The organism is Corallococcus sp. 4LFB (assembly GCF_046520365.1).
Taxonomy (GTDB): domain Bacteria; phylum Myxococcota; class Myxococcia; order Myxococcales; family Myxococcaceae; genus Corallococcus; species Corallococcus caeni.
The window spans coordinates 1-57671 of the sequence record NZ_JBKGHJ010000001.1; the positions used below are offsets into that span (position 1 = coordinate 1).

Genomic DNA, 57671 nt, shown 5'->3' on the forward strand with positions numbered 1-57671 from the left:
AACGACGCAAGCGTGAGGCTTCCCTCGGGAGCGGAAGCTAAACCGGAAGCGGATGGGGCAGGCCCAGGTGCGCCAGAATCGCTCGCACCCTCCCGCCTCGTTCGCGTACGCCAGCACTCGCCGCCTGCCGCCACAACCTCCGGCCGCGCCCGGACCGTGGTTGGCTTCCATGGCCAGCTCGTCCTCGTGGGCCGCTACCTGGTGCAGGCGCTGGCCGTGGGGCCGCTGCTCAGCTGGGTGCCCGTTCTCCCCGGAGATTGGATGCCCGCGCACACCCCGGACGCCTCCGCCCGGAGGTGGGGCTCTTTACCGGGGCTCAAGGGGACTCGTATGATTCTCGGCGCCTTCGAACCCTCTCAGATTTCCTTCGCGACCATCATTGCGAAGCTCATATCGCTGCGGCCTTGGGCCCGCGGTCCAAACGGTGGAGTAGGCAATCCGACATGGCTGGCTATATCTGCCGAAGATGTGGCATCAATAACTCCAAGGAATCCCCGCTCGATGTGTGCCCTCGATGCGAGGCCCGCTTTTCTTGCTGGTGCTCTCAATGCGAGACGCACTTCACGAGCGACCAGCAGGGAACGAAGTGCTGGTGTGGGGGGCAGATTCAATCACAGTCGAAAGTATTCCCTCCGCTGCCTAGAGGTGGCCTGAGCAGCGGCTTCCAACCAGATCGGGAGGAGAGCGCGACCACCACCTCCGCGCCGCTGAAGAGCCGTGCCCTGCAAGGCCATCATTCCGGGACTGTTTCGTCCAATCCCGTGCCTTCGGTGTGCCTCGGCTGTACGGAGGTGAAATCCAATGGCAAGGCAGGGGAGTGTGTCCGCTGTGGGGTGGCGGGCGCGTTCTGCTCCATGTGTCGGTTGGTAGGACAGTGTGTCCACTGTCGGCGCCCCTCCGCGGAAGAGGACTTCCTGTCCTCCGTGGGCGACCTGGAGATCACGAAAGCCAGGGAGGTGGTCATCCTCCAGACAGGGGAGATGTCCGGAGATATGTTCCAGGTGGCGGCTGCCCTCTTGGTCGAACCCAGGATGCGTGTCCATATCATCGGTGATAAGAGCCCTGGACCACGCGACAAGGCTGATGACCTCTATCGCTTCTATGTCGGCGATACGGGAATCTCCACGACGCGAGTCACCATCGAGAAGGTTGATTCGATGGGAAAGCGAATCAAGAAACTGAAAACCGATCGGAAGATGGGCAACGGGACTCCCGCACGTACCGTGGGTCTGGCGACCAACATCCTCCAGGCAGCCTTCGAGCGTCAGGACTGGGTGCCCCATGTGCGGGAGCACTGGCTGTCGGATCAATTTTACCAGACGGAGAAGGCAGGCATTTTGACGAACGCGGTCTCGGAATCGGAACTGGCCTTCTATGTGAAAGCCAAGAAGATCCCACTGCATCAGCCCATCGTCGTGCTCTGGTCTCGCCATAGTGGCAAGAGCGGCGGACTCCATCCGGACCTGGACTCATCCTATACAGGGCTGCGCGAACTCGTCCGGGCTTTCTCCTTGAGAAAATGCACGCCCATTGTCGTGGGCGATGATCGCAAGAACAAGTTTCTCCACGACAAGGAGTTTCAGAAGTACGGCGCCATTGTCCTTCCGGAATTCTGGAAGGAGCAACCGTTCGCCGGCAAGTTGCGCTCGGCGCAATTCCGTCTTTTTGATTACTTGAACAGTCTCTGTGTGCTGTCTCATGTTGGAATGAGGAGCGGTAACCTGGAGGCGTATGCCTACCTGGGCCACCACGTTGTCTTCCTTGAGGATCAACGGACGGATTCCGGGCGCATGGACAAGTTGGTGGTGCCCAGAATCCTCCTTAACATGACCACCGTGAAGTTGAGCCAACTGCCTACCGCTACGGGCAAGCTCTATCGTGACCCCTCGCAGGTGATCGTGGGAGAGAAGTCAGTTCGGGAGCTTGTCAATGAGGTGAAGAAATTGAATAAATCAAAGAAGCCCTCTGCGAGTGAGCAGGCGCTCATCTTGAAATCGAATGAATATGAACAGTTGAATTCGCACGACCTTGCGCTGGGGCAAGTGCAGAACTTCAAGAACTGGGTGACTCACAAAGACGGTGAGAATGCCGGTAGGGAAGATATTCAAGGGCTTCGCGGCTTCTCATGGGACGACATCGCAGGCATCCTGGTGGCTGTTTTCTCGTATCTTGAGGTGCGCACCAAGGCGCTGGAGATCAAGAAACAATTCGGGCAGGCACCGGAGATCATTCGCCTCGTCTTTGACTTCGTTGGACCACTGCACAGCTCAAACAAGAAGATCGTCATCCCCAGGAATTGACAGGTTCCTTCCGGGCCGCGGGAGCGGCGCCGGCATCACCCTCGCGGTGGCAGCCCGGCGGAGACCGTCTCCAACCGCAAGCGTCCCTCCCGGCGCTCCGCGACGGCACCCTGCGGCCTGGAGTGCCCGCGCTCCAGCGCCAGCGCACCACGCCCAGGTGAGGCCACAATCCCAGGACAAGACCCACGGCCAGCCCCAGCCACGGCCGCGAAGACATCCCCATCATGTGTGTACCCCCTCAGGTACGTGAGACACGTTCGCCAGACGATGGCGCCCCCAAGGAGTCAATACGGTAAAACAGGAAGTCTTTGAATGCCCCTGACTTCCAGGTGCAGTCCCAGCCAGGAGGTTCCACGGCCCGGCCGATGTTCAGATGGGAGCCAGCGCGTCGCTCTTCAGCCTCGCTCCTCCTTGACGGTCGCGGCGTTCAAGACCTCGGAAGGGTTCTTGTTGGCGGCCGACACCGTGAGTGCGATGTCTTGGACGTGGCCCTCCCTGGCGAGGAAGACGATGGCGCCCAGCAACTTCTCCGTGGGATTCGAGACCCGGCTCAACTGCGCGAGCACGTCTTCAAGTCGGCCGCGTCCGAACTTCCGCTCGATTTCCGCGACGCGGTCCGCGTGATTGAGACCGTATTCCTGCTTCTTGCGTGGCATCACGCATCCTCCGCCAGCCGACCGTCTTCGTTGTCCCCCAAGGTACTCCTCCGGGGTCATGCCGTTGAGCCATGTCGCGGCCTTCCGGTATCCCGCTTCCGAAGTCGAAGAGCTCGAGAGGGCCATGCGGCGAATCATTCCAGGCCCGAGGGCCGCCCCTGTAGCCAGCGGGGCGGCGGGTCTTACGGCGCCGCCGAGCGCCGCCGACGCCTGCTCTTCGCGAGCGCGGCGCGGAGCATCTCGCGCCGTTGCCTCTTTGCATCGTCAAGCGGCGGCGGTTCTTCGAGGCGGGGAAACGACAACGCGACCTTTCCGCCAAACGGTGCGAAGACCTTGTTGAGCGTTTCGAGCGTCGGGTTCGCTTTCGGATCGTCTTCGAGTGTCGCTACGACACTGGTGGAGAGCTTCATTGCTTGCGCGAAGGTTTTCCGGTCCATCCCCAGCATCACGCCGCGGAGGATGCGTGAAGCGTCTCCGAGGCCCAACTCCCCAGTGGCGACCATGGCCGCAAGCTCTTCCAGCAGCGCCTTGCGTTCGAGCGCTGTCAGCCGGGCAATGTCGGCGCGCTTCATAGGAACCCCCACGCGCGGAGGCGCTTCTCGGTGCCGCGGAAGTCGAGCGGCGCGAAATTCAGCGTTTCTTCCGGCAGCCCGAGGTCCGTCAGCAATTCAGGGAGATCGCAAAGGCGCGACGCGAGTTCGTGAAGGCCCTGACGCAATGACATCTCGGCTGGACCGAAGCTCCGGAGGAGCCCATTCCAGTCAACTTCTCCGCCAACCTCGTATCCCTCCCATGTCGTGGTGCGGGTGATCCCTTCGAGATCCATCTTCATCGGCGCAAAGTCGAAGACGGGGGCGAGGCGGACGGTGCTATCCGTTTTGAGCACCGCGATGTTCCTGCAGTGGTTATCCGAGTTGCCGAACACCTGGTTCAGCAGGTCTCGTTTCAGGTATTCAAGCCGCACCGTCGGCCAATCCGTCTCGGGGATGACGCCATGCAGTGCCGTCAATGCCGCCTGATGCCTCTGGAAAGAACCCGGCTTCGCCCCAAGCAGTGAGTAGATGGACTCAAGTCCGTACCGGATTTCGCGACCGTTCCGGCGCTCGACGTCGAAGCGGGGAAGCCAGAGGCTCGGGCCCGAGGGGCCTTCGTGAAGCGCGAGACCGTCTTGCGGAATGGTTTCGACCCCAAGCGCTGCGAGCGCTTTGTAATACACGTGCTCCGACCGGAGGATATTCCGGTCGCGCTCGCTGCGGCTGCGCGCGAACTTGACGAGGTAATGCCGATCCGGACAGGCGAGGTCATCCTGCCAGACATCGATCCACACCTGCTCTGTGTCGTCGCAGCGGAGCAGGATCTTCGGCGAGTCGCCGCCGGCACCTGTCGCGCCTCCAACCTGTGCGCCAGCGGTGGCGGCGTACTCGATGAAGGCGTGCTCGCGATCAATGACGGCCTGGCGCGGGAGCCGCTTGGGATATTCCTTCTTCTCAGGAACCGCCTCCTCGATCCGGAGATTGCCTACAGGCGCGATCGTCCCTCGTCGCAGGAGCTCGAAGTCACTGGCCGCCTCATCCGGGAGGTTCAGTCGCCGCAGCCACCAGCTCCGCGCACTCCCCATGGGTTGCACGTCGTCGAGGAATGCGGGCCAGCTGCGCCAGACCTTGGGGCCGAACTCGACCGGGAGCGTGAGACTCGCTGCCGCGAGCGGAGGCGGAGCGGAGATCCACCGAACCAGGTACTCGTGCTCGTACTCAAAGATGCATCCTCCGCGTCGCCCCTCCGTCACTGAGGAGAACTCAAGCAGGGCCGCCCGCTGCCACGAACCGTCGATCAGCACCTGGAGATGAAGCTCCATATAATCCTTTATAACGGATTTGAATCGAGCAAGCAGCGGCTTTTAATCCGGTAAACCAGTTTGAGTGGTTCATATCGCCGCATCCTGGTCCGTCATAACGGATTACCTAAAGCAGCAAAGGAAGCTTCCCTTCAGGGAAAGCAGCGGGGCTCAGGAGGGGCGCTGCTCTGGCCGCCTGGGTCGTGTGCCCAGCTGACGGTGAAGCCCAGCGCCCCCGCGCGGCTACTGTCCGAGCCGGGCCGCCAGTTCGAGCCGGGCCGCCACGGCCAGCGCATCCGCGCGGTTGTTCTCCACGTCATCCGAGTGGCCCCGCACCCAGTGCCAGGTCACCTGATGCGAGCGGACGGCGTCCAGCAGCTCGCGCCACAGGTCCGCGTTGGACACGGGCTTCTTGCCCGACGTGCGCCAGCCATTGCCCTGCCACGTGTCCAGCCACTTGGCCTCGAAGGCGTTGCACACGTACTTCGAGTCGGTGAACACCTGGACGCGACACGGCATCTTCAAGGCCTTCAGCGCGACGAGCGCCGCGGTCAACTCCATCCGGTTGTTGGTGGAGTCCGCCTCCGAGCCCTGGAGCTCCTTGCGGTAGTCCTTGCGCTCGGGGGCGATGAGGATGGCCCCCCAGCCGCCCAGGCCGGGGTTCGGAGAACAGGCGCCGTCGCAGTAGATGTGGACGAGAGGGAGCGACATCGAGCGCGCACTGTACCGGCCTTCTGGGGCCGAGGGGTGGCCTCAAGAGCCCGCGGAGGCGGGGCGGCGCAGGCGGGCGAGGAGGGCCTCATAGCCGGCGTAGGACAGCGGCAGCAGCAGGGCGAAGAGGACGGTGACCTGCGTCAGGGCGGGGTGGGCCAGGGGCTCGCGCACGTGGGCGGCCATGGCGACGATGAGGCGCTCCGGCCGCGCGAGCACGTCCCAGCTGTTCCAGCGCTCCACCCGGCCCAGGTAGATGCCATAGCCGCACAACAGCGACGTGCTGGCGACGAAGGCCCACGCCGCCGTGCGTCCCCAGCGCTCCTCCAGCCACCGCTTCCAGACCTCCAATGACAGCAGGCCCAGCATCCACCCGGTGGCGGCGAACAGGGCCAGGAGGGCCGCGTCGAACCAGAGCGGCACCACGGGCCGCTGCCGCAGGTGGATGAAGTCGGTGACGAGGTAGGGCGCGTTGGGGAAGAGCGCGAGCCATCCCAGCGCCAGCGGGGCCATGCGCCACGGCCGATCCATGCCGCGCACCATCAGCACCCGCGCGAGCAGGGCCAGGGTGTAGGGCGCCCAGGCCAGGAACAGGTTCCACGCCAGGAAGGCGAAGCTGGCGCGCTCGCTCCAGTCGAGCCGGACCGCCAGCAGGTTCACCGCGAGGAGGCTGCACAGCGTCGCGGGCAGCAGGCCATGGCGGCCCAGGACGGACAGGAAGCTGGGAGGAGGTCGGGACATGGGGACGTGTGGCGAGGCAGCCGCGCCCCGTGGCGGAATGCCCACGCGGGAACGGCTCCGGAAGGGGCGTGGAGCCGGCGCGCCATCGATGGAGCCCCTCGGGCCTGACGCAGAGCAATGCGTGGGCCAGCCCACGAAACCCGCGCCCCCGGCTGCGGAGCGGAGCGATTCCGGGGGAGACTGGCCCACCCGTTTCCATTGCCAAGGTGAGTCATGGTCCACGCACCTGTCCTGCTCGCGACGCTCGTGCTCGCGGGCGCCGCTCCCGTCCCGGATGAAGCCGCGATGTGGAAGGCGGTCTTCTCGCTGGAGCAGCCCTCCGTCCCGGCCATCCGGGCCCGCGCGGAGGCCGACCTGTTCAAGGGAGGCGTCACGGCCTACGGCGTCCTGTCGAAGGTCGCGCGGGTGGGGGGCATGGAGCAGGCCCTGTCCGCTTCAGGGCCCGCCACGTCCTGTGGCAACTCCGCCGTGGCGCGCTTCCGGGGCGGGGTGCGCGCGGAACGCTCCTCCCTGTCCGCGCAGGCGGCGGAGCTGTTGGGGCGGATGCTGGCGGAGGACGCGGCGCTCCGTCAGCGGGCGCAGCGCTCCGAGGATCCGTTCGACCGGGGGCTGGCGTTGGCGGCCTCGGCGCGGGCCCCCTCGACGCAGGTGGAGGCCCTGGCGGCGATGCGGCTGGAGCCGGATCCGAAGCTGCGGCTGTGGGCGACCGCGTTCGCGGAGTGCTTCACGCGCATGGCCGGGAAACGGGACGGCGGCTCGCCGGAGGCGCTGGAGTCCGTGGCGCACGAACTGGCGGAGCTGGCGGACGCGGTGCGGGCGCCCCTTCGGTGCGTCGAGCCTGGCGAGCTGGAGCCGGGGCTGGTGGACGAGCTGGCCAGGGGACTGGCGGTGTCCGGCGGGTGGTCCGCGTCCAACGACTCCATGGAGCTCTACGTGCGGCGTGAGAACGGCGAGCGCGTGGAGCTGAGCCCTGCTTGCGCGGTGGCGGCCTATGACGCGGTGGCGGCGAAGGGCACCCATGATGACGGGCTGCTCATGCCGCTCGCCACGGTGATGGTGGGGAGCTGGAAGCTGAGGCAGGTCGCGGCACAGCGCCTCGCGCGCGACCTGGAGCACTTCCCGGAGCTGCGGCGCAACCGGCTGGCCGCGGACCTGGTGAACGCGGGCCACGAGGTGCCGAGGAAGGTGACCTTCGATTCGAAGCGGCTCGAATGGAATGACGCCGAGCTGGAGGCCGCGGTGCGGCAGGGCAACCCGGAGGCCCGGGCCGCCATCCACAGGCTCATCCTCTGCCGCAATGGCAGCGATCAGCGGGATGTGGCCCTGCTGGGCTACGTCGGGACGAAGGCTGCGGCGGACAAGGCGTACGCGCTCGCGCGGCAATGTCCGGCGGGGAAGGCCGCGGCCGTCGCGGCGCTGGTGCGGATGAAGGACGTCCGGGCCCTGAAGCTCCTGCCCGAGGCGATGGAGGACTGGGGCTTCAACCAGGAAGCCCTGAAGCGTGCCCTCCGGGAGGGCTACACCCCGAAGCTGGGGGAGCAGTTGCTGGCCCTGGAGGCCAAGGGCAACCTCCAGGCCCGCTCCGCGGTACTGTGGTTGAAGGCCGCCGGCGTGATGAAGCAGTGAAGACTCCGGCCCCTGAGGGCGGTCCGCTCCAGCACGGACCCTGGCGTGTCCGTCAGGGTTTCGCCGTCATGGGACGCTGCTTCGCACGCAGGCTCAGCAGCACGCCCGCGAGCAGCGCGGTGCCACCCAGGAGCAGCCGCTGGGTGAGGGGCTCCCCGAGCAGCAGCACCGCGCCTACCGCCGCGATGACCGGGACGCACAGCTGCACCACCGCCGCGCGCGCGCTGCTCAGGTGGGGCAGCGCCGCGTACCAGAGGCTGTAGCCCACGCCCGAGGCGAGCGCGCCTGACGTGACCGCGAGCAGCAGCCCCTTCGATGACGGAGGGGGGGCCGCGTCCAGGGCGCGGGCGAGCAGCACGAGTGCCAGGGCCAGCGGCACGCTGCGCGCGAAGTTGCCGGCCGTTGCCGCCAGCGGGTCCGTGCTCCCGCGCCCCCGCAGGCTGTAGAGGCCCCACGCCACGCCCGCCGAGGCCATGAGCCCCGCGCCGAGCGCATCCGGCGCGCTCGCTCCAGGGAGCGTGAGGCCCGCGAACCCCGCGAGTGCCACCGCGAGCCCCGCCCACTCGAGCGCGCGTGGCCGCTCACCGCGCGCAAGCCCTGCCGCGAGCATGGTGAGCTGCACGCAGCCGAAGAGCAGCAGGGCGCCCACGCCCGCCCCGATGCGCACGTACGCGAAGCTGAAGCCGGCCGCATACACGAAGAGCGCGAGCGCCGAGGCCCAGCTCCCGTGCCCCGTCGCCCCGCGGCCGCCCCGCCGGAGCCGCAGCAGCAGCGCGAGCACCAGCGCTCCCGACGCAAGCCGCACCAGCGTGAACGAACCCGCGTCGATGCCGCGCGCCGCGCCACCCGAGAGGGCCGCGCGGCACAGCAGCGAGTTCGCGGCGAAGCCCAGCAGGGCAAGCAGGGTGAGGAGGGGAGTGCTCACACCGTGGGGACATAGCGGGCCGCGTGACGCGCGTCACGTCCCCGTGGTGGGTGGGCCAGCCCCGGTGGTCAATGCGTCACGAAGGCCCTGGTCCGTGCCGTCTCCGACCCACGCGACGTGTCCGTCGGGCCGGATCAACACCGCAGTGGGAGCCGCGACCGCGCCGAGCACCGGCAGCTCCCACACCCGCGGGCGCTCCGGCGAGGTCCCGTTGACGACCTGCGCGAGCTTCCATCCCAGCTTCACGGCGTCCTGGACGCCGAGGTTGGGCCCCTGTCCGCCGACTGGGCAATGCACGTGCGCTGCGTCGCCCGCCAGGAGCGGCCGTCTGTCCCGGTGGGCCGCCGCCTGCCGGGTCATCAGCTCGCCCGCCAACATGCGCCCCGTCGTCGGGGATGCAGGCGGCAAGCCATCGCCTCCACCGCCGTCCCAGTCTGGCTCGGCCGGGCCATCCTCCAGCTCCGGCAGCAGCTTTTCCCTGGGAAGCTCAAACCTGAGAGGAAATGCCATGAGGAAGCTTGGATACGGCCTGCTCATCACCACGGGCCTGCTCTTCGGACCGCTCACTGGAGCCCAGGGGACAGGTCAGACACCGACCTCGGAGCGACAGACAGGCGCGCCCGCGCAGCCGCAATCCGGTTGTCCCTGCGGGATGATGGGGAGCGGCATGATGGGCCATGGCACGGGCGGAGCGGGAATGAGCTGCCCCATGCGTGGAATGGCCGACGTGAAGGTGGAGCAGACGTCGACAGGAGCCATCCTGCGGCTCACCGCGAAGGACCCCGGACAGGTCGAGGAGGTCCAGCGCATGGCGGAGAAGATGCAGCGCTGCATGAGCGGGAGCGGCACCCCACGGCAGGGCCAGCCGTCCTCGCCCGGCGCGGATGAACGCTAGGGGAGGGGTTGGAGGGACCGGGCGAGCGCCGCCGGCCGGTATGTCAGTCCACTTCTTCGGCCCGGTTCAGCGCGTCGATGACTTCCTGGTGCGTGGCCCGGAGCTGGACCGCGGAGTCGCGAGGGTCCGCTGGGGCGGGGGGCATGAGGTCCTGGGTGGTCGCCAGGTGCATCGACAGGAAGACGACCCAGGCCCCGCAGCTGTGCTGGAAGTCGTCCTCGTCTTCGCTCCCGGTCAGGTCATTCTGGTAGCGGACGGTGCTCCGCTCGGCGGTGAGGTCCGGGAAGGCCCGACGGAGGGCGCTGAGGTCCGGCACCTCGGCCGGGTTGAGCGGATCGATGTAGAGCACCCGGGCCTTGCGCCGGAGCGCATCCGTGGGCGGATCCACCTTGATGTAGAGCAGCCCCCAGTGGTTGCCATTGACGTTGTAGGGCTGGGCAATGGTGAGCGTGGCGCCGTTGACGGGGTTGGCCGGGACGGCGTCGCGGTACGCCTCCGGCCCGATGCGCCGGAGTTCGTCCCTGCCAAGCCCGTGCAGCACGACCACGTTCGGGACCTGGCCGATGAAGTGCTCCATCAGCCGGAACATCTGGAGGCTGGTGTAGTTGTGACTTCCCCCCAGGTTGTCTCCGTTCTCGAACGGATCCACCAGCGGCTTCTTCCCCTGCGCCTCCTCCTTCTCCTTCTCCTTCCGTGGAGGAACGTCCAGGGCCGGCGGAGACGACTCCTTGATGCGCCGCCGCTCCTCCACGCCCTTCAATGCCAGCACTTCGTCCTGCCGGAGGATGTCCTCCAGGGGCACCGGCTGCCTCACGGCGATCCGTGTGGTCCGCGCCAGGTTGAGGGGGTTCATCAACGGACCCATCAAATCCAACATCCCCCCTCCCTGCCCCATGCCCTTGAAGAGGCTCGAAGCGCCCATCGGGAGCCCCTTGAAGCCCCCCGGCTTGAGGCCGAAGGGCATGGAGGACTTCAGGGAGGCATTGAAGCGTGGGACGCCCAGCAGGCCCAGGCCCAGGCCGAAGGGGATGGGGTAGCGGACCACCGGGCGCGACGGAGCGGCCGTGCATCCGCCCAGGCAGGCCGGGTTGACACAGTGCTTGCTGGAGTACATCCACAGCGGCGCCCAGTAGGAGTCCAGCAGCTCGCGCACGGCGGCCTCGCCCTCCACCAGGTAATTGAATTCGGAGAGGAAGCCTGGATAGAGGTTGTCCGAGCCGACGACGTAGGCCTGCTCGTCCACGACCATGATCTTCGCGTGGTTGCCGGGGGCGGACTTCACCTTGTCCTTGCCCGTGGCGCTGGCCATCTTGACGGCCTTCACCGCGTCGCCAATCACGCCCCCAGCCGGCGGGCGGACCTGCAGCGGAGGCTGCTTCAAGGTGGCCGTGTAGCCCTCCGGGGTGAGGTCCGGCCACTTGTAGGTCTCACCTTCGACGGTCATCCGCTCCGGCACGTCCGTGAAGTAGAGCGGCGCGAGGTGCAGCCGGTCCAGCGCGGCCTCGCGCACGTCGGCGTCGTCGAGCTTCGCGTCCGTCTTCATGTCGTGGGTCATGTAGTAGCGGAACAGGTCGAACGTGCGGCAGGCGCCGGACCCGAACGAGTACTGGTCTCCCTCCGCGCCCGCGCCCGCGTCCAGCGGTGACACCACCGCCTTGACGACCAGGTTCTTGTTCGTGAGCAGGGCCTCCATGATCCAATGACAGACGACGTGCGAGGACCAGTTCTTCTTCCACGCGCTGACCAGGTCCATCTGCGACAGGTACAAGGTGCGCTTCGCGCCCTTGATGAGCGCCTCCTTCATCACCTCGGACGCCTTCTCGTAGTCCGAGTCCATGCTCGAGCCCGACCAGTACTTGCCGACCGACAGGACCCGGGTCGCCTTGCGGTACTCCCCGAGCTGGGAGTACGCCGCGACCTTGCGCTCCCGGAAGACGGGCTCCTCCAGGTCCTTCAGCGTCTGGAGGTCCTCCCTGCGGATCTCCTCGATGCTCGCCTCCGCCATCAGGGACTGCGCGGCCTTCTTCCGGGCCCGCTTGACCGGGTCGAGCACGGGGAGGTCCTCCCCATGCAGTCGCACGAGCCGGTCGTGGCACCCCGCCATGTAGTCGCCGGCGGCCTCCCCGCCCAGCGGATCCACGAGCTTGGGCGCCCCGCTCGCGTTGCCGTCCTTCCACTGGAACAGCTTGGGGTCGAGGTACTCCCGCTTCACCAGGTCGTTCCCGCACTCCCACATCTTGTTCAAGTACAGCTGCGCCCCGTGCGCCGCCGGCCCGTGCATGACGACCGACACGTCGTGCACGGGCGGGTAGCTGGTGAACAGGTCCATGTTGAGGTTGTGCCCGCCCACCAGCGCCTCGGCGCCGTCCACGGCGACGATCTTCGAGTGGTTCCACGTCATCTTGGTGGACGCGTCATCGCCCTCCGCCGCGAACCACCTGGCCAGCGTGGAGCTCAGGTACGCGAGGACGCCGGAGACCAGGCCTTCCCGGATGCGGTAGAACTTCGCCATCCAGAGCTCCGGCATCACCTTCCACTGCCTGGACCGCGTCCGCTCCCGCGCCATGCGGATGAGCGCGCCCTGGAAGTCCACCAGCGGCGGGGACATGCCGCCGTTCACGATGATCATCGGCGTCTGGCCGAACAGGAACCGGAACTGGACGGGCGGCGTGCCGTCCTCCTGTTCGCTCAGCGCCTTGTCCATGGCCTTCAGGACGACCTTGGCCCAGGCCGGATCCGGGCTGTTCAGCGAGGCCAGGTCACAGCGATGGCGTGACTTCTGGATGATCTCGATCAGGGCCGTTTCGAAGTCCTTCGTCCGGGCCCGGGCGCCGGGCATGATGCCCTCTTTGTTGAAGGGCTTGCCCCAGATGTGGGGCGTGTCCAGGACGCGCACGTGGCAGTCCTCGGCCAGGTGGCTGAAGTAGCGTGGATGGACCTTGCCTCGCACCAGCTCGATGAAGCTCATCGTCCCTCGACTCCTCGCTCACGCGGTTGCACGGGCCCTGCCGAAGCGCCCTCCGGCTCACAGGAACTTCCACTTCACCCATCCCCCGTGCTGCTGCTCGACGGTGCAGGGATAGGCCAGGTTGTACGGAGGCGTCCCCACCACGTCCTCCAGGTAGTAGCGGTTCCAGCCGAGCCGGCCGGAGATGGACGAGACGCGCCGCACGGCGGGCGCCCGTCCGGACGGCGGTCCGCATCTCCCCTTGGCCCATGGTGTCGAAGTGCGTGTGCGCGGTGTGGATCCGCTGCCGCAGCTGCCTGGCGTCCTCACGCACCCGGCACCGGGTGCGGAAGACCGTTTCCCACTGGGTGAGATAGGCGCGGGCGAGCTTGTAGACCAGCCGAGGGACCGCCGCGACGTCCTCGCTGGTTTTCTTGGGGTCGTAGAGGCCGTCCCGGGTGGTGATGCCCGCGACGGTGCCATGCCGTCCCCGGCACGCGTAGAGGTGGTAGCCCATGGGCTGGCGCAGGTCGTTCGCGACCAGCGGATCCGCCAGCTGGCGGTTGTCCGCGAGCGACCACCAGTGCGACCCCAGGCCCCGGTCCTCGATGCCCATCTGGGTCCGGTCCAGGGTCATCCGCCCGTTGGGGCGCGGGATGACCGCGGCGAAGCCTTCATCCAGGTGGTCCCAGGCGTAGACGCCGACGTAGTTCTGCACGTTGGGCGGCAGCTGGGTCTGGATGCCGTACCAGTCGCCGGTGCCGGGGACGGGGTCGATGGCGAAGATGCTGACGGGGGTCCTGCGGACCTCGCTGGAGCCATAGGCATACAGGAACCAGGCGGCCATGATGGCCGCGACCCCGCCGCGGCTGTGCCCCAGGAGGTTGAAGCGCCGAGCCCCGCTCCTGGCGGCCAGGTTCGCGCCATGGAGCGCGAGGGCGACCATGGACCAGCCCGCCGCCTGGCTGTAGAGCTGCCGCTGATTGCCTTTGGAGTAGCTCTTGACGTAGTTGAGCAGGTCCCCGGGAGCGCCCAGCGGCTGGGTGAGCAGGGCATCACAGGTGTCCATCTGGTTGTACCAGTCGTTCTCACCGACGCCTCGCACGGTTTCGCTCAGGTCCGTGCCGCGCAGGGTGCTGGAGATGTCCTGGTGGATCCGCACGGGGATGTAGCCAGTGTCCCGGTCGAAGATTCCCTTGTCGCTCACGAGCTTCTGCTCGCTGCCGAGCAGGGAGCCGATGAACTTGGGGTCCCATTTCCGGGTCTTCTCCCCCTCGTCCCGCGAGCAGGCGGTTCCGCAGAAGCACACCGTGTAGGCCGTGGGCATGACGCGGATTGGAACACGTCCATGATGCAAAGACCATGCTGGCGTTCAGCACCGCGCCCGGTCCGTGGCGTGCGCGCTCACGGCCGCCGCGCTGTGAGCCCGCGGGTCCCCAGAAGCTGAAGGAGCGGTACCGCGGGCCGGCGGTTCGGGTGGGCGTTTCGGACGTTGCCCGGCCCCGCGGGGCATCCATCACTTTGAGTCAGAAGGCGTTACTTCACTGGGAAGGCCGCGCCAGCGTTGCCTTCCCGGCTTCCGGCCGAAGCTGGTAGTGCCACCCCCGGGGGAACCCATGTCACTGAACCTCCTGTCGCGGACGGTCGCGTCCGCCTGCGTGCTGTTCCTGCTGTCGGCGTGCCAGAGCGCGGGCAATCCCATACCGTCACCCGGTGATACACCCTGCCGTGGCACCGCGTCCGTGCAGACAGCCGTGCGCGGAAAGTTCCTCACGGTCGCGAAGCCGGTCCCCGGTGAGTACGTCGTCGTGCTCAATGCGTCCCGGGAAGGGGACGTCGCGCCGGCGCCGGAGGTGGCCGCGCGGAGCCTCACCGAGCGCTTCGGCGGCAAGGCCTTCCACGTGTACGCGCACGCGCTGCGGGGCTTCGCTGCGCGCATGAGCGAGAAGCAGGCCCGTGCCATGTCCGCCGCGTCCGAGGTGGAGTACGTGCAACAGAACGGCGTGGTGACGCTCGACGGGAGCCAGTCCGATGCGACGTGGGGGCTTGACCGCATCGACCAGCGCGACCTGCCGCTCAATCAGCTCTACCAGTACCAGGCGCAGGGCCGGGGCGTGCACGTGTACGTCATCGACACGGGCCTGCGCCCCACGCACCAGGAGTTCGCCGGGCGGGCGGACATCGCCTTCGATGCCGTCGACGACGGTCGCAACGGCGTGGACTGCAACGGCCATGGCACCCACGTGGCCGCCACGGTGGGCGGCAATGTGTATGGCATTGCCAAGAGCGCATCGCTGCACGGCGTGCGCGTGCTGAACTGCGAGGGCTCCGGGACGACGGCGGGCGCGGTGGCGGGCGTGGACTGGGTGACCGAGCACCACCAGTCCCCGGCGGTGGTCAACATGAGCCTGGGCGGCGGGGAGGACGCGGTCCTCGACGACGCCGTGCGCCGCTCCATCGCGTTGGGCGTGACGTATGTGCTGGCGGCGGGCAACGAGAACCAGGACGCGTGCACGCGCTCTCCCGCGCGCACCGCAGAGGCCATTACCGTGGGTGCCACCACCAGCGTGGACCGGCGGGCGTCCTTCTCCAACCATGGCGACTGCGTGGACGTCTTCGCGCCCGGCGAGGGCATCCTCTCGGCCTGGGCCAGCGATGACACGGCGACCCGAACGCTGAGCGGCACGTCCATGGCCACCCCGCATGTCACCGGCATCGTCGCGCTCTTCCTGGAGGCGCATCCCTCCGCCGCGCCGCAGGAGGTCATCACCGCCATGACGGGCAACGCCACGCCGGACAAGGTGGCCAACCCCGGGCACTGCTCACCGAACCGGATGGCCTACTCGGGCTTCATCGCACCCCTGCGGGCCCCCACCGTCCGGAACGGCGGGGAGTAGGCACGTCCTGGGGCCGCGCTCACGCGGAGGCGCCCGCGAGCGCGGACTTGAGGGCCTCCCACGCCGGTGTGCCTACCGCGCAGCCCTGAAGGGCTGGCAGTCACTGACCGTGCCCATTGGCGCGCATGGCATCTCCACGGGCCTGGTCGATGGGCCTGCCGTGACGGTCGACACCGATGGCAACGTGCCGCGCTATCCGAGCGCCGCATGTCCGGCTCATGAGGAGGCGAGTGGATTCCGGTGGCCATTTGCTCCCATCCCCGCCGCTTCCTAGGATTCCGACCTTCGCCGCCTCCCCTTCGCTCAAGGAACCCTCCATGCGTTACACGCGCAAGAACATCTCCGAGTTGCTCGATGCCGTTGAGGGCAGCCCCGACGTCATGGGCTTCTGGACGTCAAACTTCGGCGGCTCCGCCTTCACCCTGGTCCCTTCCCCTGGAGGCATGATCTGGCAGGACGTCTATGCGCCCAGCCACCAGGTCTGCGAGGACGGCATCCCGTACGGCACCGAGGACGGCATGAACAATCACTGCGGCGGTACCGGCTACTGAACAGAAGCAACTCCAGGGGCAGGACCGAGGAGTCTCCATGTCGTCTCTGCCCCTGATCCGGCTCTATGACTCCGCGAGTCTGGGCCTCATTCTTCTTTGGCCAACCGGAATCCTCTATTCAAATCAAACGGGAGGATCCCTCTGTCTGCAGCCACGGGCGGAGGGGGCATTTCTTCCGCTCGTGGACGAGTTGGTGGCTCAGGAGGACCTGCTGCGCCAGCACTTCACCGGGCCCAAGTGGCGGGGCGCATGCGGGAATGGCATCGACGAAGAAACAGCCCGGGAGATCGATCGGATCCTGGGCCTTTCATCTGTCACGCGGGAGTTGGGTCTTCGAGTCGATCGCGCACGGCTGGAGGAATCCCATGAGGCCTGGGTGTACGTCGAGGTTCCGGCGCAGCCTGAGAACAGGTTGGCCAGCCTTGAGCGCATCCCCGCTTCACAGGGCATCCTGACCTGGACGAATAGCGACTGACGCCCCACGTTCACGAGCTGCGGCAGGACCCGTTGGGATGGCGACGGCGGGCGCCGCATGGGGTGTCGTAGGCCGCAAGGTCAAATGAGACAAGAAGCGCAACCATGCCGTGAACCGCGTAGACGGCGTCATTCCTCGTGTGGAGGACGAGCGCGCCGCCCAGGACCTCATGCCTGGTCATGGCCGATGTGACATTGCATGGCCACGGCCTGGTGGGCGAGAGCCGCGCGGCACGGGTTCCTGGGGCGAGGTGACACGCGGAGTCCATCTGTGCACGGGGCGTCACGGGAGGCGTCGTCCCCGGCCTTCCGGCGCCGGTCCGTAGTAGGAACGCGCCGATGTCCGACCTCGACGACGCCTCGCTCCTGGAACTGCTGGACCTGACCTTCGACGCACTCTGTGCGTCCCGCGTCTCGGATTGGGTGGACCCCGACCGGGTTCTCGCCGCGGTCGACCTCGCCCTGACGCCCGGACGGGTGACGGACTGGCACGCCCGGCTGGGCATCCCCCTGCGCACGCGCCTGCTCGCGCGCGCGGCGAAGAGCGGCATCAAGCTGGGCGCGTGGCTCCCCGCCGAGGCCACCGCGTCCCTGACGGCGCTCCTGGGCCAGCCGGTGCACCTGCCTCGCAAGGCCATCGATGAAATGGTGGCGTCCGAGCAGGTGCGGGAGACCGTGCGCACCACGCTCCAGGAGACCTGTCCTCGCTGGTGAGCAAGGTCATCGCGGGAGCCCCCGGGGCGAGCGGCTCCGGGCTGAGGGATGCGCTGAGCTGGGGCGCGCGAGCGGCGGCCTCGGCGGGCAAGGGAATCCTGGGGGGCCTGGGCGGCAGCTTGCAGGACCGCGTGCGCGAGGTCATCGACGGCTCCATGGCCATGGTACAGCGGCGGATCGCCGAGCGGCTCGCCAGCGAGGAGACCGCCCGCGCCCTGGGGGCACGGCGCCTGAAGCTCTTCCTGTCCACGCTGGAGAAGACGGAGGCCGAGGCCGCGCAGGCGCTGAGCCGGGTGCCCCACGAGCACCTCGACTCCCTGGCGCCCCAGGTGATTGCGCACAACCTCGCGCGCCCCGAAGTGCGCGAGGGGCTGAAGGCCGAGCTCCACGCCGTCCTGGAGGACCTCTCACGGCACACGGTGGGGGAGCTGCTCGAACAGGCCGGGCTGCGGGACGCGACACGCCAGTGGCTGCATGCGCACGGCCTGCCCTTCGCGCGCACGCTGGCACACTCCGCGCCCTTCATCGCCTGGCGGCGCTCCAGGCCGTAGGCCGCGCCGACGCCATCGCGCTCCTGTCGAATGTCTCACAAACCCGTGCGCGGAATCGCAGTGCGGAAGAAAGCCGCACCTGCGCTGCCCTGACAGGAAGTCGGGCCCTGCCATGTGACGGTGTCGGCGCGCGACCTATCTGGATTCGAGCCGTTCGCGCCATGCCTTCAGCGTGCCGACGAGGTCCGCGGAGAGCCCGGGCAGGCGCGGCATCATCACCGCCAGCGGATACTCCAGGCACCAGGCCCCCTGGGTGGGACGCCGCTCGAGCAGCGCCTTCAGCTCCTTCTGGAGCGCCTCTGCCTCCGTGGGGTGCGCGAGGGCGTGCTCGGTCAGTGCGACCACGGCGGCTTTCACCACCCAGTCCACGGGCCCGTGCAGCAGGTCCACCAGCAGGGTGCGCCCGGCGCTCGTTTCAGCGAGCACCAGCGCCGCCGCCATCTGCACGGCGATGAGCCATGTCCAGGCCGGGACGTCCCGGGACAGGAGCGGCGGATGGACCATCACCGCGGCGAGCTTCAGCGGCTCCACGTGCGCCAGCTCCCGAGCGAGGGTGGACGCCTTCTCGCGCCAGGTCTTCATGGAGAACGGCGTCACGGCGAGCGCGGCCACCCGGTCGGCCACCTCGGCGGGCGGGGGCTCCACGGCCGGAAGCGCATCGGTGCCCTGATAGCGCCACAGCACCGGCCGCGCCTTCCTGAACCCCAGCAGCGCTGACACACCCGAGCCTCGACCCCAGGAGGCGCGCGGGTCCGGCTCCGGGATGCCCTGCACCGTGAAACCCAACGTCACGCCCTCGGTGAACCTGTTCAGCTCGAGCTGCGCGGCGAGGAGGGCACTCGGGGGCTCGGGATGGCTCAAGGTCACCCGGGGGTTCTTTGGCAAGGCGTCCTTTCCCTTCCGCGCGACGAGCCCGTGGAGCTGCGCGATCACGGAGAGGGTGGCCTCGGTGGGCTTGGGCAGGACGTCCACCCAGGGCTCGTTCCGGGACGGTGGGGTGGACGTCCATGCGCGCAGCAGCTGCTGGAGTTGTTGGGCGCGCGCATTGCCCGGGTGCGCCTCTGCGTACCGTGTGAAGTCTCGCAGCATCCCTGGGTCCCCCACGATCTGGGCCTTTAGCAGGAGCGTCGACGGCAGGGCCCACGGATGCTCCGGCTCGTGCGCCAGCACCTTCGCGTATGCCTCCAGCGCCTCCCTCGGCCGTCCGTCATCCCAGAGCACGTCACCGATATCGATCCATACCGAGAAGTTCCTCGGATCGCGCTCCAACGCGCGGTGGAAGGCTGCCATTGCCGCCGGCAGGTTGCCCAGGCTCCGGTACGCACCGGCCGCCATGATCGCAGCCATCGCGTCCGGGTGCTCCCGCTCATAGGCGAGGGCGATGTCGAGCGATTCCTGGAAGTTCCCCGTCGTCCGAGCCAGCCGGGCCGCCACCATCATCAAGATTGCCGAGTTCCCGTGCACGGCGCGGATGCGCGCGAGCACCTCGCGCAGCGTGGCTGTGAGCGGCGCGTGGACGGACAGGTCCACCCGCTGCAGCAACTGCAGGGCCACCTCGGCCACGGGCAGGGGGTCCACATCCCGGGCGAAGTCGGGCGACGCGAGCCACTCCCGCGCCCAGGCGAGGTAGGGCACCTCGGGCTTCACCATTGCGACCTGGAGCAGGAGGCGCATCGCGTGCGTCGAGTTTCCCGTGCGCGCGAGCAACCATGCGTGCAGGGCCACGTCGCCGAACCACTGCTTGTCGGCGCTGAGAGGGATGAGCTGGACCGCGTTCTCGGGCACCGCGCGCAACAGGGCTTCAGCCACCTCCAGGAACTCAGGGTTCACCGGGTCCGATGCGAGCGCCCCGGCGAGGTGGCGCGCCGCGTGAGGCCTGTCCCCCCGGGCGAGTGCCTCGCGCGCCAGGGCCAAGTCCTGTTTCGGAGTCAGATGGGCGTGGCTCATCGCTCAAATCCTAGCATGCACACCGAAGTGGAGGGGCTGCACGCGGCGCCCCCTTACGCATCTCATCCCCAGTCGAGAGTGCCCAGCTGTCCAAGGACGCTCAGTGGATAGAGCAGGGCCATCAGGTAGAAGTGGGTCCTCACGAAGAAGATGCTGCGTCCCCGCGGGTTCCAGAGGCTCCGAATCCCGGTGATGAACGCTGCTGGCAGGGCGAAAATCAGGGGCGTGAGCACCGCGGCCGTTGCGATGGCCGAGAGATAGGTTGACGAAAAGTTGACCCCTGTCTTGTGCCCCTCCACCAGTAGACTCGCGAATTGGACACCCACGACAAGCACGATCGTGATGAGGTAGGGCGCCTTCATGTGTCTCCAACGGTCGTCCGTCGAGGTCGCCGTTGGGACTTGCGACACGCCCGGGTTCAAATGCTCAGCCATCCTTGCTCCAGGGTGAGTGGGACTCGTCAAATGCTAATCAAATTCGCTTCCGCTCCCAGGACGGGATTGCGTCCCGCATTCAATGGTTGACATGTCCCCAGGTGGGTCGTGGGCTCGCGTCTGACCAGGCTTGTCAGTTCCGAACGCTGGGGATGTCCCAGGGGGCGATTGCCCCGCTTGGGACCGACTGGCTTTCCCAGGAGCCGCTCGCGGCTTCGGCGAACAGGGCCGCGGAGCATGAGCGAGTCATTGCGGACGCCCAGTGCTCATGCTCACCGCCAGAAGAAGTCATCGCCGCTGGCGAGGGACTCGGAGTCGCCGCGCCGTTTTCTGTGAAAAGTGCGCAGGGCGAGTGACAGTTCCAGGGGCCGGGGGTGTTCTTCATCCTGAGATGGCCCCGCGGGCGACCGCCGTCACTCCGCCATGCTAGGGGGACCCCATGTTTCCTGAATCCGGGCTTCGCAACCTCGCTGCCGCCGCGCTGACGACCGTCGCGACCCTGGCCTCCGCGGCCGGGGCGCCCCTCCCAGCGCAGTCCGCCTTCTTCCTGACCCGGAGCGAGAACCGGAACCAGGTCCACTACGCCCTGCGCCTGGACGAGTCCTGCCGCCCCGTGGGAGCGCGTCCCGTCCAGGTGTACTGGCGGATGTTGGAGCGCGGGGCCTCGGAGGTGGAGGAGCTGCTGGACATCGAGCAGCCCGCGTATGGGCTGGAGGATTCGCAGCCGGTCGACGCCACCGCGGAGGGCTGGCGGGTGCGGGTGCGCCTGCGGGCCTTCCCCTCGCGCTCCATCGACATCACCACCGCGCGGGTCGACGGCCAATGCCAGGTCCAGGCGTGGACGAAGCTGGGCAACAGCGTCTCCCGGCTGGAGCACGTCTTCGTGAAGACGTCCTGGCCCTTCTCGGTCGACTTCGTGCGGCTGGATGGTGTGAGCCCCGAAGGGCAGCCCGTCCATGAGCTGATCCGCCAGTGAGCTCCGAGCGCCCTCTTCCGCTGGCAGGTTGAACAGCGTGCGTCCGCCTGGTCGCCGTGTGCGGCGGCGGAGGCAGGCCCGGAGCACGGGGGCCCGCTTCCACCCACCGTGAGGTGTTGTCCGCTGGCGACCGCGTCCTCAGCCTCTTCGAAGGCGGGCACTCAGCCCTCGCAGGAGACAAAGCCATGAGAGCAGGACACGGTACCCATTTCGGATTCGCCCTGATCATCGGAGCCATGCTGTTCGCCGCGGGCTGCGCCTCGACGAGCGTCGGCAAGACCTGGAAGAGCCCGGCGCTCGCCCAGCTCCCCCCCGTCAAGAAGGTCGTCGTCGTGGCGATGGTGCCGAGCGACGCCACCCGGCGGCAGCTCGAGCAGGAGCTGGTGTCGAAGCTGTCGGAGCAGGGAGTCCAGGCCGTCAAGAGCTCCGACGTCCTCCCGGCGGGAACGAAGCCCGACAAGGACGCGCTCCGGAGCGCCATCGAAGGCCAGGGGTATGACGGCATCCTGGTGGCCCGCTTCGCCGGGGTCCATGAGGAGGTCAACGCCGCGCCCATGTCCTACTACGACTACGTCGGGTTCTACGGTCCAACGGCCTACTCCGTGACGGAGGAGGCGCGGATGCAGGTGAGCCTCTTCGACGCCCGAAGCGACAACGGACAGCTGCTCTGGACCACGAACACCAAGACCTACGAGCCCTCGGACGTGCAGAAGGAGGTCCCGGGCCTCGCGGAGGCCATCGTCAAGAGCATGGCCAAGGACCACGTGGTGGGGAGCCCGAGCTGACGCCAGGGCGCCAGCCGCGCAACGGCGGCTGGGGCACGGGCTCCGGCAGGGCCCTGGGCGGAGCCGTCGCGAACACCGCCAGCGGCACCGAGGGACCGGGCGCGGGCCCCCAGCGCCCCGTCCCTCAACCCGCAGCGGTCCTCCGGCCGCGATGCCGGAAGCATGCGCGCCCCTGGCGCTCGTGCTGGACCGGCTCGCGACGATGGATGGCGAGTCCCGCTCTAGCGTGGCGCGCCGCGTCCTCCAGTCCCGTCCCGCGAGCGGCTGCTCGAGCACCTGTCCTCGTATGGCGAAGGGCGTCCCCAGGCCACGGCCCATGCCCGGGACTTCAACCGCAATGCATGACGCCTCCGTTTCCAAAGGCATGAGCAAGAACCGCGCTCCGGCCCCTGTTGACTTCCCCCCAGCAAGACATCCCGTATGCTGTGCGGGCAGGCAGGCGATGCCCTGGCGTCGCTGAGAACTCCAGGGTGACACACTCTGCGTGCGCCCCTCTTGCCGAGGTGTGAGATAGGCATGTGCCCCTGCCTCGTTTCGGCACATTATCTGACCACAAACTGGATTCGCTATTATCTGAGTAACTCAATATAGTTCCGTATTAATGGTGTTCCGACGACTCATCAGTGCATTGGGTCTCCTGCTCCTTGTCATCGTGGCCACGATGGTCGGTTTGCGAGCCCGTGCTCCCGAGGGCTCGACGGACCTGGGGCCTCCCCAGCCGGCGCATCAACTGCTGACGCCCGAGCCCCTGGCCGCGACGAGCAGCTGGCTTGGCGTCGTCATCGCCGAGGAGTCCGTCGACCTGGCCGCATCCCGGGAAGGGCGCGTGGCGAACATTCGCGTCCAGGTCGGAGATCGGGTGAAGCAGGGCGAAGTGGTCGCGACGCTGGATGTCATGGCGGCCCAGCAGGAGCTGGCCGTCGCCGAGGCCGAGTTGCTGTCGAGCCGCGCCGAACTGCGCACCTCGCAGCTGGCCCTGGAAGAGGCGCAGGAGCGACTGGTGCGGCGTGACTCCCCGGAGCAGCTGCGAACCGGAGCAATCTCCCACGAGGAGCTGTCCACGGCGCGCTATCAGGAACAGACGGCCTCCGCGAAGGTGGCGGTCGCGCAGGCGCAGATCCTCGAACGCGAAGCGAAGGTGGCCCAGCTTCGCCGCAACGTGACGGAGACCTCCATCCGCGCGCCCTTTCAGGGCGTGGTCGCGAGCCGGTTCGTGGCGACGGGCGCCCAGCTCCAGGCGGGCCAACCCGTCCTCCACCTGTTGCGCAGTGGGGCCATGCAGGCGCGTTTCGCCATCCCCCCCGCGGATGCACGGCACGTCGCGGTGGGGCAGCGCTTGTTGCTGGAGGCGACCGAACAGCAATCGATGTTCAAGGGGCGCGTCATTCGCGTCGCGCCCGAAGTCGATGTCGCCGCGATGAAGGTCTTCGCCGTCGCGGAGCTGGAGGCCGAACCTGACGCCACCTTGCCCGCGGGCACGGTGGTGCGTGTGCGGGTGGACCCCAGGCCCGCATCCAGCGGGGGCCCCCCCGTCGTGGAGACTGCTTCAAACCATCCTTGAGACACATCAGGCCCGCCGTTCCTGGCACGTCCCTTCGTGCCGGCGGGACCAGGAGCCACACCGTGGGAGGCAATCCATCCATTTTTCGCAAGGAGGCGCTGGATCACTACCAGCAGCATGGGCGGCAGGACGGTGATGTGCTGCGCATCGCTCCGGAATGGACCCGGGCGGCCTACGTACTGCTGGTCGGGCTGTTGGTGGTGGGCGTCGTGCTCTGCGCGGTGGGCACCGTCTCCGAGTACGCCTCCGGGGCCGCGCTCGTGCGGGTGGAGCGCCGCACGGACGTGACCGCCCCCCTGGGGGGCGTCGTGGTGTCCGTCGCCGTCCAACCCGGCCAGCGCGTGTCCCAGGGCCAGCTGCTGGTGACGCTCATGTCCGACGACGAGCGCAACTCGCTGGCACGCATCCAGTACGAGTCAGACCTGCACCTGGTGCGATATATGCGCGACCTGTCGGATGTGTCGGCCCGTCAGTCATTGACCACCCTGCGAGCGGAGCTGGAGCTGGCCCGCTCCAAGCTGGATGCGCGGTCACTGCGCGCCCCTGTGACAGGCGTCGTGGGGGACCTGCGCATCCAGCCGGGGCAATACCTCACGCAGGGCGCGCAGGTGGCCTCGCTGGTGGAAGACGACGCTCCCGTGTACCTGCTGGCCCTGCTGCCCGGCTACTACCGCCCCTTCCTGCGTCCCGGCATGCCGCTGCGGGTCGAGCTGGATGGCTTCCGCTATGACTACCGGGAGGTGCTCATCGAGTCGGTGGGTGACCAGATCATCGGCCCGGGTGAGCTGCAGCGGTACCTGGGGCCTGACCTGGCGGACGCGGTCAAGCCCGAAGGGCCGCTCGTGCTGGTGCGGGCCCGCCTGCCTTCGCGCACCTTCTCCCGGGAGGGAAGGGTGTTCGGGTACTTCGACGGCATGCCCGCCCACGCGGAGGTGGCGGTCCGCTCGGAGCCCATCTTCCTGACCCTCATCCCCGGGCTCAAGGTGCTCTTCCCCCATGACGGTTGAACAGGACGCGCCGGGGCCGCGCAAGCCGAGGTTGTCGGAGCGGTTCCCCGCGATGAATCGGTTGCAGCGGCGGTCGCGCCGGCTCATCGAGGTGCGCCAGCTGTCGGCGACCGACTGTGGCGCGGCGTGCCTCACCATCGTGCTGCACTACCACGGCCGGGAGATGACACTGGACATGGTCCGCGAGCTGACCGGCGCGGGCCGCGATGGCGTGGGGGCCCGCACGCTGCTGGACACGGGGCGAAGGCTCGGGTTGAGGGGGCGGGCCATCTCCATCGACCTGGATCGCCTGCCCCACCTTCCCGTGGGCGCCATCCTCCACTGGGACTTCAACCACTACGTCGTCTTCGAGAAGATCTCCGGCGACCTCGTGTCCATCGTGGATCCCGCCCAGGGACGGCGCACGGTGGCGCTGGAGAACTTCCGCCAGCGCTTCACGGGCGTGGTCCTCGTCTTCGAGCCCGCGGCGGACTTCCAGCCCATGGCCCCCGAGCGGCGCAACAGCTTGCGCTATCTGTTGCCCCTGCTGGTGCAGGCGGACTCGCTGGGACGCATCGTCCTGCTGTCCGCCGCCCTGCAGCTCTTCTCGCTCGGGGTTCCCGCGCTCACCGGAATCATCGTGGACCGGGTCGTCCCTCGTGGCGACTACCACCTGCTGCTGGTGCTGGGCGTGTCGCTGGCCAGCCTGGTGCTGTTCCACTTCATGGCCTCGCTCATCCGGGGCCACCTGTTGCTGGAGTTGCGAACCCGCCTGGACCTGACAATGGGGCTCGGGTTCCTGGATCACCTGGTGGACCTGGCCTACTCCTTCTTCCAGGTCCGCTCCGCGGGCGACCTGATGATGCGCATGAACTCCCAGGCGAACATCCGGGAGATCCTCTCGTCCACGACCATCTCCACCCTGCTCGACGGGACGATGGTGCTGCTCTACTTCGCCATGCTGTTCATCGCGAGCCCCTGGATGGGACTGGCCGTGTTCATCCTGGGATTGAGCCAGGTGCTGCTCTTCGTGCTGACCCGCAACAAGCGCCGCAGCCTCCTGTCGGAAGGGCTGGAGCTGGATGCCAAGAGTCAGAGCTATCAAATCTCCATGTTGACGGGCATCCAGACCCTCAAGGCCTTCGGCGCGGAGCGGCGGTCGGTGGAGAGCTACTCGCACCTCCTGGTGGACGTGCTGAACGCATCCCTGTCCCGTGGACGGCTGACCCTGTGGGTGGACTCCGTGATGGCGGCCCTGCGGCTGGCGTCGCCGCTGGCGCTGTTGAGCCTGGGCGCCTTCCTGGTGCTGGAGAAGCACCTGACGCTGGGGGAGATGCTCAGCCTCAACGCGCTGACCGCCGCGCTGCTCGTCCCCCTGTCCCAGCTGATTGGTTCCGCGGGCCAGTTCCAGCTGCTGGGCACCTACCTGGACCGCATCAATGACGTGCTGGACACGCCGCCGGAGCAGCCCGCGCAGGGAGCGGGCCGTGCGCCGCAGCTGCTGGGCGGCATCGAACTGGACAGGGTGTCCTTCCGCCACAGCCCGGCGGCGCCCCTGGTCGTGGAGGACGTCTCCCTGCGCATCGAACCCGGGCAGATGGTCGCCATCGTCGGACGCTCGGGCGCGGGCAAGAGCACCGTGGCCAACCTGTTGCTGGGGCTGTACCTGCCGACCTCTGGACGGGTCATCTACGACGGCGTGGACCTGACTCGCATGGACCTGCGCCTGCTGCGCGGCCAGATGGGCGTCGTCCTCCAGGATCCGGCCTTCTTCCCGGCCTCCCTGCGGGAGAACATCTCGCTGGGGTCGCGCGAGCTGCCCATGAAGGCCGTGATTGAAGCCACGAAGCTCGCGCACATCCACGACGACATCATGGCGATGCCCATGCAGTACGACACGCTGATGGTGGACCGGGGCTCTTCCCTGTCAGGCGGTCAGCGGCAGCGGCTGGCACTGGCCCGGGCGCTGATGCACAAGCCCGCGGTGCTCCTGCTGGACGAGGCAACGAGCGCGCTGGATGCCACCACCGAAAGCCAGGTCCAGCAGGCGCTGACGTCGCTGAAGTGTACACGAATTGTCATTGCCCACCGGCTCAGCACCATCCGCAGCGCGGATCTCATCGTCGTCATGGACGCGGGCCGCGTCGTCGAAACAGGGTCACATGAGACACTGCTCGCGCTCGGTGGCATTTATTCCCGGCTCGTCCATTCCCAGATGGAAGCCACGCCCGCCATGGCTCGCGGCGCCTGATTCCCGTGCCAGGTGTGTGTTGAGTGGGGTTGAGGTGAGTTGAACTCAAATAATCTATCGTCATTCCGGGTTCTGCGGGTTGTTGACATTTCTCATGCTCTGATAGACCATTGCATTCACTCCAGCGCTCGGCACGTGAGGCTTCTCCCCGCATGAGTCTGTCCGACCATTGGCCTACCCGTGACGAGCGAGCCTTTTTTGAGCGCGAAGGCTATCTCGTCGTTCCCGATGCCCTCTCACCCGCGCAGGTCAGCGGCCTGACGGAAGCCATTGAAAGGTGCCGCCAGCGGGAGGAGAGCCCTCCGGAGGCGTTCTACAACCGGCTCGACATCCTGGGACAGGACGACGCGTTCCTGGAGTTGGTCGACAATCCGGCGGTGCTGGGAAGAATCAGTGGCCTGCTGGGCTGGAACATCTGGGTCAATCACACCCATTACAATGTGCGTCCGCCGGACGCCTCCGCCGAGAAGTATCGCTATGACTGGCATGTAGACGGCGGGATGTTCAGTCAGGATCTTCAATTTCAGCCGCCGATGACCGCCATCAAAGTGGGGTTCTACCTCACCGACCTGGTTGAGCCCGGTCGGGGGCAGACCTTCATCTACCCGCTGTCGCTCATGGAGGAGCGCAACTGGCGGGAGGAGTTCAGGCCCTTCACCGCTCCGCCGGCGGAGGCCCGGCCCCTGACCGTGAAGGCGGGCTCCGCGGTCCTGTTCCAGCAGCGCACCCTGCACAGCCAGGGGAGCCCGAACCTGTCCGCGTTCACCCGGAAGGCCATCTTCGTCCAGTGGGCGTTCCGCTGGCTGTTCCCCGTGGATGAGATGTCCGTCGGTGCATTGGATGCGCGCGTCCAGGACCCGGTGCGCAGGCAGTTGTTGGGACTGGATCGCAAGCGTCCCTTTGGAAGGCTGTCCGCGAAGTACTACCCCCGCCCTGAGGATCTGCCCTTGAAGAACCGGCTGATTGAACAGGTGGGGATCTCCCGGATGTGTGAGCTGGGGCCGTCCGCCACGCGCCATCTCACGCAGTTGCTCAAATTCGAGCTGTAGCCCAGGTGTAGCACGCAGCACCTGTCGTCCTTTCGCCCGAGGTGCACCTCAAGGCAACGGGTCGGCAATTCACCCCCACAACGAGAGGGAGTACCCCCATGAGCAACGTCAAGAGCATCATCCAGAACATGTCTGGCGAGACCCGCGCCCGCGCGGAGGCGTTCGCGAGCGCCAAGGGCCTGTCCCTCGAGGCGGCCGTCGCCTCGCAGCTCGAGGTGGAGCTCACCGAGAGCGACCTGTCCGGCGTCGTCGGCGGCCTGCAGGCCATCGAGAACGTCGAGCTGCCGGACGGCACCGAAGTCATCGAGGGCTGAGACGGCTGACCGCGGCGGGCCTCCTTCGGGAGGCGCCGTGGGTGGGTCGCTCAACCTGAGCTGAGACACCTGTCCGATGCCTGTGGACAGGTTCATCCAGGGGCGGGTCTCCGTCCATCCGGACGGAGGTCGTGCCCGCCGTGCATCGTCAAGGCCACACCCCCCCGGGATCCGATGTGAGAATGCCAGACCTGTCCGCGCTCGAGTTCATCCTCCATCCGATGTCGGTCGAGGTGTTCCTGTCCGAGTACTGGGAGAAGAAGGTCCTCCACATCCCCAGGAACCGGCCGGACTACTACTCGCACCTGTTCAGCCTCGGGGAGCTGGATTCGTTCCTGGGTCATTCGATGACGAATGACGAGGTCCGGATGGCCAAATCCGGGAGCGTCACCCATCCCAACGTGGAGGGTGACAACAAGACGACCCTCTATCAGTTCTACGAGCGCTACCGCGACGGCCACACCATCGTCATCCGGAACATCCACCAGTGCTGGCCGCCCGTGGGGGAGATCGCGAACGCGCTGGCGCGCGCCTTTGGCTGCTACATCAGCACGTTCTCCTACGCGACCCCGGAGAACTCGCAGGGGTTCAAGACCCACTGGGATGATCACGACATCTTCGCCCTCCAGCTCGAAGGGGAGAAGGAGTGGCGCCTGTATGACTCTGGCCCCGAGCTCCCCCGCTACAGCAAGGAGCGGGGCGAATACGAGCGCCAGAGCAAGCCCGCGGACGGGCCCTCCCACGTCATCAACCTCAAGGCCGGCGACCTGCTCTACTTCCCCAAGGGCGTCATCCACGAGCCCCGGACCCGGACCTGCTCCTCGCTGCATGTGACGTTCGGCCTGTTCCCGGACACCTGGGAGAAGCTCATCACGGAGTCCGTGATGGACCTCGCGGAGAGGGATCCGCGCTTCCAGGAGAGCCTGCCGTTCGGCTATTGCGTGGACACTGCCCACGCCTCACGGCTGTTCGAGCGGGCCCAGGAACTGGCGGAGCAGGTGGCGGGCTCGGCCCACTTCGAGGATTCGCGCAACCGGCTGGCGGCGAAGTTCCTGGACCGGATCGCCCCGCTGGCGGACGGGCACTTCTCCTGCCTGGGGAGCGGCATGCATGTGCATGCGGGGACCCCGCTGGAAAGACGCAGGAGCATGGATGGCGTCGTGCTCAGCCAGGGCGGCAAGGTGAAGCTCCACTTCCCGGGAGGCCATTACCTTGCGGCCCGCGAGCGCGAGGCCGCGCTGCGCTTCGTGGCCACGGAGGAGCGGTTCCTCGCCGGAGACATTCCCGGCCCCGGCGCGCCCGAGCAGTTCGCCCTGGTCCGCGACCTCATCCAGGTCGGTTTCTTGAAGATCGCGGAGCCGAAGGGCGAACGCTGACGGCACGGGTTCCTTCGGAAGACAGCCATGAGCCATTGCGAAAACCTCCAAGCCGTCCTCTCGCCTACGCCCCTGGAGCAGTTCTCCAGTGCCTTCTGGGAGCGCAGCTCCCTGGTGGTCAGGCGGGACGCGCCCGACTACTTCAGTTCGCTGTTCTCCTCCGCGGAGCTTGACGGGCTCATCAATTCGTCCTTCACCAACAACAACATCCACCTCATCCAGGGCACCCAGTTCGCCGCGGCCTGGCCCCGCCGGCCTCGCAAGACGACGCTCTCCGAGTTCTACAAGGAGTTCTCGGACGGAAAGAGTCTGGCCCTCCGGGAGATGCACGTCCGCTGGAAGCCCATCACCCGGCTGGTCAGCGCCATCGCGCGGCAGTCCGGTTTTGTCATCACCGCGGATTTGATCGCGGCGCCTCCTCGCTCATGCAACGCCGGCACCTTCAACGACAGTCGCAGCTTCTTCGTGCTCCAGTTGGAGGGGGCGTCCACCTGGCGCCTGCCGCCCGGCAGGTTCAAGCCCCTGTCGCCGGAGGCGCCGCGAACGTCCGCGGGCCCGGAAGGGGGCGGCGAGTCGCTGTCCCTGAAGGCCGGTGACACCCTGTACCTGCCTTTCTCCAACCTGCCGGGAGGCGCTTCGTCGAGCGACGCCCTCCCGATGGTCGAAACCCAGGATTCGCACTCCCTGCACCTCGTGTTCACCGTGCAGCGGGTGACGTACGCGGACTTGCTGGGCCGCGCCGTCGCGGGGGCCAGTGTCAAGGACATCGAGTTGCGGCGGGCGATGGGCTTTGGTGGCCCGCTGCGCCCGTCCGGCAAGGCGAAGTCGGAGCCTCGGTTCCGCGAGCTGGCCGCGAAGACCTTCGAGAAGCCGGACTGGGAGGGGGCGCTCCAAGCGCTCAAGCGTGAGCACCGGAAACGGTTGCCCTTCCTTCCGGATGGGCACTTCGAGCTGCTGCGTCACGTGGAGAGCGTCGACGCGACGACGGTCGTCAAGCGAAGGCCGGGAATCGAGGTGCAGGCGCACCTCTTCGAGGGCCAGACCGAGCTCATCTTCCCGGGCTATTACTACCATGGTCCGGAGAAGCTCCTCCTCGCCCTGGACTTCATCAGCACCACCCAGCAGTTCGCGGTCAAGGACATCCCGGGCTGGTACACGGATCCGGAGCGCGTCCGCCTTGTGAAGCATTTGATTTCAATGGGCATCCTGACGTTCGCGACCCCACCGGCCGCGAAAGCCGAAGTCCGGCCTGAGAGCGCATGAACAAGCCGAGCATCTACCACGAGCATTCCCCCCAGCTGGACACGCTCTGGAAGAAGTCCGTCGCGCGAATCTGGAGTCCCGATGGGGAGACCGGCTGGTACGATCAGTCCCTGCGCGAGGTGATGGTCCTCGGCACGCTCTTGAGGAAGTTCCACATCGAGCCCAGGGGCGTCCTCTACCTGGGCGCGCATTCCGGATACCTGCTGTGGGTGTGGCTGCTGCTGGGCTACCGGAACGTGCTGATGGTCGAGCCGCAGGAAGACGTCTTCAAGCGGCTCACGACCGTGGCCAAGGCCACCAGCGCGATGGCGATGGTGCGCGACCAGATGCTGGACTGCGAAGAGCCAACGCAGATCCACGTGGCCCAGTGCGCCATCAGCGATCATGACGGGGAGGCGGACTTCTTTGTCATGGCGCACAGCATGTTGAGCTCGCTGCAAGCGCCCAACGTGACGGAGTTCGAGCAGCAGCGCCTGCGGGAGGCCATGTCCGTGAACGAGCGCGTGACGGTTCCCGTGCGGACGCTCGATAGCCTGCTCCGGGAGTTCGCGGAAGGTGGAGGTGACACCCGCTACAACACCCTCTACCTGAACATCCAGGGCGCGGAGCTGAAGGCGCTCCAGGGAGCACGGCAGACCCTCAAGCACATCGAGTTCATCCACCTGGAGGTCAACATCAAGGAGCGCTACGTCGGCGCTCCCACGGTGGAGGACATCGACACGTTCCTCGGTGAGCTGGGCTTCGAGCCGGGATGGGGCATGCGCTATCCCACCATTGGCAATGGCCACACGGCCTACGTGAGGAAGCGGTAGAGCGCCGTCACGGCGAACACCCTCCTCGCTCTCGCTGTGGGCAGGGAGAAGTGCCGCTGGAGGGGGACGCGCGGGCCTCAGGCCGGCGCGAGTGTGTGGACGCTGTCCAGCGCGCGCGCCACGTCCGCGTCATGCGTGACGACCACCAGGCCACGCCCGTGCGCCTTCATCCCATCGAGGTCTCGCATCACGCGCGCGGCGGTGCGCGGATCCAGGTGCTCGGTGGGCTCATCCAGCAGGAGCCAGGGGGCCGCTGAAAGCCAGGCGCGCGCGAGGAGGACGCGCCGCCTCTCGCCTCCCGAGAGGGCCTCGCCCCCGCGGCCGAGGGGCGTGTCGAGCCCCTGCGGCTGCCGCGCGTACCATTCGCCCAGGCCCGTCTTGTGCAGCGCCGCGACGGCCTCGTCGTCGGTGAGCGTCGCGCGCACGACCCGGAGGTTCTCCCGCAGGGTGGTGTCGAAGAGGTGCGCATCCTCGGCCGAGTAGTGCAGCAGCTCGACCCGGCGTTGCTCCCCCACGTCCGCGAGCGAGACCTCGCCGAGCTTCACCGCCCCGGCCTTCGGAGGGAGGTGCCCCGCCAGGCTGAGCAGCAGCGTCGTCTTCCCGCTCCCGCTGGGCCCGGTGAGGGCGAGCGACCTGCCTCGCCGCACCGTGAGGTCGATGCCCGAGACCGCCGCGCTTCGGTCCGGCCAGCCGCACGCCAGCCCCTCCGCGCGCAGGTGGGCCGCCGGAGCGGGGGAGGGGGACGCGGTGGACAGGGGCTCCGCCTCGGGCACCTCGAGGAACGGAAGCAGCCGCCGGGCCGCCTCGGTCGAGCGCAGCAGCTGGGTCAGCGCCGCGGGCATGGACTGGAGGGCCTCGAACGCACCGAGCGGCACGAGCACGACGACACAGAGCTCCACCTGCGAGAGCGCTCCGCGTCCAAGCGCCGCGAAGCCGAGGACGAGCGCCGCCCCCACGCTCGCGCTCCACGCGCCGTGCATCAGGAAGGTCGCCGCGGCGGTCCAGCGCGCGGCCCGCGCGGAGAGGCGCTCCAGACGCAGGTCGTCCTCGCGCAGCGCTCCCAGCAACACCGGCGCCCGTCCCGAGACCTTCCACTCCGCCGCGCCTTCGAGCAGCTCCAGCGAGGTGGCCAGCTGATGCGACCGGGTGTCCGACGACGCCTTCTCCAGGAGGGCCAGCGCGCGCGCCCCCATCCAGGGCGCCACGCCCCCCGCGATGGCCAGGCTCACGGCCAGGGCCCCCGCCGCCGCCGGAAGGAAGAAGGCGAGCAGGGCGACGCTGCCGACGCCGACTCCCACCGCGATGGCCATGGGCACGAGCGCGCGGATGACTGCCTCGCCCACCGCATCCACGTCGCCGCCGAGCCTCGCGACGAGGTCCCCGCGCTTGAGGCCCAGGACCCGGGTGAGCGGCCCCCGCGCGAGCGCGTCCACGAGCCGGGCCCTCAGCCGCGCCACGCCATGAAAGGCCACATCGTGCGCGACGAGCCGGTGGGCGTAGCGCAGGCCCGCGCGGGAGAGCCCCAGGGCCCTCACGCCGACGATGGCGAGCGTGAGGTCGAGCACGGGCGGCATCTCCGCCGCGCGCGCGATGAGCCACGCGGACAGCGCGCCCAGCGCCGTCGACGCGAAGAGCGCGGCCGTCCCGAGCGCGACCGCGAAGCCCACCGTGCGGGGACGGAGCCCGAGCTCCGGCAGCACCTGACGCAAGGGATGACGGCTCATGCGGCCTCCGCGAGGGTGTCCGGGGAAGGGGCTTGCGAGTGGAGCGTGAGGACCTCGTCCGCGATGGCCAGCGTCCGCGCGCGGTGGCTGACCAGCAGCAGGGTCGTTCCCTGCCGGGCGCGCCGCTTCAGCGCTTCGAGGACGCGCTGCTCGGAGACTTCATCCAGGTGCGCCGTGGGCTCGTCCAGGAGCAGCAGCCGCTCGTCGCCCGCGAGGACCCGGGTGAGCGCGAGCCGCTGCCGCTGCCCGAGCGAGAGGCCCTGTCCGTCCCGGCCCAGCTGCGTGTCCCAGCCGTCGGGCAGCCGCGCGACGACGGCATCGAAGCCGGTGGCCTCCGCGGCGGCAGACAGGGCGGAGTCCGCGATCACGCGCCCTCGACAGACGCTCTCGCGCACCGTGCCGGGCTCCAGGTGCAGCCGCTGGGGCAGCCACGCGAGCTGGGCCCAGTACGTCGTCAGGTCGAGCGACCCGAGCGGGAGCGCCGCCGCGCCTTCGGGCCGCAGGAAGACGCCCCCGCATGTGGGCGGCAGGAGCCCGAGCACCACCGCCAGGGCCGTGCTCTTGCCCGCGCCGCTCTCCCCTCGCAACCCGAGGATGCGGCCCTGTCCCAACGGCAGCGCGAACGAGAGCCCCTCCGGTGCGCGGCAATCGGCGTCGCGCGTGGCGACCGAGACGTCCCGCAGCTCCAGCGTCCCCGAGGTGAGCGGGGGCGCCGCGAGCGTGCCGCGCGCGGGCTGGGGGGCTTCGAGCCGCGCGATGGCCTGCGCCGCCGCCTCGGCGCCCTCCGCGGACGCGTGGAAGAGCGCGCCCACCTGACGCAGCGGCGCGTAGACCTCGGGCGCGAGCAACAGCACGAAGAGGCCCGTCTCCAGCGGCATCGCCCCTTCGAGCAGCCGCAGGCCAATCCCCACCGCCACAGTGGCAATCGAGAGCGTGGCGATGAGCTCCAGCACGAAGCTGGAGAGGAAGGCGCGCCGCAGCGCCTGGAGCGTGGTCCGCGCGTGCGCCTCGCTCAGCCGGAGGACCTGGGCCGCGACGCCCCGGTGCCGGCCGAGCGCCCGCAGCGTGGCGAGCCCGGTGATGAGGTCCAGCACCCGCGCGCTCAGCTGCTGCATGCTCGCGAGCTGCCGCACCGTGGCCTCGCGCGTGAAGCGGCCCACCAGGACCATGAAGAGCGGGATGAGCGGCAGCGAGCCCGCCATCAGGACCGCGGAGACCGGATCCGCGCGCCACACGCAGACGAGCAGGGCCGGCGTCGCCAGCGCCGTGAGCAGCAGCTGCGGCACGTAGCCTTCGAGATACGGCTGCAGCGCGTCCAGCCCACGCGTCGCCAGCTCCACCTGCGCCACCCCGCTGGCCGAAGCGCCCTCCCGCTCCGGCCGGGACGCCAGCCGCGCGAGCAGGCCTGCTCGCAGCTGCGCGATGACCCGGTGCGCGCTCCGCTTCCCCGTCCACTCCTGGAGCCCCGCCAGCGCCGCGCGCAGGAGCCACACGCCGCCCAGCCAGAGGAGGGCTTCAGGGCCTGCGGCCGCCTCGCGCGCATGCCCCAGCAGCCCCGCCAGCCCCCGCGCCTGCAGGACCGTGAGCGCGACCATCCCGAGCCCCAGGCCCGCGGTGAGCAGCACGTAGCGCCGCGCGGCGCTCGCGTGCCGCAGGAGCTTCGGGTCGAGCGGCTTCATGGGACGCTCAGCCCTCTCCCAGCGCCGGGGTGAGCTCGTCGACGGTGACGCGCTGGCGGAAGACCCAGTAGGTCCAGCCCTGGTAGGCCAGCACGAACGGCACCAGCGCAACGGCGACGTAGGTCATGATCCGCAGCGTGTAGGGGGTGCTCGACGCGTTCTGGACGGTGAGCGAGTGCGCCGGCTCCATCGCCGGCATCACGTCCGGAAAGAGCGAGCCGAAGAGCAGCACCACCACGCCCGCGATGGCCAGACAGCTGAAGGTGAAGGACCAGCCCTCCCGCTCCCGCCAGACGCTCAGCGCCGCCGCCCCCAGCGCCAGGGCCACGAAGCCCAGCACCGGCCACGTCCACGCCACCGAGTATTGCACCTGCGTCCACAGCCCGAAGGCCCCGCTGACCGCCAGCGTGGGCAGCGCCATCCGCTTCGCCCAGCCGAGCGCCCGCGTCCGCAGCGGGCCCTGGGTCTTCAGCGCGACGAAGACCGCGCCGTGGCTGAGGAAGAGCAGGGTGGTGGCCAGGCCGCCGAGCAGCGCGAAGGGGGAGAGGAGGCCGAGGAAGGTCCCGGTGAACTGATGCTTCGCGTCCAGGGGAACCCCGCGCACGATGTTCGCGAAGGCGACGCCCCAGAGCAGCGCGGGCACCCACGACCCCACCTGGATGGCCTGCTCCCAGCGGCGCTGCCACAGGGGGCTGTCCAGCTTGGACCGGAACTCGAGCCCGATGCCGCGCACGATCAACGCGACGAGGATGAGGAAGAGCGGCAGGTAGAAGCCGGAGAAGAGCGTCGCGTACCACTCCGGGAAGGCCGCGAACGTCGCGCCCCCGGCGGTGAGCAGCCACACCTCATTTCCATCCCAGACCGGGCCAATCGTGCGCAGCACCGCGCGGCGCTCCGCCGGGGTCTTGCCCAGGATGGAGAGCCACATCCCCACGCCGAAGTCGAAACCCTCCAGCACGAGGTAGCCCGTCCACAGGACCGCGATGAGACAGAACCAGAGTGTATTCAGTTCCATGATTTTCTATCGATGTCAGGGAAGAGGGGCCGGAGCTCAGTAGCCAAACGAGAGCGGCGCGGTTTCAGGGTGGCTGTCCTCGCTCGCGACGGGCGCCGGATGTTTCAGGCTCGCACGGACGAAGTGCCGCATCAGGTAGAACCAGACCGCCGCCAGCGCCCCGTAGACGCAGGTGAAGCCAATCAGCGTCGTCCAGACCATGGCGGGCGACACGGCGGTGGACACGCCGCTGGCCGTCAACAGGCGGAGCGCGTCCACCCCGGTGGGGTTGGGCGCCACCAGCCAGGGCTGCCGTCCCATCTCAGTGAAGATCCAACCAAAGGAACACGCGAGGAACGGCGTGGGCAGCGCCGCGAGGCTGAGCCGGGCCAGCCGCTCCGAGTTGCTCGCCGCGCCTCCCCGCGTGAGCCAGAACCCGACCAGCGCCAGCGCCGCGCTCCCCAAGCCCAGGCCAATCATCAGGCGGAAGGACCAGTAGGTGACGGCGAGGTTCGGCGCGTAGTCCGGCCCCGCGCCGTAGCGCTCCTCGTAGCGCTTCTGGACGTCGTTGACGCCCTCGAGCGGTGCCTGGAAGTCACCGCTGGCGAGGTAGGAGGTGAGGCCGGGGAGCTCCAGCAGGTGGCGCACGCCCTGGCAGTCGTTGGTCAGGTCGCCCACCGCGAGCAGCGAGAAGGGCGCTCCGGCGCGGCCGTCGCACAGCGCCTCGGCCGCGGCCATCTTCATGGGCTGCTGCTGGAACATCAGCTTCGCCTGGGCGTCCCCGCTCACCGCCACGCCGATGCCGGAGACGATGACGGTGACGAGCCCGAGCCGCAGCCCGCCGCGAAAGGTCTGGGCCTCCGTCGCTTCACCCGCCTGGCTCGAGCGCACCATCAGCCAGCCGCAGATGCCCGCCACGAAGGTGCCCGCGACCAGGAAGGCGGAGGTCACCGTGTGGGGGAAGGCCACGAGCGCCGTGTTGTTGGTCAACACCGCGAGGATGTCCGTCATCTCCGCGCGCCCGGTGGCGGGGTTGAAGTGCGCCCCGACGGGGTGCTGCATGAAGGAGTTGGCCGCGAGGATGAAGTAGGCCGAGAGGTTCACGGCGAACGCCACCAGCCAGATGGAGGCGAGGTGCAGCCCGCGCGGCAGCTGCTTCCAGCCGAAGATCCAGAGGCCCAGGAAGGTGGATTCAATGAAGAAGGCCGCCAGCGCTTCCATCGCGAGCGGAGCGCCGAACACGTCCCCCACGAAGCGGGCGTACTCGCTCCAGTTCATTCCGAACTGGAACTCCTGGACGATGCCCGTCACCACGCCGAGCGCGAAGTTGATCAGGAAGAGCTTGCCGAAGAGCCGCGTCAGCCGGAGCCAGGCCGGCTTGCGCGTCACCACCCAGAGTGTCTGCAGCAGCGCGACGAGCGGCGCGAGCCCGATGGTGAGCGGGACGAAGATGAAGTGATAGACCGTGGTGATTCCGAACTGCCATCGCGCGAGTTCAAGGCTGGTCATGACGGAGGGGCGTCATTGCAATTGCCCCGCCGTTCACGATGCCTCGGGGGCGCCCTGGAGCCTGCGCAACAGCTGCACCGCGCCCCATGGACCCGCGCAGATTCTGCGCCCGGGACCGCCCTCACACCGTCCGGGAGAAGCGGGGCTTCTCGGCCCTGGCGAGGTGGGCGTCGAACACCATCGCCACGTTGCGCACGAAGAGGCGGCCGAGCGCCGTCAGCTCCAGCTGCGTGCCGTCGCGGACCAGGAGGCCGTCGGCCTCGAAGGCGCGCAGCCGCTCCAGCTCCGGGGCGAAGTACGTCGCGCCCTCGTCGCCCAGGTCCGTCCAGAAGTTGCACATCAGCTGGGTGATGACGGCGCGGCGGCGCCGGTCGTCGTCGGTGAGGACGATGCCGCGCTCGGTGGCGAGGCGCCCCTCGGCCACCCGCGCGTAATAGGACGGCAGCGGCCGCACGTTCTGGGCATACGCTCCGCCCACGTCGCTGATGCCGGTGCTGCCCAGCGCCACCACGTCCGACGCGGCCTTCACCGTGTAGCCCTGGAAGTTGCGGCCCAGGCGGCGCCCGGCCTGTGCGCGCGCCAGCTCGTCCTCGGGCACCGCGAAGTGGTCCATGCCGATGGGCCGGTAGCCCGCCGTCAGGAAGGCCTCGCACGCGGCGCGGAACAGCTCCAGCTTGGTGCGTGCGGCGGGGAGGGCCTGCGCGGGCATGCGCTTCTGGTGCTTCAGCACGTCCGGCATGAAGGCGAAGGAGTAGACGGCGAGCCGGTCCGGCCGCATCTCCAGCACCGCCTCCAGCGTGCGGGCCCAGCGCTCCGCGTCCTGGTGGGGCAGGCCGTAGATGAGGTCGAAGTTCACGCCCGTGAAGCCCAGCGCGCGCGCATGCTCCAGCAGCGCGCGCGTCTGCTCGGGCGTCTGGAGGCGGTTCGTCGTCTGCTGCACCAGGGGGTCGAAGTCCTGGAGCCCCATGGACACGCGGTTGAAGCCCAGCTGGCGCAGCAGCGACAGCTGGCCCGGCGTGGTCAGCGCGGGGTGGACCTCGATGGCCACCTCCGCGTCCGGCAGCGGCGTGAAGCGGCGGGTGAGCTCCGTCCACAGCCGCTCCAGCTGCGCCTCGGTGAGGAACGTGGGCGTGCCGCCGCCCCAGTGGAGCTGCGACAGGCCCCGCCGCCCGCCCAGCCGCCGGGCGACCAGGTCCATCTCCATGACGAGGTGGTCGAGGTACCGGTCCGCCGCGCCCGGGTCCTGGCTGATGACGACGTTGCAGCCGCAGTACCAGCAGAGGCTGCGGCAGAACGGCAGGTGGACATAGAGGGACAGCGGCTCCGAGGCCTCCCGCGCGCCGGCCAGGGCCAGGCGCTCCGCGAGGGCGTCGGGGCCAAAGTCGCCGCGCCACTCGGGGGCGGTGGGATAGCTGGTGTAGCGCGGGCCGGCGACGTTGTAGCGGGCCAGCAGCTCCTCGGACGGCGTGGGGAGGTCGAAGGGTTGGTCCATCAGACCCCTGCTCCAATCCAAACCCCGTGCCAGCCTGCACCCGAGGGAGGCCCCGGGGCGGGCGCGCAACGTCTGCGCACCTCCCCAGGGCCCCGGACCTCCTCACGTCCTGACGCCAGGGCGTGCACCGCGATGCGAGAGCAATGCCCGGGACCGACGCCGCGGGCAGCCAGCGCATGGGAAGTGGCTTCAATTCCACATCCCTGGCTGTGTCTTGGGATGCCTGTCTTCCATGGAAAAAGGCTTGATTGCGTTCCTGGAGGTGAAGGCATTCATGAACAGCATTTCCTGGAGGGGGCTCCTGATGCATCGGAGGATGAATCAGCGGTGCGGCGCGTTGGGCATGGCGCTGCTGGGATTGCTCGGCTGCGGCGGTCCCCTGGAAGGGGCGTCGCCGGAGGCGTTGCGCACGGAGGCGGCGGGCGTCACCGTGCTGGCACCGAAGAAGGTGATGCCGCTGGGCGACTCCATCACCCAGGGGGCGGCGGGGCACGCCAGCTACCGGTGCCAGCTCTGGCGGAAGCTGACCCGGAATGGCTACAGGGCGGACTTCGTGGGCACCCTGTCGACGGGCTACCTGGGGGAGAACACCTGCTTCGCGCCCCGGTTCGACCGCGACCATGAGGGCCACTGGAGCTGGCGGACGGATCAGGTGCTCGCGAACATCTCCAACTGGGCTGAGAGTTCGCGTCCCGACCTGGTGCTCATCCACCTGGGCACCAACGACACGTACCATGACCAGACAGAGGACAGCACCGTGTCGGAGCTGGAGCAGATCATCGACCGGCTGCGCGTGGTGAACCCACGGGTGAAGGTGTTCCTGGCCCAGCTCATCCCCACCGCGGGCGCCGCGCTGGCGCTGAAAATCCAGTCCCTCAACCAGCGCATGCCCGGGCTGGCCGCGGCCAAGAGCACGGCGGATTCGCCTGTCTACGTGGTGGACCAGTGGACCGACTTCAACCCCTCGACGGACACGTATGACGGGGTCCATCCGAATCTCATCGGTGAGGAGAAGATGGCGGCGCGCTGGTACCAGGCCATCCGCGAGCACCTCTGACCGGGCCTCTCGGAGTCCCGCCCTCACGCCCCCCGAGTCCACTGGCGGACAGCAGGCCCCTGGATGCAGAATGCGCGCTCGCTGTCTCCCGGTGTGCGCGGCCACGCACCCGGTTGCCTCGTGCCGTCAAGGGACCGCTCCCGGACCGCACGCGTCTTGTTTCACCTGGGGGAGTCATGCGCGTCCTTGTTGCGACAGGGGTTCTTCGTTCACATGTGCTGCGAGTCGTGTTCTCGGCGGGGCTGCTCGGCGTCGCCGCCTGCAAGGGCTCGGCGGGCTCGGATGGCACCCAGGGCCCTGCTGGGCCTCAGGGCCCACCGGGTGCCCAGGGCCCTCAAGGTCCGCAAGGGCCCGAGGGCCCCGCGGGAGGTCCGCAGGGGCCACAGGGGCTGAGCGCCTTGCTGCTCACCACGCCCGAGCCCGCGGGCGCCAACTGCGGGTTCGGCGGCGTCAAGCTGGAGACCGGCGTCGACCGCAACGGCGACGGCGACCTGCTGGATGAAGGCGAGGTGAACGCGTCCGCCACGAAGTACCTCTGCAACGGCGCCCAGGGCCCCAAGGGCGACACGGGCGCGGTGGGCGCGGTGGGGGAGACGGGGCCCCAGGGGCCCAAGGGCGACACCGGCGACACCGGCCAGACGGGCCCGCAGGGGCCCAAGGGCGACACGGGCTCGCAGGGGCTCCAGGGTGAGTCCGGAGCGCTCGCGTTCGCCTACGGCGACGGCTCCGCGGGGGACTTCACGCTCTCCTCCTTCGCGAATCCGCAGTTCTTCCAGGCCGGGAACTTCACGCCCGCTGGCGCCAACCTGATGTTCCACAACGTGACCATCGACGGCACGCTCATCGTGTCGAGTGGGACGATGATTCGCGCCACCGGCGACATCGTCATCGGTGAGACCGGCGCCATCATCGTCAGCCCCGACTTCCATATTCAGACCCTGAACCCGTCGCAGAGGGGCATCGCCATGTCCGCCTCCTTCAACCACCTGGGAGGCAAGGGCCTGGACCTGGGGCGCACGTCCCTGGTCTCCCGCGCCGACCTCCTGGGGGGCGGGAGCGGGTTCCGCTCGACGACGAACCCCGACATCCTCGGCGGCGATGGGGGCGGGCGGCTCATCCTCGCCGCCAAGGGCAACATCATCATCCGCGGCTACATCGACACCAACGGTCGCCAGGGCATCAACAACAGTGTCCCCACCATCAACCGGCCCGGCGGAGCGCCGACCCCCGTGGCGGGCGGCGGAGGCGGTGGTGGCGGCGTCGTCAGCCTCCTCTCCCGTGGCACCATCACCGTGGATACCAACGGCAGGATCTTCGCCAATGGCGGCAATGGAGCCGTTGGCTGGAATGGCGCCAGTCCGGTGGCGGGCCAGATGTATGGCGGCGGCGGTGGTGGCGGTGGTGGCATCATCCAGTTCCTCAGCGCGAACGCGCCCGTCATCGTGAACCCCGCCAACGTCCAGGTGAACGGTGGCGCCGCGGGCGCGTCGGCCGTCTCTGGCACGGCCACGACGCTGGTCCAGACTGGCGGTGGCGGTGGCGCTTGCGCGGGCAATGGCGGAGACGGCACGAAGTCCACGGCGGCCGGTGACGCCGCCAAGGCGGGCACCACGGGAGACATCATCACCGTCAAGGCAGACCAGCCGGAGCTGCTCTTCTACTGAGCGCGGGGGCATGGCCTGACACGCACCTCCGCTGTCGACTCGCCCCTGGAGGCGTCCGCGACAGTGTGTTGATGATGGCCGCATGTCGTCGCCCCCGGCCCATCCCTCCCTGACCTCCCTGGTGCCCCCACCGGGCGAGCTGCTTCGCACGCAGAGAAAAGCGGGCCGGTCCGCCGTGGTCGGCCTGATGCTCCTCTGGGGCGCCGCCTTCGTGAGCCCCTTCCTGGCCTACCAGGAGGACGTGAAGGCGGCGCAGGGCGAGCTCCTCATCCACCTTGCGGACCGCGCGGGCTTCCAGGCCCAGGCCCTGGGCGCGCACCTCGGGCTGCTGCGCTCGGAGCTGCAACGGCTGGCGGAGCACCCGTCGCTCCGGCCCGAGGATGGCGCCGCGGCGTCCGAGGTGGCGCTCCTCGAGAATGCCTTTGGGCACACGTCTCTCTTCTCGGGGGGCGTCGCGATGGTGTCCGCGGACGGCGCTCGCATCTGGAGCGACCCGGTGGAGATGCCGCTCGGGCGCACACCGCTCGCCTCGCGCCCGTGGTTCCGGCGGATGGTGAGGGAGCGGGCCGCTTCGGTCGGACTGCTGGACGAGGAGGGAGGAGGGCTCGTCGCGGTCGCGGTCCCCATCGTGCGCGACGAGCGCGTCGTGGGCCTCCTCGTGGGCGAGCTCGCGACGGCGAACGAGCTGCTCCCGACCCCTCGCGGGACGCACGAGTCCATGGTCGCCCTGCTCGGCGAGAGCGGCCGCATCCTCTTGCCGGCGACGCCCCCGCCCCTGCTGCGCCAGCCGGAGCTCGCCACCCGCCTCCGCCCGCTGGTGGACGCTCCCGGGGCCGTCTCGCTCGGAAGCACGCGGCTGCTCGGCGCGGCGGCGCTCGTCCCCGGAACCGGCATGCTGCTCGCCGTGCTCGAGGACGAGGCGCAGGACCGCGCGGTGCTCAAGAGCCGCTACCTGGGCCAGCTCGGCTTCCACACCGCGCTGCTCGGCGGAGTGCTCCTGCTCTTCACGGTGCTCCTGCGCCGCTCCTACCGTTCGCTGGTGGCCGCCGAGGAGCAGCTGCGGCGCCAGGAGACGATGGCCGCGCTGGGCACGGCGTCCTCGCTCATCGCCCACGAGGTGAAGAACGCGCTCAACAGCATGCAGGCCGCGCTCAGCATGATCCGCGCGAAGGGAGGGGAGACGACCCTGCCCGTCCAGGCGCTGCGCTCCCAGGCGGACCGGCTTGGCCACCTTGCCCGCTCATTGCTGAGCTTCGCCTCTCCCCAGTCCACGCAGCGGCGCAGCTGCGAGATGCACCTGCTGGTCCAGGACGCGCTCCAGGCCGTGCGGCTGCTGCCGGAAGCGGCGGATGTCTCCATCGAGACCACGCTGCAGGAGGGGCTCTTCGTGAAGGGGGACCCGACGCTGCTGGTCTCCGCTGTCGACAACCTCATGCGCAACGCCGTCGAGGCCGGCGCCGTGGCCCATGACACCGGCCAGCAGCCCACGCCCCGCGTCGAGGTCCGCCTGCTTCGCGACGGCGCGGAGGTGGTGTTCATCGTGGAGGACAACGCGGGCGGAGTGCCCCCGGCCTTCGAGCCGCGGCTCTGGGAGCCCTTCGCGGTGGGGCGGTCGAAGGGCATCGGGCTCGGGCTTCCGATGGTGCGCACGGCCATCCGTGCGCATGATGGAGGAAGCGTCTCCTACACCCGCGTGCCCGGAGGCAGCCGCTTCACGGTCCGCCTTCCGCTCGAGAGAATGGCCTCATGAGCACCTCCCTGCTGCTCGTCGACGACGACAGGACCTTCTCCTCGCTCGCGGCCTCCATGCTGAGCCAGGAGGGGTTTCGCGTCCGGGTTGCCCGGTCGCTGCACGAGACCCGCGTCGCGCTCGCCGCGGAAGCCCCCGACCTCGTCGTGTTGGACCGGAGGCTGCCGGACGGAGACGGGCTCGTCTTCCTGCCCGAGCTGCGCGCCCAGCTCCCCGCGACCGTCGTGCTGATGGTGACCGCGCACGGCGACATCGAGAGCGCGGTCGAGGCCATCCGGGCCGGGGCGCGCGACTACCTGAGCAAGCCGGTCGAGATCGACGACCTGGTGATGCGCGCACGCCGCGCGGCCAGCGACCTCCAGCTCCAGGAGCGGCTGCGCCAGGCGGAGAGCGTCCTCGAAGGACAGCATCGGATGGCGGAGCCCCGCTCGCCGGCGATGCAGCGCACCCTGGAGATGCTGGAGCGGATCGCCACCACGCCGCGAAGCCCCGTCCTGCTGCTCGGGGAGACCGGGACCGGGAAGGCGGTGCTCGCCCGCCATCTCCACGCCCTGCGCCAGAAGCAGGGCGCCTTCGTGCAGATCAACTGCGCCGCGCTCCCGGCCACGATGATGGAGAGCGAGCTCTTCGGCCATGAGCGCGGCGCCTTCACGGACGCGAAGACGGCCAGGCGCGGGCTCGTGGAGCTCGCGAGCGACGGGCTGCTCTTCCTCGACGAGGTGGGGGAGCTGCCGCTCGCGCTCCAGGCCAAGCTGCTCACGTTCCTCGACAAGGGGGCCTTCCGGCGGCTCGGTGGCACGACGGAGCTCACGAGCACCGCGCGCATCGTGGCCGCCACCAACAAGGACCTGGAAGCGGAGGTCGCCGCCGGGCGCTTTCGCGAGGACCTCCTCTTCCGGCTCAGCGTGTTCCGGGTGGACGTGCCCCCGCTGCGCGAGCGTCGCGAGGACGTGCTGCCGCTCGCGCGGACGCTCGTGCTGGAGCTGTGCTCGGAGCTCGGCCGGCGCCCCGTCCCGTTCTCTCCCGCCGCGGAGGAGCGCCTGCTGAGCTACCCCTTCCCCGGCAACGTGCGGGAGCTGCGCAACGTGCTCGAACGAGCGCTCGTGCTGGAGGGCGGGCCCACGCTCGAGCTGCAGTCGCTCGCCAGGGGCGGCGGCACGCCGGCCCCGGTGGACCCCAACGCCTTCTCCGTGTCGGGCCCACCCCGGCCGCTCGATGAAGTGGAGCGGCTCTATGTCCGGCACGTGCTCGAGCAGCTTGGCGGCAGGCGCATGGAGGCGGCCCGCGCCCTGGGCCTGTCCTATCCGACCTTCCTCCGCCGCCTGGAGGAGAGCCCCACCTCGGAGTGAGGGACTTAAAAAGTCTTTCATCGCTTGAGGCGCGGGCTTCAAGTTTCTTTCATCCCCCGGTGCTGACGGGCCACGCCCCAGGCGGGAAGGGCCCGAAACGGCCCGGCATGACGCTTGCGTAGGCCTCCTCTCACTTCGAGCCCTTTTGCGGTTCGGCAGATGACAGGAGAGCTCAAGCAATGACTTCAGGTGGAAAAGCTGCGGAGGAGAGGCCCTCGTTGAAGGCGATCCTCGCCTCGGACTTGCCGGCTTCGCTGGTGGTGTTCCTGGTGGCGCTGCCGCTCTGTATGGGCATCGCGCTCGCCTCGGGAGCGCCCATCATGGCGGGCCTCATCGCGGGCGTCGTGGGTGGCATGGTGGTGGGCGTGCTGGGAGGCGTGCCGCTGCTCGTGAGCGGCCCCGCGGCGGGCCTCGCGGTGATGGTCTTTGGCTTCATCCAGCAGCTGGGCTTCGCCGTGACGTGCGCGGCGGTGGCCGCGGCGGGGCTGGTGCAGGTGGCGCTCGGCGCGCTGAAGGTGGCGCGTTCGGCGCTCGCCATCTCGCCCGCCGTCATCCACGGGATGCTCGCGGGCATCGGCATCCTCATCGTGCTGGGGCAGGTCCACATCGTCCTGGGCGGCTCTCCGCAGAGCAACGCCTGGAACAACCTGCGGGAGCTGCCGGGGCAGATCCTGGACCTTCATGGGCCGGCCACGCTGCTGGGGCTCCTCACGCTGGGAATCCTCATCGCGTGGCAGTTCCTGCCGAACGGGCGGCTGAAGAAGGTCCCGGGGCCGCTGGTGGCGGTGGTGGGTGGGACCGTGGTCGCGGCGCTGATGAACGCGAACGTGGCGCGGGTGAAGCTGGCCTCGGATGCGCTGTCGGCCATCCAGCTGCCGTCCCTTCCGGAAGGGTCCATGTGGGGCGCCTTCATCGTGGCCGTGCTGTCCCTCGCCCTGGTGGCGAGCGCCGAGTCGCTCCTGAGCGCGGTGGCGACGGACAAGCTCCACACGGGCCGCGGGCGAACCTGGATCGCGAGCTGCTCGCTCAGGGCGTGGCGAACACCGTGTCCGGTCTGGTCGGCGGTCTGCCCATCACCGGCGTCATCGTGCGCAGCGCGGCGAACATCAACGCCGGCGCGAAGACGCGCTGGTCGGCGGTGCTCCACGCGGTGTGGATGCTCGCCTTCGTGACGCTGCTGGGAGGCCTCGCGTCCTACGTGCCCCTGACGGTGCTCGCCGGTCTGCTCGTGCACGTGGGCCTGAAGCTCGTGAACCTCGCGCACATCCGGGAGCTGCGGCACCGCGGCGAGCTGCCGGTCTACCTCATCACCGTGGCCGGCGTGGTGGGCATCAACCTGCTCGCGGGCATCGGGCTGGGACTCGGCGCGGCCATCCTCCGGCTGCTGTGGCAGCTGGGCCAGGTGCGCGTGGAGACCCGCGCCGTCAACGGCGTCCACCAGGTGTGCATCAGCGGCGCGCTGACCTTCGTCGGGGTGCCGAAGCTGTCGACGGCGCTCGCGAAGATTCCCTCCGGCTCCAGGGTGGAGGTGGACGTGGCTGTGAACACGCTCGACCACTCCGGCTTCGAGGCGCTGGAGAGCTGGGCTGACACGTATCGCAAGACGGGCGGCACCGTGACCATGGAGCCGCTCGAGGACGTCTGGACCCGGCGCAGCGCGCGTGCGGCCCCCGTTCCGGCGACTGCTTCATCCCCTTCCTCCCCCGTTCATCACGTTTCGTCTCTCGCTTCCGGAGGTGCGCAGTGAAGAAGCTCATCAGAGGTCTGCTCGATTTCCGGCGTCACACGCTGCCCTCGTACCGGGCGACCTTCGCGAGGCTCGCGAAGGGGCAGTCCCCGGACTGCCTCTTCATCAGCTGCTCGGACAGCCGCGTGGTGCCGAACCTGCTCGTCTCCACGGACCCCGGTGACCTCTTCACCGTGCGCAACGTGGGCAACCTCGTGCCGCCCGCCACGCTCGACGGACAGAGCACGGCGGACCGCTCGGAGGCGGCGGCCATCGAGTTCTCCCTGGGCTTCCTGCCCATCGAGGACGTCGTGGTCTGCGGCCACTCGAGCTGCGGCGCGATGAAGGCCATCCTGGCCGGAGGCGCCGTGGACGGCGCGCCGAACCTCGTGCAGTGGCTCGCGCACGGAGCGCCCTCGTTCAAGGCGTTGCAGCAGAACACCCAGGTGGGCGTGGGGCTGCCCGACGCGGACCGCCTCTCGCAGCTGAACGTCCTCGAGCAGCTGGAGCACTTGAAGACGTATCCCATCGTGCGGGAGCGGCTCGCGGCGGGAACGCTGCGGCTGCACGGCTGGTGGTTCGACATCGGGGCGGCGCAGGTTCACGCCTACCGGGCCGACCTCGGCCGCTTCGTCCCCATCGACGAGACCGAGGGCGAGCGGCTCCTGACGGAGCTGACGGTAGAGCCGCCGGCCCTGCGCGCCGTCCAGTAAGGCGGCATCGAGCCTCGGCGATCCCGCGTCCAGCGCGGATCGCCGGGGCCCTGCTTCACTCAGGGCTCGCTGAAGCCGCCGCGCACCCACGCGTTGGCGACGTCGCGGGTGAACTTGAAGTTCACCGGCACGCGATGCTTCGCGACGGTCGCGCCCGCGTCGTCGATGGCCGAGAGAAACGCGTGGGGCTCATATTCATCGGCCACCAGCTCCAGCCGGACCTCGTACCAGCGGCCCTCCCAGGCGATGGAGAGCTTCTTGGTCATGGCCTGGTCGCGCTGTCGCGCGGAGCGGTCCAGGACCTCCGAGGCCGTCTTCACGAAGGTCGCGAACGCCGTCGAGTCGAAGGGCTTGGGGTTCTTCTTGTCGCGGCCCATCACCCACGGGCTGATGAGGGCGGGCTCGGAGAGCCCCTGCTTGCGGATCTCCACCGCCCAGCCGTCATCCTCCTCGTTCTTGATGACCCGGGCCGACCAGCCGTTCTTCCGCCAGAACGTGGGCTCCATGACCTCGGGCTCGGCGGGCGTGTGCTCATTGCTCATGGGCATACCTCATACCTCCTGGGGCTGACGCGCGCCGCACCCATCAGCGAGTTGGGGAGCGAGCGCCAGGTTCGAGGGGTCGCGGTGTCCAGGAGGAACAGGGTCACTCGATGGAGGGCGGCTCGGGCTCCAGGAGGTGCGGGGGCTCCGACTGCCCTTCGTCCCGGAGCCTGAGCGCGCGGTCGATGCGCGCGGCGGCGCTGATGAGGCCGAGGTGGCTGAAGGCCTGGGGGAAGTTCCCCAGCTGCTCGCGCGTCAGCGGGTGGATCTCCTCCGCCAGCAGCCCCAGGTGGTTCGACGCCTCCGCGTGCGCGACGAAGACGTCCTCGGCCTCCTGGATGCGATTGGCCAGCACCAGCGCCTCCGCCAGCCAGAAGCCGCAGAGGATGAAGCCTCCCTCCGGCCCCCCTACGCCGTCATCCATCCGGTACCGGCGCAGGAACGGGCCCGCGCCCAGCTCCGCGCGCAGCCAGTCGATCGTCCTCAGGATGTACGGATCCGTCCCCCGGAAGCAGCCCACGATGGGCAGCTGCAGCAGCGCGGCGTCCGGCTCGTTGCCTCCGTAGACTCCGACGAAGTGCTTGCGCGCCGGATCCACGCCGTGGCGCAGGATGTCCGCCCGGACGACGTCCGCCAGGGCGGCGCTGGAGTGCTCCAGCGCCGTCTCCCCGAAGAGCCGCGCCAGGTGCTGCCCCCGGCGCAGGGCCAGCCACCCCATGAGCTTCGAGTGGACGTTGTGCCGCACCTCCCGGCGCGGCTCCCAGATGCCGTGGTCGGGTTCGCTCCAGCGGCGGGCGGTGGTGTGGATGACCGACCGGAGCAGCCTCCAGGTGCGCAGCGGCAGCCGCCCGCCGGAGCGCTCGTAGAGGTACGCCGCGTCGAGCAGCGCGCCCGCGGTGTCGAACTGGAACTGGTCCCTCGCGCCGTTCCCCAGCCGCACCGGCCGCGAGTCCTGGAAGCCGGCCAGGTGGTCCAGCTCCCGCTCCGGCGGCACGGGGGCACCGTCCAGCGTGTACATCACCTCGAGCCCGTCACCGCGCTGCAGCGTGTCGCGCATGAAGTAGAAGAACTCGCGCGACTCGCCCTGGAAGCCGAGCAGGTTGGTGGCGCGCACCGCCATCGCGGAGTCGCGGACCCAGCTGAAGCGGTAGTCCCAGTTGCGAGGCCCTCCAATCCACTCGGGGAGCGAGGTGGTGGCCGCGGCCACCATCGCGCCCGTGGGGCCGTACATCAGCAGCTTCAGCGCCAGCGCGGAGCGCAGCACGTGGTGCCGCCACGGCCCTTCGTAGTGGAGCTGTTGCGCCCACTCGCGCCAGGCCTGGCGCGTGTCCCGCAGGTGGTCGAAGGGACGGTACGCGGCAAGCGGCTCCGGCCGGTCGGCGTCCCACGCCAATATCATCCAGCGCCGCTCGCCCGGCCCCATCCGGATGCGCGTCTGGAGGCCCCTGTCTCCCCGGCAGGGCTGACCGCGCAATGGCTCGCAGGGCCGCCACTCCGCCTCCCCGCTGAGCACGGCGACCAGCCGCTCCCCTCCCGACCCGCGGGCGACCAGGCCGTGCTCCTCCCGCTCCACCCGCGTCCGCGACGCCCCGTAGCCGAAGCGCGGGTCGAAGACGACGTTCAGCTCCACCGGGCCTTCCAGGCACTCGATGCGCCGGTGCACCTCGTGGACGGTGGAGCGCGGGTCGTTGGTCCACGGCATGTAGTCGATGATGCGGATGGCCCCCTTGCGCTCGAAGCGGAACAGCGTCTCCAGGACGTTGGTGTCCGGGTCGTAGCGCTGCAGGCTCTCGAAGGGCCACACGACGGGGGTGATGCCGGTGATGCCCCCCTTCTCGTCATCGAGGATGCCCGCGAAGACGCTCGGGCTGTCGAAGCGGGGGAAGCAGAGCCAGTCGATGACGCCGTCCGGCCGGACGAGCGCGCAGGAGCTTCCATCGCCAATCACCCCGCGGCCCGCCAGGGAGACCTCCCGGTAGGACGCCGGGTTGGTGAACCGGAAGGGGCGGGCCATCCGCCTGGCGGCGCTGTAGAGGTCCATGAGCAGGCGTGTCGCGGGGCAGGAGCGCGACCTCCCGCCCTCAACGTAGCCACGGCGTCCGCTGCTGCCGGGCGCACCCGCCGACAAGCGCGTTTGTATTCACATTCAGAGAGAAAATTGGAATCAAAGCGCTCCCGGAAATGTCAGACCGACCCGGTATGAATCTCCTTACGCGACGCCATTCCGGGCGTCGCCGAAAGGGCCGCACTCGCAATGCAAAAGTCACTGATTTCCCTCGGGCTTCTGGTGGGTATGGCAGGGGTCGGCTGCGGTGGGCTCGATGAGGCCGGGGCGGTGGACTCCGCCGTTTCGGGAGACACGACCTCCCAGGTCACCCAGGGTGTTATCACCCAGGTCACCGGCACCAGCCCGGTGGTCTTCGTCGCCATGTCGGGCAACGAGACGAAGCCCTACGACCAGTCCGCCACGTCGGTGGTGGCCTACACGCGGGATTCGACGACCGGGGCGTTCACGGCCTATCCGGGCACGGGCTCCGCGGACGGCACCCTCTCCGTGCCGAACGTCCCTTCCGGCCGCATCTACCTGAAGCTGGGTTCGCGCTACCTGGTGAGCACCAGCCGCGCGTTCGACCTGGGCTCCACGGAGTGGGGCCGCGATGGCACCTTCGTCTCACAGCCCACGCCCGTGACGGTGTCCGCCACCGGCCTGTCTCCCTGGCAGTCGGAGGACTACCTGGAGGTGTATTCGTTGAACGCGGGCGCGTTCGGCTACGTCAACAGAGGTGTCACGGGGTTCCCCCTGGCGGGCGCCACGTCGCTCTCCGGGCTGAGCTTCAATTACGCCGACATGCAGAACCCGGTGCTGCTCGACAGCAGCCGCGGGGATCTGTTCTCGCTGGCGCAGATGCGGTTGCAGACGAGCGCGAATGGAGTGCCCTACCGCGCGATGCACAAGGTGCTCGTCACGAGCATGACGCAGGTGGAGGGCCAGCCCGTCACCGTCAGCGGGACCTTCACCCAGCCCGTCGCGACAGGCACCTTCGCGGTGGACTGGAGACGCTCGGCCTTCGAAGCCCTTCGCACCCAGGTGAACCCGGGCGCGGTCAGCACGTACAACGAGATCTGGATGTCCGCCCGGCCGGCCGCGCTGAGCTCGGCGGTCGCGTCCATCAGCGGGCAGCCACTGCTCGTGAAGCTCAATCCTGACTCGCTGCGGACCGACCTCGTCACGGGGAGCATGACGTACAACAACCCGCTCCCGGCGACGTGGCAGAAGGTGGCGCTCGTCGCCGCGGGCTTCACGAAGAGCTACGCGCTGGGAAGCGCGACGCCCTACACCATGGGCGTGGACATCCGCGTGGATCAGGAGGCGAGCGCGTTCACCGCCGCGCCCGTGCAGCCCCTCGTCGGGCCGGTGCAGGCGCCCCTGGTGAACACGCGCGGCGCGTTCCAGAACCTCACGGGCGTGGGGACGGACGCCTCGCTGCGCTGGTCGAAGCCGCTGATTGGCACGGCCACGAACTACGTGGTGAACATCTACCGGCTGGGCACGAGCAACGGCGCCACCACCGTGACGCGCGTGGCGGCGCTGCACACGGACCTCCAGAGCGTGTACCTGCCCCCGGGCGTGCTGCAGGCGGGCCAGACGTACTTCGCGGAGATCCAGAGCTGGTACCAGCCCGGCTCGGACCTCGCGACGAGCCCGTTCAAGCGCGCGCTGCCGCGAGCCCGCGCCAGCGTGCTCACCGGCATGTTCAGCCCGTAGCCGCTGAGGTCCTGGGAAGGGAGGGAGCCCGCTCCCTTCCTTCCTCACGACCCGGATGAGGCTTCACCTCAGGCGGCGGGGCCCTGCCGCCTGAGGGGCAGCTCCACCACGAACGTGGCACCGGCGCCGAGCGCACTCTCCACGGTGATGGTGCCACCGTGGGCGCGGACCGTCTCACGCGCGAGATAGAGCCCCAGGCCCAGCCCGCCATAGTTGTACGCGGGCACGGCCTGCTCGAACCGCTCGAAGATGCGCGCCTGATCCGCACGGTCCACCCCGCTTCCGCGATCCCGCACCTCGAGCCGCGCGAAGTCGCCCGTCACGCGCGCACGCACCGTGATGGGGTGGCCCGCGCCGAACTTCATGGCGTTGAGGAGCAGGCTGGTGATGAGCCGTCCCAGGCGGGCGCGGTCCCATCGCCCCACCACGCTCTCCTCGAAGTCGAGCTCCACCGAACAATCCGAGGCTTTCAGCCGCTCAGCCAGGGCGTCCACCTGCTCCCGCACCAGGGTGGACAGGTCGCACGCGTCCAGCGCCAACGCCAGCGCTCCCGCCTTGAGCCGGGACACCTCGAGCATCTCGTCGGCCAGATAGGCGAGGCGGCTGACCTGACGCTCGAAGGTCCCGAGCAGGGTCACGAGCCGGCCCTCGGCGGGCGCTTCGGGCGCCCGCGTGCCCATCACCTTCCGGATCGACTGCACCTGGAGCTTCATGGCGGTGATGGGGGTCTTGAGCTCGTGGGAGGCGATCGCCAGGAAGTCGTCGCGCACGCGGACCGTCTCCTGGGCCGCCTGGTAGAGGCGGGCGTTCTCCAGGGAGATGGCGGCCTGCGCGGCCAGCACCTCCAGGGTGAGGATCCGCTCGGACGTGAACGCCCCCGCGAGCTGGTTGTTCTCCAGGTAGAGCATACCGGCGAGGTCCGTCTGCCGGACGAGCGGAATGCACAGCACCGAGTGCACGCGCAGCGAGGCGAAGTACGGATCCGAGGAGAAGGGGCTCGGCTGGGATGCGTCGTCGAGCAGGACCGGCTGCCGCAGCCGCTGCACGTGCGTCAGGAGCGAGCCCGGAAGCTCGGCACCGGGCGCGACGGGCTCGCCGAGGACGGAGACCTGGATGCCGGACTCCGTCAGCTGCGCCGCCACCCGCACGAGGGGTTGTCCCCCTTCGAGCGTCAGCAGGTATCCCCGCTCCGCCCCCGCCTGCTCGAGCGCGCTCCGCAAGAGCTTCTCCAGGAGCCGCGGCAGGACGATCTCCTGGGAGAGGACCTGCGACGCGTGCACCATCGCGCGCGCGTCGAGCTGGGCGGGCTCCGCATCCAGGCGGTGCGGGAGCACACGCGACAGCCGCTCCTTCATGCGCGGGTACAGCTGCTCCAGCTGGCGCAGCTTGGCCTCGGCCCCCCACTCCTGGTACGCGCGCCAGGCCTCTTCAAGGTAGGCGTCGGCGACGGTGCGCAGGCCGCGGGAGCGGTAGAAGCGCGCGGCCAGCTCGCCCGCCAGCGCCGCATATTGGACGAGGCCGCTCTCTCGCGCGGCCCGGAGCGCCTGCTCGTAATGCTCCGCGGCCTCCTCGGTCCGTCCCTGCCGCCGCGCGACCTCCGCCGTCACCAACGCATTGAAGGCGAGGAAGTTCGCGGGACAGAACGCCGCCAGGTTCCTGAGGAAGGCGTGATGGCCTTCGAACTCGTCCCGCCACTGCGCCTGCTCCTCCGCCGGTGCCTCCTCCCCATGGGCCGCCAGCGTCAGGGCGACCATGAAGACGGCATGGGCCTCACCGTACTGGCCCCGTTGGAAGACGATGAGGCCGGAGAGCTGTCGCGCTTCGGCGAGCGCGGCGGCGCGGTTGCCCAGGACGAGGTGGAGCTCCAGGCGGCGGAGGCGGTACCAGAAGCTGGCGAACGGCGGCTGGCGGCTCACCCGCTCGGCGAAGGCCGCCTCCTCGAGCCTCTCGAGGGGGAGCGCCGGAGGGCGGCCGCGCAGCGCCTGGGTGAGGCGCTGGACGACCTCGACACAGACGAGCAGCGGCTCGTTCCCGATGCCGCGGTTGAAGTCGGCGGCGGCCCGCGCCGCGCGGTCGACCTCTTCGAGCCGTTCGCCCGCGGCCAGCGCCAGCATGCAGCGGTGGGTGAGCCCGAGGCAGACGAAGACCACGTCTCCCGCCCGCCTTCCCGCGCGCAGGGCCCGCTCGACGTAGGTGTAGAGGGAGCGCGGCGGCTCAGCCCAGGGGAGGATCGTGACGCCCGCGACCAGGCACACCTTCGCCTCATCCGCGAGGAAGCCGTGCCGCTCCACCAAGGTCAGCGCCACGCGGGCGATGCTGGCCGCCCTGGCGTACTGCTTGTGGGTGATGACCAGCTCGAAGCCATAGGCGGTGAGCCCCACCGTGGAGGCGGAGGTCAGGCCATGCCGGAGCGTGAGGATCACCATCTGGCACGCCACCAGGTGGTGCAGCTGCGGGTTGCAGAAGTAGGCCGTCGGCAGGAAGGAGGCCAGCACGTTCATGGCGGCCTCCATGTCCGGATCCCGCATGGGCGCCAGGCTGAGCAGCGCTTCGATGGCGTGCTCTCCGAGGAGCTGCTCCACGGTCCGGTCTACCTCCTCGAGCTGCTCTGGCGTCGGCTGGGGGCTCAGCGCGATGCCGTACTGACGGAGGCAGGCGCTGGCGCTGTCGATGGCGGGGCCCAGGGCGCCCCGGGTGGTGTGAAGGTCGATCCGCGCCCGGTAGGCGCTGGCGCGCTCGGCGGGAGTCCGCGCATGGTCCAGCAGGACGGCCAGCAGGCGCTCCGCCGTGTCCAGCCTGCCGGCGGACAGCTCGCTCTCGGCTTCTTCCAGGTGAAGGCCCTGGGCGAGCTCATGATCCACGGCCCATGGCTCGGGAGCGAGCAGCGCCTGTCCCGCCTGGAGGTAGCGGATCGCCGCACCATGGGCGGAGGCGGCCCGGGCCGCCTGGCGGCGAGCAGGTTGAGCCGGGCGATCGCGGTGCGCTCCTCCCGCGCTTCGATGAGCTCGATGCCCTGGTCGAGCTGGGCCACCAGGGTGAACACGCGCTCGGGCAGCAGCCGCGGCGGGGTGTCCGCGAGCAGCCGACGGCCGATGCGCAGGTGCGTGGCGGCGCGCACCTCGGGTTCGAGGAGCGCGTAGGCGGCCTGCTGCACGCGGTCGTGTGAGAAGCGATAGGTGCCTTCGAGGTGCGGGAGCAGCAGCCCCTCGCGCACCGCCGCGTCCAGCGCGATGCGCAGGGCGTCCTCCGCGAAGCCACCCGCCACGCTGAGCAGTGGGAGCTCGACGGTCGCACCCAGGCAGGCCGCGAGCTTGAGCGCTTCCTGCGTGAGGGCGGGGAGGCGTCGCAGCTTGCCGAGCATCAGCTCGATGACGCCTTCGCCCAGCTCCAGCGCGCGGATGCGGTGGGCGCTCCACCGCCAGGTGCTCCGCCCCCGGTCGAAGGTGAGCAGTCCTTCGCGCTGAAGCGCGGAGAGCAGCTGGAGGGTGAAGAAGGGGTTGCCGTGGGTCTTCTCACAGACCAACGCCGCCAGCGGAGCGAGGGACCGTGGATCCGCGCCGAGCGTGTCTCCGATGAGCTGCGCGCAGTCCTCGCGCGACAGGGGGGACAAGGTGAGCTCCGTCACCCGGGTCTGGCCCTTCTGGAGCGCGTCCAGGGCGAGCGACAGCGGATTGGACGGCACCCTGTCGCGGTCGCGGGAGGCCCCGAGGATGAGGAGGGGGTGGGGAGCGGGGTGGGACGCGAGGTGCTGGAGCAGCCGCAGGCTGGCCTCGTCGGCCCACTGGAGGTCGTCGAGGAAGAGCGTCACCGGGTGCTCCTCGGTGAGCGCTTCCAGCAGCTGTCGAAACACCTGGAGGAAGCGGCCCTGGGCGTCGGCGGGAGCCAGCGGCGCGACCTCCGGAAGCCGCCCGGTCACCTGGAGCAGTTCGGGGATGAGGTCGGCGATCAGCTGCCCGCTCGCGCCGAGCGCCTCATCCAGCCGCTCCTGCCACCGGGCCTTCTGGGGTGCGTCCTCCGCGGCGAGCTGCCGGAAGAGGGGTTGGAACGCGCGGGCAAACGCAGCGTAGGGAGCCTCCTGCTGCTGGTCGAACTTGCCCGTCAGGAAGAGGCCGCCCTTGTCGAGGACCGTGGACCGGAGCTGGTTCACCAGGGAGGACTTGCCAACGCCACCCTCTCCCAGCACCAGGCCCAGCTCCGGGAGCTTCGCGGCCACCACCCGCTCGAAGGCGGCGCGCAGCTGCTCCAGCTCGGCCTCCCGAAGCGGGAGCAGCCGCGGTGTTCGCGGCTGTCCGAGCGCGTCGCTGGCGCCGAGGGCGAACGGCTCGATCCGCTGGTTCGAGGTCCATTGCAGGCGGCAGTTCAGCAGATCCACGAGCAGGGCTTGCGCTGTCGGGTAGCGGTCCTCGGGCGCCTTCGCCAGGAGGCGCATCACCAGGTCCGACACCACGGCCGGGAGGTAGGGCTGAAGCTCCACGAGCGGCCGGGGCGTGCGGGCGAGGTGGCTGTGGATCCATCCGAGCGGGTCCTCGGCCTGGAAGGGCAGCTGGCCGGTGAGCACCTGGTACAGGACGACGCCCGCCGAGTAGAGGTCCGTGCGTGCGTCAATGGGACGGTCCATCCGGCCTGTCTGCTCGGGCGACAGGTAGGGCAGGCTGCCCACCAGTTGCCGGGGCATGGGGAGAGGAGAGGCGGGCTCGCTCTCACCGCGCGCGGCGAGGGCGAAGTCGGTCAGCTGGACGTGGCCCGTCTCGGGATCGACGACCAGGTTCACCGGGCAGACGTCCTTGTGGATGACCTCGTGGCCGTGGAGGTCACTGAGCGCTTCGGCGATGCCGACGGCCAGGTCGAGCGCGCGGCCGAACTCCATGGGAGCCCCAAGCATCTCGTCGAGGAATCGGCCCCCGCCATCCTCGAACACCAGGGCGAAGCGATTGCCGGAGAGTTCCAGGGACAGCGTGCGCACCGCGGCCGGCGAGTCGATCTCACGCCCGAAGTCGAACGCGTGGCGGAGCTCCGCGAGCTCTCTGGGAGAGGGCTGCTGGGAGCGCAGCAGCTTGACGATCACGCGGCGGCCGTCGGCGGACTCGCCCCGGTAGAAGACGGCGCGCTCCCCCTGCCGCACGATCGCGTCCAGGGTGTACCCGGGCAGCACGTCCATCTTCTTGTCCATCCTCACCTTCGGAGCATCGCGGTGTTGAAGGAGGGCTGCCGTGATGAAGCCCTAGCACCTGCGGGTGCGCGATACTCCAGCGGAATGCGGAGGGGTCGGCCTTCAGGATGAAAGGTCTCCCGGTGGACGTGCCCCTTCCAGCTCGCTTGTCCAGCGCTGGGAGAAGTCCTGGAGGTGAGCGGCGCCCGAGCTTCCGGGCGCCGCACTCTCCGTACGAAGGGCCGTTTGGAGTCGGGGGTTGGCTCAGTTGCCGGCGTAGGCGGACATGTTGCTGCCCGGATAGCGGCCTGGGACGTGCTGGTGCAGCCGTTCCACGCGCCGGGTGTGACAGACGTGACGGTGAAGGTGCGCAGCTGCGGGCCGGGCGTTCCGCTCCCATTCGCACACAGGCCGAGTTGGAGCGTGGTGGCCGTCGTCTGGGCATCCACGTAGAGGCTCAGCCGTGTGACGTTGCCGGTGGCGCTCGCCGCGGAGCTGAAGCCGCCGCGACGCCGGCGTTCTCGAAGTCGCTGGTGCTGGCGGCGGGGTTGCCGTTGTCCACGGCCACGGCGCGCACCGTGTGGCTTCCCTGGGAGGGATTGCTCCAGGTGCAGCCGTCGGGACTGGTGGTGCTGGATCAGAGGAGGTCGAAGGATCGCCCGAGGGGAAGGTCCTGATTCTGACGCAGTAGTGCTAACCCGACGGCGTGACACCGCGAAGGTCGCCGGCGAATGGGGCGCCCCGGGTGGCTGGGAAACGAGCTGCTCGGCGCGTACCTGCTGCCGTCCGGTCACGTCGCCGCCTACAGCGTGCCGCTCGTTCGGGTTCTTTTTGTCCTCGCTGATATCGACGCCGAAGTAGCGCTTCACGAGCAGCGCGAGCGGATATCGAGCGCCTTCGTCATCGTCGAGCTTCCGCCCGGTCGTCGGGTCGACGCCGTGAAGCCCCTTCGCGATGTCGATCAGCGCTTCGCGAATGGCC

General features: G+C 69.1%; 43 protein-coding genes and 2 pseudogenes (1 of these 45 running past the window's edge). 26 read left to right on the top strand and 19 right to left on the bottom strand.

Annotated elements, in window-relative coordinates; genetic code table 11:
* The first annotated feature begins 923 nt into the window (after nucleotides 1-923).
* Nucleotides 924-2300: a hypothetical protein gene (locus ACLEQD_RS00005; RefSeq protein WP_410380712.1), complete on the top strand. Its 1377-nt coding sequence runs from the start codon at nucleotides 924-926 to the stop codon at nucleotides 2298-2300.
* 395 nt (nucleotides 2301-2695) lie between these two features.
* Here the strand turns inward: ACLEQD_RS00005 and ACLEQD_RS00010 are convergent, their stop codons facing one another.
* The 5 genes from ACLEQD_RS00010 to ACLEQD_RS00030 form a co-directional block, all read right to left on the bottom strand.
* Entirely contained in the window at nucleotides 2696-2956 is a 261-nt protein-coding gene (locus tag ACLEQD_RS00010; RefSeq protein WP_410380714.1) for a hypothetical protein, read from the bottom strand.
* A gap of 182 nt (nucleotides 2957-3138) precedes the next feature.
* Complete coding sequence (locus ACLEQD_RS00015) at nucleotides 3139-3528, bottom strand: hypothetical protein (RefSeq protein ID WP_410380716.1); 390 nt, start codon at nucleotides 3526-3528, stop codon at nucleotides 3139-3141.
* The gene (locus ACLEQD_RS00020) at nucleotides 3525-4811 is read right to left on the bottom strand and encodes a type II toxin-antitoxin system HipA family toxin (protein WP_410380718.1); all 1287 of its coding nucleotides are present in this window, start codon (nucleotides 4809-4811) and stop codon (nucleotides 3525-3527) included. The genes ACLEQD_RS00015 and ACLEQD_RS00020 overlap by 4 nt, the downstream gene beginning before the upstream one ends.
* 222 nt (nucleotides 4812-5033) lie before the next feature.
* Nucleotides 5034-5501, bottom strand: coding sequence for a ribonuclease HI (gene rnhA / locus ACLEQD_RS00025; RefSeq protein WP_410380720.1), 468 nt, complete (start codon nucleotides 5499-5501; stop codon nucleotides 5034-5036).
* A 42-nt stretch (nucleotides 5502-5543) separates the two neighbouring features.
* Entirely contained in the window at nucleotides 5544-6242 is a 699-nt protein-coding gene (locus tag ACLEQD_RS00030; protein ID WP_410380722.1) for a DUF1361 domain-containing protein, read from the bottom strand.
* Between the two features lie 213 nt (nucleotides 6243-6455).
* On the opposite strand from ACLEQD_RS00030, the gene ACLEQD_RS00035 reads away from it, so the two are divergent.
* The gene (locus ACLEQD_RS00035) at nucleotides 6456-7868 is read left to right on the top strand and encodes a hypothetical protein (protein ID WP_410380724.1); all 1413 of its coding nucleotides are present in this window, start codon (nucleotides 6456-6458) and stop codon (nucleotides 7866-7868) included.
* Nucleotides 7869-7920: 52 nt separating this feature from the next.
* Here ACLEQD_RS00035 and ACLEQD_RS00040 read toward each other — a convergent pair whose 3' ends face one another.
* Together ACLEQD_RS00040 and ACLEQD_RS00045 are read right to left on the bottom strand one after the other, a co-directional pair.
* The gene (locus ACLEQD_RS00040) at nucleotides 7921-8793 is read right to left on the bottom strand and encodes a DMT family transporter (protein ID WP_410380726.1); all 873 of its coding nucleotides are present in this window, start codon (nucleotides 8791-8793) and stop codon (nucleotides 7921-7923) included.
* Between the two features lie 33 nt (nucleotides 8794-8826).
* Nucleotides 8827-9153: pseudogene (locus tag ACLEQD_RS00045) on the bottom strand (FAD-dependent monooxygenase); the annotation flags it as partial.
* A gap of 349 nt (nucleotides 9154-9502) precedes the next feature.
* On the opposite strand from ACLEQD_RS00045, the gene ACLEQD_RS00050 reads away from it, so the two are divergent.
* Nucleotides 9503-9688 carry a hypothetical protein gene (locus ACLEQD_RS00050; RefSeq protein ID WP_410380728.1) on the top strand — a complete coding sequence of 62 codons (186 nt, stop codon included), beginning with the start codon at nucleotides 9503-9505 and terminating at the stop codon, nucleotides 9686-9688.
* 43 nt (nucleotides 9689-9731) lie between these two features.
* Here ACLEQD_RS00050 and ACLEQD_RS00055 read toward each other — a convergent pair whose 3' ends face one another.
* Nucleotides 9732-12656, bottom strand: coding sequence for a hypothetical protein (locus ACLEQD_RS00055; protein WP_410380730.1), 2925 nt, complete (start codon nucleotides 12654-12656; stop codon nucleotides 9732-9734).
* Between the two features lie 1733 nt (nucleotides 12657-14389).
* Here ACLEQD_RS00055 and ACLEQD_RS00060 point away from each other — a divergent pair.
* The 5 genes from ACLEQD_RS00060 to ACLEQD_RS00080 all read left to right on the top strand — a co-directional run bounded on the left by ACLEQD_RS00060 (nucleotide 14390) and on the right by ACLEQD_RS00080 (nucleotide 17822).
* The gene (locus tag ACLEQD_RS00060) at nucleotides 14390-15532 is read left to right on the top strand and encodes a S8 family peptidase (protein ID WP_410380731.1); all 1143 of its coding nucleotides are present in this window, start codon (nucleotides 14390-14392) and stop codon (nucleotides 15530-15532) included.
* A gap of 317 nt (nucleotides 15533-15849) precedes the next feature.
* Entirely contained in the window at nucleotides 15850-16083 is a 234-nt protein-coding gene (locus ACLEQD_RS00065) for a hypothetical protein (RefSeq protein WP_171413819.1), read from the top strand.
* Nucleotides 16084-16120: 37 nt separating this feature from the next.
* Entirely contained in the window at nucleotides 16121-16558 is a 438-nt protein-coding gene (locus tag ACLEQD_RS00070; protein WP_410380733.1) for a DUF6210 family protein, read from the top strand.
* A 338-nt stretch (nucleotides 16559-16896) separates the two neighbouring features.
* Nucleotides 16897-17271, top strand: coding sequence for a hypothetical protein (locus tag ACLEQD_RS00075; RefSeq protein ID WP_410380734.1), 375 nt, complete (start codon nucleotides 16897-16899; stop codon nucleotides 17269-17271).
* Nucleotides 17268-17822: a hypothetical protein gene (locus ACLEQD_RS00080; RefSeq protein WP_410380736.1), complete on the top strand. Its 555-nt coding sequence runs from the start codon at nucleotides 17268-17270 to the stop codon at nucleotides 17820-17822. Before ACLEQD_RS00075 ends, ACLEQD_RS00080 begins: the two co-directional genes overlap by 4 nt.
* Nucleotides 17823-17957: 135 nt before the next feature.
* Here ACLEQD_RS00080 and ACLEQD_RS00085 read toward each other — a convergent pair whose 3' ends face one another.
* Nucleotides 17958-19769: a tetratricopeptide repeat protein gene (locus ACLEQD_RS00085; RefSeq protein ID WP_410380738.1), complete on the bottom strand. Its 1812-nt coding sequence runs from the start codon at nucleotides 19767-19769 to the stop codon at nucleotides 17958-17960.
* 62 nt (nucleotides 19770-19831) lie between these two features.
* Nucleotides 19832-20131 (bottom strand): hypothetical protein, encoded by a 300-nt coding sequence (locus tag ACLEQD_RS00090; protein ID WP_410380740.1) that lies wholly within the window; start codon nucleotides 20129-20131, stop codon nucleotides 19832-19834.
* Nucleotides 20132-20642: 511 nt separating this feature from the next.
* On the opposite strand from ACLEQD_RS00090, the gene ACLEQD_RS00095 reads away from it, so the two are divergent.
* The 10 genes from ACLEQD_RS00095 to ACLEQD_RS00140 all read left to right on the top strand — a co-directional run bounded on the left by ACLEQD_RS00095 (nucleotide 20643) and on the right by ACLEQD_RS00140 (nucleotide 31576).
* The gene (locus tag ACLEQD_RS00095; protein WP_410380742.1) at nucleotides 20643-21179 is read left to right on the top strand and encodes a DUF4833 domain-containing protein; all 537 of its coding nucleotides are present in this window, start codon (nucleotides 20643-20645) and stop codon (nucleotides 21177-21179) included.
* 236 nt (nucleotides 21180-21415) lie between these two features.
* Nucleotides 21416-21964, top strand: a complete 549-nt coding sequence (locus ACLEQD_RS00100) for a hypothetical protein (protein ID WP_410380744.1) — start codon at nucleotides 21416-21418, stop codon at nucleotides 21962-21964.
* 601 nt (nucleotides 21965-22565) lie between these two features.
* Entirely contained in the window at nucleotides 22566-23525 is a 960-nt protein-coding gene (locus tag ACLEQD_RS00105; protein WP_410380746.1) for an efflux RND transporter periplasmic adaptor subunit, read from the top strand.
* Nucleotides 23526-23587: 62 nt separating this feature from the next.
* On the top strand, nucleotides 23588-24532 hold the full coding sequence (locus tag ACLEQD_RS00110) for an efflux RND transporter periplasmic adaptor subunit (RefSeq protein ID WP_410380748.1): 945 nt from the start codon (nucleotides 23588-23590) through the stop codon (nucleotides 24530-24532).
* Complete coding sequence (locus tag ACLEQD_RS00115; protein WP_410380750.1) at nucleotides 24522-26762, top strand: peptidase domain-containing ABC transporter; 2241 nt, start codon at nucleotides 24522-24524, stop codon at nucleotides 26760-26762. The genes ACLEQD_RS00110 and ACLEQD_RS00115 overlap by 11 nt, the downstream gene beginning before the upstream one ends.
* Nucleotides 26763-26914: 152 nt before the next feature.
* Nucleotides 26915-27811 carry a phytanoyl-CoA dioxygenase family protein gene (locus ACLEQD_RS00120; RefSeq protein WP_410380752.1) on the top strand — a complete coding sequence of 299 codons (897 nt, stop codon included), beginning with the start codon at nucleotides 26915-26917 and terminating at the stop codon, nucleotides 27809-27811.
* A 98-nt stretch (nucleotides 27812-27909) separates the two neighbouring features.
* A complete protein-coding gene (locus ACLEQD_RS00125) occupies nucleotides 27910-28125 on the top strand; it encodes a hypothetical protein (RefSeq protein ID WP_207057902.1) in 216 nt (71 codons plus the stop codon).
* Between the two features lie 182 nt (nucleotides 28126-28307).
* Nucleotides 28308-29501, top strand: coding sequence for a cupin domain-containing protein (locus ACLEQD_RS00130; RefSeq protein WP_410380754.1), 1194 nt, complete (start codon nucleotides 28308-28310; stop codon nucleotides 29499-29501).
* Between the two features lie 27 nt (nucleotides 29502-29528).
* On the top strand, nucleotides 29529-30764 hold the full coding sequence (locus ACLEQD_RS00135) for a JmjC domain-containing protein (RefSeq protein WP_410380756.1): 1236 nt from the start codon (nucleotides 29529-29531) through the stop codon (nucleotides 30762-30764).
* Nucleotides 30761-31576 (top strand): FkbM family methyltransferase, encoded by an 816-nt coding sequence (locus tag ACLEQD_RS00140; RefSeq protein ID WP_410380758.1) that lies wholly within the window; start codon nucleotides 30761-30763, stop codon nucleotides 31574-31576. Before ACLEQD_RS00135 ends, ACLEQD_RS00140 begins: the two co-directional genes overlap by 4 nt.
* A gap of 77 nt (nucleotides 31577-31653) precedes the next feature.
* Here the strand turns inward: ACLEQD_RS00140 and cydC are convergent, their stop codons facing one another.
* The 5 genes from cydC to hemN form a co-directional block, all read right to left on the bottom strand.
* On the bottom strand, nucleotides 31654-33300 hold the full coding sequence (gene cydC / locus ACLEQD_RS00145; RefSeq protein ID WP_410380760.1) for a thiol reductant ABC exporter subunit CydC: 1647 nt from the start codon (nucleotides 33298-33300) through the stop codon (nucleotides 31654-31656).
* Nucleotides 33297-34979 carry a thiol reductant ABC exporter subunit CydD gene (gene cydD / locus ACLEQD_RS00150; RefSeq protein ID WP_410380762.1) on the bottom strand — a complete coding sequence of 561 codons (1683 nt, stop codon included), beginning with the start codon at nucleotides 34977-34979 and terminating at the stop codon, nucleotides 33297-33299. The genes cydC and cydD overlap by 4 nt, the downstream gene beginning before the upstream one ends.
* 7 nt (nucleotides 34980-34986) lie before the next feature.
* On the bottom strand, nucleotides 34987-35994 hold the full coding sequence (gene cydB, locus ACLEQD_RS00155) for a cytochrome d ubiquinol oxidase subunit II (protein ID WP_410380764.1): 1008 nt from the start codon (nucleotides 35992-35994) through the stop codon (nucleotides 34987-34989).
* A gap of 36 nt (nucleotides 35995-36030) precedes the next feature.
* Entirely contained in the window at nucleotides 36031-37482 is a 1452-nt protein-coding gene (locus ACLEQD_RS00160) for a cytochrome ubiquinol oxidase subunit I (RefSeq protein ID WP_410380765.1), read from the bottom strand.
* 121 nt (nucleotides 37483-37603) lie between these two features.
* Nucleotides 37604-38974: an oxygen-independent coproporphyrinogen III oxidase gene (hemN, locus tag ACLEQD_RS00165; RefSeq protein WP_410380767.1), complete on the bottom strand. Its 1371-nt coding sequence runs from the start codon at nucleotides 38972-38974 to the stop codon at nucleotides 37604-37606.
* A gap of 274 nt (nucleotides 38975-39248) precedes the next feature.
* Here hemN and ACLEQD_RS00170 point away from each other — a divergent pair, with 274 nt between their 5' ends.
* The 6 genes and pseudogenes from ACLEQD_RS00170 to ACLEQD_RS00195 all read left to right on the top strand — a co-directional run bounded on the left by ACLEQD_RS00170 (nucleotide 39249) and on the right by ACLEQD_RS00195 (nucleotide 47233).
* Nucleotides 39249-40031: an SGNH/GDSL hydrolase family protein gene (locus ACLEQD_RS00170; protein WP_410380769.1), complete on the top strand. Its 783-nt coding sequence runs from the start codon at nucleotides 39249-39251 to the stop codon at nucleotides 40029-40031.
* Between the two features lie 398 nt (nucleotides 40032-40429).
* Nucleotides 40430-41695: a collagen-like protein gene (locus ACLEQD_RS00175; protein WP_410380770.1), complete on the top strand. Its 1266-nt coding sequence runs from the start codon at nucleotides 40430-40432 to the stop codon at nucleotides 41693-41695.
* A gap of 82 nt (nucleotides 41696-41777) precedes the next feature.
* Nucleotides 41778-43445 carry an ATP-binding protein gene (locus ACLEQD_RS00180; RefSeq protein ID WP_410380771.1) on the top strand — a complete coding sequence of 556 codons (1668 nt, stop codon included), beginning with the start codon at nucleotides 41778-41780 and terminating at the stop codon, nucleotides 43443-43445.
* Entirely contained in the window at nucleotides 43442-44794 is a 1353-nt protein-coding gene (locus tag ACLEQD_RS00185) for a sigma-54-dependent transcriptional regulator (protein ID WP_410380773.1), read from the top strand. Before ACLEQD_RS00180 ends, ACLEQD_RS00185 begins: the two co-directional genes overlap by 4 nt.
* Before the next feature lie 179 nt (nucleotides 44795-44973).
* A pseudogene (locus ACLEQD_RS00190) lies at nucleotides 44974-46541 on the top strand (SulP family inorganic anion transporter).
* A complete protein-coding gene (locus tag ACLEQD_RS00195) occupies nucleotides 46538-47233 on the top strand; it encodes a carbonic anhydrase (protein ID WP_410380775.1) in 696 nt (231 codons plus the stop codon). The pseudogene ACLEQD_RS00190 and the gene ACLEQD_RS00195 overlap by 4 nt, the downstream one beginning before the upstream one ends.
* 59 nt (nucleotides 47234-47292) lie before the next feature.
* Here ACLEQD_RS00195 and ACLEQD_RS00200 read toward each other — a convergent pair whose 3' ends face one another.
* Both ACLEQD_RS00200 and ACLEQD_RS00205 read right to left on the bottom strand, forming a co-directional pair.
* Entirely contained in the window at nucleotides 47293-47775 is a 483-nt protein-coding gene (locus ACLEQD_RS00200) for a hypothetical protein (protein WP_410380777.1), read from the bottom strand.
* A gap of 103 nt (nucleotides 47776-47878) precedes the next feature.
* Complete coding sequence (locus ACLEQD_RS00205) at nucleotides 47879-49816, bottom strand: glycoside hydrolase family 15 protein (RefSeq protein ID WP_410380779.1); 1938 nt, start codon at nucleotides 49814-49816, stop codon at nucleotides 47879-47881.
* A 213-nt stretch (nucleotides 49817-50029) separates the two neighbouring features.
* On the opposite strand from ACLEQD_RS00205, the gene ACLEQD_RS00210 reads away from it, so the two are divergent.
* Complete coding sequence (locus tag ACLEQD_RS00210; RefSeq protein WP_410380781.1) at nucleotides 50030-51541, top strand: ABC transporter substrate-binding protein; 1512 nt, start codon at nucleotides 50030-50032, stop codon at nucleotides 51539-51541.
* A 68-nt stretch (nucleotides 51542-51609) separates the two neighbouring features.
* On the opposite strand, the gene ACLEQD_RS00215 is transcribed toward ACLEQD_RS00210, so the two are convergent.
* Nucleotides 51610-54069, bottom strand: coding sequence for an ATP-binding protein (locus ACLEQD_RS00215; RefSeq protein ID WP_410380802.1), 2460 nt, complete (start codon nucleotides 54067-54069; stop codon nucleotides 51610-51612).
* A gap of 98 nt (nucleotides 54070-54167) precedes the next feature.
* Nucleotides 54168-56711, bottom strand: a complete 2544-nt coding sequence (locus ACLEQD_RS00220; RefSeq protein WP_410380783.1) for an ATP-binding protein — start codon at nucleotides 56709-56711, stop codon at nucleotides 54168-54170.
* Between the two features lie 710 nt (nucleotides 56712-57421).
* Here ACLEQD_RS00220 and ACLEQD_RS00225 point away from each other — a divergent pair.
* A protein-coding gene (locus tag ACLEQD_RS00225) for a hypothetical protein (RefSeq protein WP_410380785.1) crosses the window boundary here: on the top strand, nucleotides 57422-57671 show its 5' portion. The gene runs 359 nt beyond the window's last position; the window shows 250 of its 609 coding nt (coding positions 1-250); the start codon lies at nucleotides 57422-57424; its stop codon lies beyond the right edge, outside the window.

Coding starts and splice junctions, on each gene's coding strand:
- ACLEQD_RS00050 (WP_410380728.1), top strand. CDS start 9,503: ATGCGTGGAATGGCCGACGTGAAGGTGGAGCAGACGTCGACAGGAGCC.
- ACLEQD_RS00020 (WP_410380718.1), bottom strand. CDS start 4,811: ATGGAGCTTCATCTCCAGGTGCTGATCGACGGTTCGTGGCAGCGGGCG.
- ACLEQD_RS00095 (WP_410380742.1), top strand. CDS start 20,643: ATGTTTCCTGAATCCGGGCTTCGCAACCTCGCTGCCGCCGCGCTGACG.
- ACLEQD_RS00120 (WP_410380752.1), top strand. CDS start 26,915: ATGAGTCTGTCCGACCATTGGCCTACCCGTGACGAGCGAGCCTTTTTT.
- rnhA (WP_410380720.1), bottom strand. CDS start 5,501: ATGTCGCTCCCTCTCGTCCACATCTACTGCGACGGCGCCTGTTCTCCG.
- ACLEQD_RS00205 (WP_410380779.1), bottom strand. CDS start 49,816: ATGGACCTCTACAGCGCCGCCAGGCGGATGGCCCGCCCCTTCCGGTTC.
- ACLEQD_RS00115 (WP_410380750.1), top strand. CDS start 24,522: ATGACGGTTGAACAGGACGCGCCGGGGCCGCGCAAGCCGAGGTTGTCG.
- cydB (WP_410380764.1), bottom strand. CDS start 35,994: ATGGAACTGAATACACTCTGGTTCTGTCTCATCGCGGTCCTGTGGACG.
- ACLEQD_RS00015 (WP_410380716.1), bottom strand. CDS start 3,528: ATGAAGCGCGCCGACATTGCCCGGCTGACAGCGCTCGAACGCAAGGCG.
- ACLEQD_RS00180 (WP_410380771.1), top strand. CDS start 41,778: ATGTCGTCGCCCCCGGCCCATCCCTCCCTGACCTCCCTGGTGCCCCCA.
- ACLEQD_RS00065 (WP_171413819.1), top strand. CDS start 15,850: ATGCGTTACACGCGCAAGAACATCTCCGAGTTGCTCGATGCCGTTGAG.
- ACLEQD_RS00185 (WP_410380773.1), top strand. CDS start 43,442: ATGAGCACCTCCCTGCTGCTCGTCGACGACGACAGGACCTTCTCCTCG.
- ACLEQD_RS00055 (WP_410380730.1), bottom strand. CDS start 12,656: ATGAGCTTCATCGAGCTGGTGCGAGGCAAGGTCCATCCACGCTACTTC.
- ACLEQD_RS00130 (WP_410380754.1), top strand. CDS start 28,308: ATGCCAGACCTGTCCGCGCTCGAGTTCATCCTCCATCCGATGTCGGTC.
- ACLEQD_RS00105 (WP_410380746.1), top strand. CDS start 22,566: ATGGTGTTCCGACGACTCATCAGTGCATTGGGTCTCCTGCTCCTTGTC.
- ACLEQD_RS00035 (WP_410380724.1), top strand. CDS start 6,456: ATGGTCCACGCACCTGTCCTGCTCGCGACGCTCGTGCTCGCGGGCGCC.
- ACLEQD_RS00210 (WP_410380781.1), top strand. CDS start 50,030: ATGCAAAAGTCACTGATTTCCCTCGGGCTTCTGGTGGGTATGGCAGGG.
- ACLEQD_RS00070 (WP_410380733.1), top strand. CDS start 16,121: ATGTCGTCTCTGCCCCTGATCCGGCTCTATGACTCCGCGAGTCTGGGC.
- ACLEQD_RS00125 (WP_207057902.1), top strand. CDS start 27,910: ATGAGCAACGTCAAGAGCATCATCCAGAACATGTCTGGCGAGACCCGC.
- cydC (WP_410380760.1), bottom strand. CDS start 33,300: ATGAGCCGTCATCCCTTGCGTCAGGTGCTGCCGGAGCTCGGGCTCCGT.
- ACLEQD_RS00135 (WP_410380756.1), top strand. CDS start 29,529: ATGAGCCATTGCGAAAACCTCCAAGCCGTCCTCTCGCCTACGCCCCTG.
- ACLEQD_RS00030 (WP_410380722.1), bottom strand. CDS start 6,242: ATGTCCCGACCTCCTCCCAGCTTCCTGTCCGTCCTGGGCCGCCATGGC.
- ACLEQD_RS00200 (WP_410380777.1), bottom strand. CDS start 47,775: ATGAGCAATGAGCACACGCCCGCCGAGCCCGAGGTCATGGAGCCCACG.
- hemN (WP_410380767.1), bottom strand. CDS start 38,974: ATGGACCAACCCTTCGACCTCCCCACGCCGTCCGAGGAGCTGCTGGCC.
- ACLEQD_RS00085 (WP_410380738.1), bottom strand. CDS start 19,769: ATGAGCCACGCCCATCTGACTCCGAAACAGGACTTGGCCCTGGCGCGC.
- ACLEQD_RS00140 (WP_410380758.1), top strand. CDS start 30,761: ATGAACAAGCCGAGCATCTACCACGAGCATTCCCCCCAGCTGGACACG.
- ACLEQD_RS00170 (WP_410380769.1), top strand. CDS start 39,249: ATGAACAGCATTTCCTGGAGGGGGCTCCTGATGCATCGGAGGATGAAT.
- ACLEQD_RS00215 (WP_410380802.1), bottom strand. CDS start 54,069: ATGCGGGATCCGGACATGGAGGCCGCCATGAACGTGCTGGCCTCCTTC.
- ACLEQD_RS00090 (WP_410380740.1), bottom strand. CDS start 20,131: ATGAAGGCGCCCTACCTCATCACGATCGTGCTTGTCGTGGGTGTCCAA.
- ACLEQD_RS00160 (WP_410380765.1), bottom strand. CDS start 37,482: ATGACCAGCCTTGAACTCGCGCGATGGCAGTTCGGAATCACCACGGTC.
- cydD (WP_410380762.1), bottom strand. CDS start 34,979: ATGAAGCCGCTCGACCCGAAGCTCCTGCGGCACGCGAGCGCCGCGCGG.
- ACLEQD_RS00100 (WP_410380744.1), top strand. CDS start 21,416: ATGCTGTTCGCCGCGGGCTGCGCCTCGACGAGCGTCGGCAAGACCTGG.
- ACLEQD_RS00010 (WP_410380714.1), bottom strand. CDS start 2,956: ATGCCACGCAAGAAGCAGGAATACGGTCTCAATCACGCGGACCGCGTC.
- ACLEQD_RS00075 (WP_410380734.1), top strand. CDS start 16,897: ATGTCCGACCTCGACGACGCCTCGCTCCTGGAACTGCTGGACCTGACC.
- ACLEQD_RS00220 (WP_410380783.1), bottom strand. CDS start 56,711: ATGGACAAGAAGATGGACGTGCTGCCCGGGTACACCCTGGACGCGATC.